52 protein-coding genes, 4 tRNA genes, 2 riboswitches and 1 other annotated feature (1 of these 59 running past the window's edge) are annotated in these 57,671 nt (G+C 42.5%); of the genes, 20 read left to right on the top strand and 36 right to left on the bottom strand.

The annotated features are described in order from the left end of the window. Both RSX31_RS21480 and RSX31_RS21475 read right to left on the bottom strand, forming a co-directional pair. On the bottom strand, positions 1-890 hold the 5' portion of the coding sequence (locus RSX31_RS21480) for a UDP-N-acetylmuramoyl-tripeptide--D-alanyl-D-alanine ligase (RefSeq protein ID WP_315635985.1). Its footprint begins 487 nt before the window's first position; 890 of the gene's 1,377 nt are visible here — the first part of the coding sequence; its start codon is at positions 888-890; its stop codon lies off the left edge, out of view. Between the two features lie 89 nt (positions 891-979). Next, positions 980-2,050 carry a D-alanine--D-alanine ligase gene (locus RSX31_RS21475; protein ID WP_148996532.1) on the bottom strand — a complete coding sequence of 357 codons (1,071 nt, stop codon included), beginning with the start codon at positions 2,048-2,050 and terminating at the stop codon, positions 980-982. Positions 2,051-2,349: 299 nt separating this feature from the next. Between RSX31_RS21475 and RSX31_RS21470 the strand changes: the two genes are divergently transcribed. The 3 genes from RSX31_RS21470 (at position 2,350) to RSX31_RS21460 (ending at position 5,415) form a co-directional block, all read left to right on the top strand. Further along, complete coding sequence (locus tag RSX31_RS21470; RefSeq protein ID WP_148971281.1) at positions 2,350-3,537, top strand: dicarboxylate/amino acid:cation symporter; 1,188 nt, start codon at positions 2,350-2,352, stop codon at positions 3,535-3,537. Positions 3,538-3,762: 225 nt separating this feature from the next. Further along, entirely contained in the window at positions 3,763-4,314 is a 552-nt protein-coding gene (locus RSX31_RS21465; RefSeq protein WP_148996531.1) for a GNAT family N-acetyltransferase, read from the top strand. A 12-nt stretch (positions 4,315-4,326) separates the two neighbouring features. Beyond that, on the top strand, positions 4,327-5,415 hold the full coding sequence (locus RSX31_RS21460) for an NAD(P)/FAD-dependent oxidoreductase (RefSeq protein WP_148996530.1): 1,089 nt from the start codon (positions 4,327-4,329) through the stop codon (positions 5,413-5,415). Between the two features lie 101 nt (positions 5,416-5,516). On the opposite strand, the gene RSX31_RS21455 is transcribed toward RSX31_RS21460, so the two are convergent. The 7 genes from RSX31_RS21455 to RSX31_RS21425 form a co-directional block, all read right to left on the bottom strand. Next, the gene (locus tag RSX31_RS21455; protein ID WP_148996529.1) at positions 5,517-6,941 is read right to left on the bottom strand and encodes a dihydrolipoyl dehydrogenase family protein; all 1,425 of its coding nucleotides are present in this window, start codon (positions 6,939-6,941) and stop codon (positions 5,517-5,519) included. Between the two features lie 12 nt (positions 6,942-6,953). Then, on the bottom strand, positions 6,954-7,535 hold the full coding sequence (locus RSX31_RS21450) for a CDP-alcohol phosphatidyltransferase family protein (protein WP_148996528.1): 582 nt from the start codon (positions 7,533-7,535) through the stop codon (positions 6,954-6,956). A 14-nt stretch (positions 7,536-7,549) separates the two neighbouring features. After that, positions 7,550-8,209: a TVP38/TMEM64 family protein gene (locus RSX31_RS21445; RefSeq protein ID WP_315635984.1), complete on the bottom strand. Its 660-nt coding sequence runs from the start codon at positions 8,207-8,209 to the stop codon at positions 7,550-7,552. 12 nt (positions 8,210-8,221) lie between these two features. Next, a complete protein-coding gene (locus RSX31_RS21440; RefSeq protein WP_187443735.1) occupies positions 8,222-9,190 on the bottom strand; it encodes an ABC transporter ATP-binding protein in 969 nt (322 codons plus the stop codon). Next, complete coding sequence (locus tag RSX31_RS21435; protein WP_315635983.1) at positions 9,187-9,822, bottom strand: ABC transporter permease; 636 nt, start codon at positions 9,820-9,822, stop codon at positions 9,187-9,189. The genes RSX31_RS21440 and RSX31_RS21435 overlap by 4 nt, the downstream gene beginning before the upstream one ends. Positions 9,823-10,000: 178 nt before the next feature. Next, complete coding sequence (locus RSX31_RS21430) at positions 10,001-10,858, bottom strand: ABC transporter permease (RefSeq protein ID WP_315635982.1); 858 nt, start codon at positions 10,856-10,858, stop codon at positions 10,001-10,003. Then, positions 10,836-12,068 carry an ABC transporter substrate-binding protein gene (locus RSX31_RS21425; protein ID WP_315635981.1) on the bottom strand — a complete coding sequence of 411 codons (1,233 nt, stop codon included), beginning with the start codon at positions 12,066-12,068 and terminating at the stop codon, positions 10,836-10,838. The genes RSX31_RS21430 and RSX31_RS21425 overlap by 23 nt, the downstream gene beginning before the upstream one ends. Before the next feature lie 214 nt (positions 12,069-12,282). Between RSX31_RS21425 and RSX31_RS21420 the strand changes: the two genes are divergently transcribed. Then, on the top strand, positions 12,283-12,774 hold the full coding sequence (locus RSX31_RS21420; RefSeq protein WP_315635980.1) for a BsuPI-related putative proteinase inhibitor: 492 nt from the start codon (positions 12,283-12,285) through the stop codon (positions 12,772-12,774). Between the two features lie 43 nt (positions 12,775-12,817). Here the strand turns inward: RSX31_RS21420 and sfsA are convergent, their stop codons facing one another. Beyond that, a complete protein-coding gene (gene sfsA / locus RSX31_RS21415; RefSeq protein ID WP_315635979.1) occupies positions 12,818-13,543 on the bottom strand; it encodes a DNA/RNA nuclease SfsA in 726 nt (241 codons plus the stop codon). Between the two features lie 24 nt (positions 13,544-13,567). Then, positions 13,568-14,347, bottom strand: coding sequence for a hypothetical protein (locus RSX31_RS21410; protein WP_148996520.1), 780 nt, complete (start codon positions 14,345-14,347; stop codon positions 13,568-13,570). A 458-nt stretch (positions 14,348-14,805) separates the two neighbouring features. Between RSX31_RS21410 and RSX31_RS21405 the strand changes: the two genes are divergently transcribed. The 3 genes from RSX31_RS21405 (at position 14,806) to RSX31_RS21395 (ending at position 19,210) form a co-directional block, all read left to right on the top strand. Further along, a complete protein-coding gene (locus RSX31_RS21405; RefSeq protein WP_148996519.1) occupies positions 14,806-15,981 on the top strand; it encodes an FtsW/RodA/SpoVE family cell cycle protein in 1,176 nt (391 codons plus the stop codon). A 51-nt stretch (positions 15,982-16,032) separates the two neighbouring features. Beyond that, positions 16,033-16,237: a binding site (T-box leader), on the top strand. 51 nt (positions 16,238-16,288) lie between these two features. Then, positions 16,289-17,971 carry an arginine--tRNA ligase gene (argS, locus tag RSX31_RS21400; RefSeq protein WP_315635978.1) on the top strand — a complete coding sequence of 561 codons (1,683 nt, stop codon included), beginning with the start codon at positions 16,289-16,291 and terminating at the stop codon, positions 17,969-17,971. Between the two features lie 657 nt (positions 17,972-18,628). Continuing rightward, positions 18,629-19,210, top strand: a complete 582-nt coding sequence (locus RSX31_RS21395; protein ID WP_148996517.1) for a YqaA family protein — start codon at positions 18,629-18,631, stop codon at positions 19,208-19,210. A gap of 47 nt (positions 19,211-19,257) precedes the next feature. Here the strand turns inward: RSX31_RS21395 and RSX31_RS21390 are convergent, their stop codons facing one another. The 3 genes from RSX31_RS21390 to RSX31_RS21380 all read right to left on the bottom strand — a co-directional run bounded on the left by RSX31_RS21390 (position 19,258) and on the right by RSX31_RS21380 (position 20,838). Further along, complete coding sequence (locus tag RSX31_RS21390; RefSeq protein ID WP_315635977.1) at positions 19,258-20,157, bottom strand: diacylglycerol/lipid kinase family protein; 900 nt, start codon at positions 20,155-20,157, stop codon at positions 19,258-19,260. A gap of 166 nt (positions 20,158-20,323) precedes the next feature. After that, entirely contained in the window at positions 20,324-20,605 is a 282-nt protein-coding gene (locus RSX31_RS21385; RefSeq protein WP_315635976.1) for a hypothetical protein, read from the bottom strand. An 83-nt stretch (positions 20,606-20,688) separates the two neighbouring features. After that, positions 20,689-20,838, bottom strand: coding sequence for an Lmo0850 family protein (locus tag RSX31_RS21380; protein ID WP_181778163.1), 150 nt, complete (start codon positions 20,836-20,838; stop codon positions 20,689-20,691). Between the two features lie 406 nt (positions 20,839-21,244). Between RSX31_RS21380 and RSX31_RS21375 the strand changes: the two genes are divergently transcribed. From RSX31_RS21375 to RSX31_RS21350, 6 genes are all read left to right on the top strand, one after another. Then, positions 21,245-21,658 carry a CBS domain-containing protein gene (locus tag RSX31_RS21375; protein ID WP_148971266.1) on the top strand — a complete coding sequence of 138 codons (414 nt, stop codon included), beginning with the start codon at positions 21,245-21,247 and terminating at the stop codon, positions 21,656-21,658. 219 nt (positions 21,659-21,877) lie between these two features. Next, positions 21,878-22,045 (top strand): hypothetical protein, encoded by a 168-nt coding sequence (locus RSX31_RS21370; RefSeq protein ID WP_187443454.1) that lies wholly within the window; start codon positions 21,878-21,880, stop codon positions 22,043-22,045. Positions 22,046-22,302: 257 nt separating this feature from the next. Beyond that, on the top strand, positions 22,303-23,505 hold the full coding sequence (locus RSX31_RS21365; protein ID WP_148996515.1) for a DUF819 family protein: 1,203 nt from the start codon (positions 22,303-22,305) through the stop codon (positions 23,503-23,505). Positions 23,506-23,811: 306 nt separating this feature from the next. Further along, positions 23,812-25,245, top strand: coding sequence for an alanine/glycine:cation symporter family protein (locus RSX31_RS21360; protein ID WP_148996514.1), 1,434 nt, complete (start codon positions 23,812-23,814; stop codon positions 25,243-25,245). Between the two features lie 117 nt (positions 25,246-25,362). Beyond that, a complete protein-coding gene (cls, locus tag RSX31_RS21355; RefSeq protein ID WP_315635975.1) occupies positions 25,363-26,811 on the top strand; it encodes a cardiolipin synthase in 1,449 nt (482 codons plus the stop codon). 86 nt (positions 26,812-26,897) lie between these two features. Beyond that, on the top strand, positions 26,898-27,155 hold the full coding sequence (locus RSX31_RS21350) for a YpbS family protein (RefSeq protein WP_187443733.1): 258 nt from the start codon (positions 26,898-26,900) through the stop codon (positions 27,153-27,155). Positions 27,156-27,275: 120 nt separating this feature from the next. Here the strand turns inward: RSX31_RS21350 and RSX31_RS21345 are convergent, their stop codons facing one another. After that, the gene (locus tag RSX31_RS21345; protein ID WP_148971261.1) at positions 27,276-27,548 is read right to left on the bottom strand and encodes a DUF2187 family protein; all 273 of its coding nucleotides are present in this window, start codon (positions 27,546-27,548) and stop codon (positions 27,276-27,278) included. A 291-nt stretch (positions 27,549-27,839) separates the two neighbouring features. Further along, entirely contained in the window at positions 27,840-29,012 is a 1,173-nt protein-coding gene (locus RSX31_RS21340; RefSeq protein WP_187443453.1) for an MFS transporter, read from the bottom strand. Positions 29,013-29,444: 432 nt separating this feature from the next. Next, positions 29,445-29,549: riboswitch (SAM riboswitch) on the top strand. Between the two features lie 86 nt (positions 29,550-29,635). Between RSX31_RS21340 and RSX31_RS21335 the strand changes: the two genes are divergently transcribed. Further along, the gene (locus RSX31_RS21335; protein ID WP_148996512.1) at positions 29,636-30,952 is read left to right on the top strand and encodes a Na+/H+ antiporter NhaC family protein; all 1,317 of its coding nucleotides are present in this window, start codon (positions 29,636-29,638) and stop codon (positions 30,950-30,952) included. Between the two features lie 593 nt (positions 30,953-31,545). Here RSX31_RS21335 and RSX31_RS21330 read toward each other — a convergent pair. The 7 genes from RSX31_RS21330 to RSX31_RS21300 all read right to left on the bottom strand — a co-directional run bounded on the left by RSX31_RS21330 (position 31,546) and on the right by RSX31_RS21300 (position 38,614). After that, on the bottom strand, positions 31,546-32,301 hold the full coding sequence (locus tag RSX31_RS21330; protein ID WP_148971392.1) for a (S)-benzoin forming benzil reductase: 756 nt from the start codon (positions 32,299-32,301) through the stop codon (positions 31,546-31,548). 104 nt (positions 32,302-32,405) lie between these two features. Further along, positions 32,406-33,191: a divergent polysaccharide deacetylase family protein gene (locus RSX31_RS21325; protein WP_282139227.1), complete on the bottom strand. Its 786-nt coding sequence runs from the start codon at positions 33,189-33,191 to the stop codon at positions 32,406-32,408. A gap of 123 nt (positions 33,192-33,314) precedes the next feature. Continuing rightward, a complete protein-coding gene (locus RSX31_RS21320) occupies positions 33,315-33,788 on the bottom strand; it encodes a helix-hairpin-helix domain-containing protein (RefSeq protein WP_148971390.1) in 474 nt (157 codons plus the stop codon). A 14-nt stretch (positions 33,789-33,802) separates the two neighbouring features. Continuing rightward, positions 33,803-35,782 carry an ABC transporter permease subunit gene (locus RSX31_RS21315; RefSeq protein WP_148996510.1) on the bottom strand — a complete coding sequence of 660 codons (1,980 nt, stop codon included), beginning with the start codon at positions 35,780-35,782 and terminating at the stop codon, positions 33,803-33,805. A 139-nt stretch (positions 35,783-35,921) separates the two neighbouring features. Next, on the bottom strand, positions 35,922-36,632 hold the full coding sequence (locus tag RSX31_RS21310) for an EAL domain-containing protein (RefSeq protein WP_148996509.1): 711 nt from the start codon (positions 36,630-36,632) through the stop codon (positions 35,922-35,924). Between the two features lie 58 nt (positions 36,633-36,690). Next, positions 36,691-36,771: riboswitch (cyclic di-GMP riboswitch) on the bottom strand. A gap of 99 nt (positions 36,772-36,870) precedes the next feature. Then, entirely contained in the window at positions 36,871-37,455 is a 585-nt protein-coding gene (locus tag RSX31_RS21305; protein ID WP_315635974.1) for a DNA-3-methyladenine glycosylase, read from the bottom strand. Positions 37,456-37,558: 103 nt separating this feature from the next. Then, positions 37,559-38,614, bottom strand: coding sequence for a DmpA family aminopeptidase (locus tag RSX31_RS21300; protein ID WP_315635973.1), 1,056 nt, complete (start codon positions 38,612-38,614; stop codon positions 37,559-37,561). Between the two features lie 180 nt (positions 38,615-38,794). On the opposite strand from RSX31_RS21300, the gene RSX31_RS21295 reads away from it, so the two are divergent. Then, positions 38,795-39,553, top strand: a complete 759-nt coding sequence (locus tag RSX31_RS21295; protein WP_315635972.1) for a CAP domain-containing protein — start codon at positions 38,795-38,797, stop codon at positions 39,551-39,553. A gap of 167 nt (positions 39,554-39,720) precedes the next feature. Further along, complete coding sequence (gene liaG / locus RSX31_RS21290) at positions 39,721-40,584, top strand: LiaG family protein (RefSeq protein ID WP_148996506.1); 864 nt, start codon at positions 39,721-39,723, stop codon at positions 40,582-40,584. A gap of 37 nt (positions 40,585-40,621) precedes the next feature. Here liaG and RSX31_RS21285 read toward each other — a convergent pair whose 3' ends face one another. Then, on the bottom strand, positions 40,622-41,353 hold the full coding sequence (locus RSX31_RS21285; protein WP_315635971.1) for a YqcI/YcgG family protein: 732 nt from the start codon (positions 41,351-41,353) through the stop codon (positions 40,622-40,624). Positions 41,354-41,491: 138 nt separating this feature from the next. After that, the gene (locus tag RSX31_RS21280; protein ID WP_148996504.1) at positions 41,492-43,690 is read right to left on the bottom strand and encodes an FUSC family protein; all 2,199 of its coding nucleotides are present in this window, start codon (positions 43,688-43,690) and stop codon (positions 41,492-41,494) included. Positions 43,691-43,968: 278 nt separating this feature from the next. Between RSX31_RS21280 and RSX31_RS21275 the strand changes: the two genes are divergently transcribed. Genes RSX31_RS21275 through RSX31_RS21265 form a run of 3 tightly spaced genes read left to right on the top strand, consistent with a single transcriptional unit; the run spans position 43,969 to position 47,608 of the window. Then, positions 43,969-45,045 carry a GerAB/ArcD/ProY family transporter gene (locus tag RSX31_RS21275; RefSeq protein WP_282139236.1) on the top strand — a complete coding sequence of 359 codons (1,077 nt, stop codon included), beginning with the start codon at positions 43,969-43,971 and terminating at the stop codon, positions 45,043-45,045. Continuing rightward, entirely contained in the window at positions 45,042-46,493 is a 1,452-nt protein-coding gene (locus tag RSX31_RS21270) for a spore germination protein (RefSeq protein ID WP_315635970.1), read from the top strand. The genes RSX31_RS21275 and RSX31_RS21270 overlap by 4 nt, the downstream gene beginning before the upstream one ends. 2 nt (positions 46,494-46,495) lie before the next feature. Continuing rightward, on the top strand, positions 46,496-47,608 hold the full coding sequence (locus RSX31_RS21265) for a Ger(x)C family spore germination protein (RefSeq protein WP_148996501.1): 1,113 nt from the start codon (positions 46,496-46,498) through the stop codon (positions 47,606-47,608). Between the two features lie 64 nt (positions 47,609-47,672). Here RSX31_RS21265 and glmS read toward each other — a convergent pair whose 3' ends face one another. From glmS to sigW, 6 genes are all read right to left on the bottom strand, one after another. Beyond that, positions 47,673-49,475, bottom strand: a complete 1,803-nt coding sequence (gene glmS, locus RSX31_RS21260) for a glutamine--fructose-6-phosphate transaminase (isomerizing) (protein WP_148996500.1) — start codon at positions 49,473-49,475, stop codon at positions 47,673-47,675. 547 nt (positions 49,476-50,022) lie between these two features. Beyond that, a complete protein-coding gene (gene glmM, locus RSX31_RS21255; RefSeq protein ID WP_148996499.1) occupies positions 50,023-51,372 on the bottom strand; it encodes a phosphoglucosamine mutase in 1,350 nt (449 codons plus the stop codon). A gap of 25 nt (positions 51,373-51,397) precedes the next feature. Continuing rightward, positions 51,398-52,639: a CdaR family protein gene (locus RSX31_RS21250; RefSeq protein WP_315635969.1), complete on the bottom strand. Its 1,242-nt coding sequence runs from the start codon at positions 52,637-52,639 to the stop codon at positions 51,398-51,400. Continuing rightward, on the bottom strand, positions 52,632-53,468 hold the full coding sequence (gene cdaA / locus RSX31_RS21245; protein ID WP_315635968.1) for a diadenylate cyclase CdaA: 837 nt from the start codon (positions 53,466-53,468) through the stop codon (positions 52,632-52,634). The genes RSX31_RS21250 and cdaA overlap by 8 nt, the downstream gene beginning before the upstream one ends. A gap of 235 nt (positions 53,469-53,703) precedes the next feature. Further along, positions 53,704-54,357, bottom strand: coding sequence for an anti-sigma factor family protein (locus RSX31_RS21240; RefSeq protein ID WP_148996497.1), 654 nt, complete (start codon positions 54,355-54,357; stop codon positions 53,704-53,706). Between the two features lie 15 nt (positions 54,358-54,372). Then, positions 54,373-54,936: an RNA polymerase sigma factor SigW gene (gene sigW, locus RSX31_RS21235; RefSeq protein ID WP_113970158.1), complete on the bottom strand. Its 564-nt coding sequence runs from the start codon at positions 54,934-54,936 to the stop codon at positions 54,373-54,375. Positions 54,937-55,103: 167 nt separating this feature from the next. Here sigW and RSX31_RS21230 point away from each other — a divergent pair, with 167 nt between their 5' ends. Continuing rightward, positions 55,104-55,265 carry an aspartyl-phosphate phosphatase Spo0E family protein gene (locus RSX31_RS21230; protein WP_098351124.1) on the top strand — a complete coding sequence of 54 codons (162 nt, stop codon included), beginning with the start codon at positions 55,104-55,106 and terminating at the stop codon, positions 55,263-55,265. Positions 55,266-55,326: 61 nt separating this feature from the next. Here the strand turns inward: RSX31_RS21230 and rocF are convergent, their stop codons facing one another. The 5 genes from rocF to RSX31_RS21205 all read right to left on the bottom strand — a co-directional run bounded on the left by rocF (position 55,327) and on the right by RSX31_RS21205 (position 57,585). Then, positions 55,327-56,229, bottom strand: coding sequence for an arginase (rocF, locus tag RSX31_RS21225; protein ID WP_148971374.1), 903 nt, complete (start codon positions 56,227-56,229; stop codon positions 55,327-55,329). A gap of 918 nt (positions 56,230-57,147) precedes the next feature. Continuing rightward, positions 57,148-57,223: transfer RNA gene (locus RSX31_RS21220), tRNA-Ala, on the bottom strand. Between the two features lie 60 nt (positions 57,224-57,283). Then, positions 57,284-57,356 (bottom strand) — tRNA-Lys (locus tag RSX31_RS21215). A gap of 4 nt (positions 57,357-57,360) precedes the next feature. After that, a tRNA-Gln gene (locus RSX31_RS21210) sits at positions 57,361-57,435 on the bottom strand. Between the two features lie 66 nt (positions 57,436-57,501). After that, positions 57,502-57,585, bottom strand: a tRNA-Tyr gene (locus RSX31_RS21205). Positions 57,586-57,671 lie beyond the last annotated feature (86 nt).

Raw genomic sequence — 57,671 nt, 5'->3', positions numbered from 1 at the left:
GCGATGAGAATCCCGGCTAGAGCGTTGTGGATATTATGCTGGCCTAATACAGGAAGAAAGAATTTTTCTCCTTTAGTGAGAGAAGTCTCAAAATGACTCCCTTTATTATCCATATTGATTTTTGTTGGATAAATAGTGTTGGATTCGCTTCTTCCGAAAGTCTCCACATGCTTCAGGTTGAGTTCCTGAACACCATCCTGTAACAGCGGTTCATCTCCGTAGTATGCAAATAACCCATCATACTTCAAGCCCTTCACAATCTCCAATTTGGCTTTGGCGATTCCTTCCCGTGATCCCAGATCCTGAAGATGTGATTCTCCAATGTTGGTAATGATGGCAGCGTCGGGCTGAGAAATCTCTGATAGAAGTTCAATCTCTCCGAACCCACTCATTCCCATTTCAAGTACAGCCACTTCAGAATCCCGGGGCAAAGAAAGGATCGTTAGAGGAAGACCGATGTGGTTGTTATAGTTCCCTTGTGTTTTATGAACTCGATACTTCACTGACAAAAGGTTTGCCACAATATCTTTCGTTGTTGTTTTTCCATTACTGCCTGTAATTCCGACTACCTTTAAATCCAGCTCATGGCGATATTGATTGGCCAATGACTGAAGGGCAAGAAGGGGATCTTCCACTACTATTACGGGAATATCTTCAGGTGGATTTGGAACATTGACATCCCACAGAGCGGCAGACGCACCATTTTCGATGGCATTTCGGACGAATTGATGACCGTCCACGTTTTCCCCTTTAAAAGGAACAAACAGATTAGCATCCTCAATCTTTCTCGTATCGATGGAAACGCCTTTCACCACCACCGACTCAAACTTGGAAAGATCGTTTTTCACATCAAGCATGTTGCATATATCTTTTATCTTTTTCTCAAACATTCGCTTTCTCCTTTTACTCTTTTTAATAAAAACAGAGCAGGGACTGCCTTTAGACGGTGAATCTTCCGGTCAGTCCCAAGTATTGCGTGTTACATCGTATGTTTAATCGTTTGTTTGTCTTGATAACGTTCTAAGCCAAGTTCCACTAATTTCCCAATCAGGGTAGGATAGTCTACACCAGTGTGCTTCCATAGAAGCGGGAACATACTGAATGGCGTGAAGCCGGGCATCGTGTTGACTTCATTCATATAAATCTGGCCATCTTCTGTTAAGAAGAAGTCCGCACGCACAAGTCCTGAACAATCAAGGGCTTTATACGATTGAATCGCGATATTCTTCATTTCATTGTAAATGCTTCCTTCTACTTCTGCAGGAATGATGAGGGCCGTATCTCCGTCTTCATATTTCGCTTTGTAATCATAGAAGTCTTTTTTAGGTACGATTTCACCCGCAACTGAGCACTCCGGCTGGTCATTCCCTAATACACCAAGCTCAATTTCTCGCGCTTTCACGCCTTCTTCAATGATGATTTTACGGTCGAACTGGAACGCTTCCTTGAAGGCAGCCTGCAATTCTTCGCGGGACGTACATTTGCTGATCCCTACTGATGAACCTAAGTTAGCAGGCTTTACAAAACAAGGATAGCCAATCTCATCTTCCACTTGTTTGTAAGTAGACTCAGGGTTCCCTTTCCATGTGCTGCGGATGAACCATGTGTAATTGACTTGCGGAATGCCTGCCTGAGCAAACAAATTCTTCATGATGACTTTATCCATACCAGCAGATGAGGCAAGAACGCCATTTCCTACATAAGGAAGGTTTAACAGTTCAAGCATTCCTTGAACGGTTCCGTCTTCCCCATTCGGTCCGTGAAGTAACGGGAAGATCATGTCGTAGCCAACAGACCCAGAAGGAGAAATGGATGTACTTAACGCATTAGGGGCAATTTCTTCCCCATCCTTAAACTGTAATGCTTTCACATCCTCAACGGGAGCATTCAGTTGTGGGCCTTTGATCCACCCGCCTTCCGTCGAGATGAAAATAGGGTGAATTTCATATTTATTTAAGTCCAGGGCTCCGATCACGGCCTTGGCTGTTTGCAAGGAAACATTATGTTCAGCAGATTTACCGCCGTACAGTAAGCATAACTTCGTTTTCATGTATGAGTTACCTCCAATATTCACAATAGATGTTTCTATTTTATCACTTTCATCGGAAAGGGAAAGAATGATTCCTATGGAAAATAAAAATTACCACATTTGTCTTGATTCGAAAGACATTTAAGATAAAGCCCATTATATATGTATGCAAAGGAAAACTAGTCCTGCGACAGGGAGTCAACAATATTATTCTGAATACACTTAAGATTTCGCCTATTTGAAAAGCTATTAAAATATCCTCAAATAAGGTGTACAATCTTTCTATTAAAAACATTTGTATTTTCGAGGAGGACACCAAGATGAGAAAGCTAGGTTTACTGCCTAAGATCCTCTTAGGTATTGCTTTAGGTATTGTCATTGGAGCGTTTGCACCAGAGTGGTTCGTAAAAATCTTCGCTACATTCAATGGATTATTCGGTAATTTCCTAGGATTCGCCATTCCATTAATCATTATTGGATTTATTGCTCCAGGAATCGGATCCATGGGTAAAGGAGCTGGTAAGCTTCTCGGTTTAACCACAGCTCTCGCATATGGTTCCACGGTGTTAGCCGGCTTACTCGCCTTTACGGTTGCGAAGTCTATTTACCCAACTTTGTTGGCAAATCAAACGTCTCAATCATTTGAAAATCCCGAAGAAGCGCTTCTCAAAGGATTCTTCACAGTCGAGATGCCTCCTATTATGGGCGTTATGACAGCCCTGCTCATCGCCTTCACCATTGGTCTGGGAATGGCTGCCATTAAGGGAGACGCTCTTCAAAAGGGCATGAATGAATTCAGAAACATCATTGAACTTGTGATTGAAAAAATCATCATTCCGCTCTTACCGGTTCATATTCTTGGAATTTTCGCGAACATGACTCAAGGTGGACAAGTCAGTGCCATCATGTCTGTATTCGCTAAAGTATTTGTTATGATTATTCTTTTACATGTAGTCTTTTTAATTTTACAATATACAACTGCCGGAACTTTAAGAAAACAAAATCCGCTTTCAATGATGAAAAGTATGCTGCCCGCTTACTTTACGGCACTGGGAACTCAATCTTCGGCGTCTACGATCCCCGTAACCCTTGAGCGCTCAAAGAAAATCGGTTCTAGGGAACGTATTGCTGACTTCTCTGTACCTCTCCTGGCAACGATCCATTTATCAGGCAGCACGATTACCCTTGTCAGCTGTGCCATGGCCGTCATGTTCATTCAAGGAGAAGCGTTACAGTTCACTCAGCTGTTCCCATTCATTCTGATGCTTGGAATCACGATGATTGCAGCACCTGGTGTTCCGGGTGGAGCTGTCATGGCTGCCCTTGGATTACTTGAAACAATGTTGGGCTTCGGACCAACAATGACATCACTTATGATTGCCCTGTACCTTGCACAAGACAGCTTCGGTACAGCGTGTAACGTAACAGGTGATGGTGCGATTACGTCGATTGTGGACAAGCTTACACAGAAAAAAAAAGTACCCCTTTCTAAAATAAAAGCAAGCTGATATATACGGAGGTCCGTCCCTATTCGAGGGACGGACCTCTGTTTTCTTATTGAAGGGCTTATTATACTTCTTGTCCCTTTCCCTGAGGGATGAACAGTTTATCGGGATATGCTTGAAGTGCCTCTTCCGCTTCCTTTCTTTTTATTCGATTAAACGAGCTTTCTTCATGAGAGTCCTATTTTCTGTATAATGGAAATATTAACATATTAAAGGAGTGCTCAAGAATTGAAAATAACCGGTCAGCGTGTAACACTTAGAAAAATAGAAGAAAGAGATCTCCCTACTCTATGGGACTATATTTACAGTGATCCTTCTCCAGAATGGAAAAAATGGGACGCCCCTTATTTTGAACATAAACACTTAACACGTGAAGAGTACATAGAATCATCCATAAAAAATAAAAGTCGAAGCGATGAATTCCAGCGGATCATTGAAGTTGACGGAACCATCATTGGAACCATCGGATATTACTGGGAATACGAACCTACCAGATGGCTAGAAGCGGGCATCGTCATTTATGACCCATCCTATTGGAACGGCGGCTACGGAACAGATGCGTTATCCCTCTGGGTGGATCACCTTTTTCAATCGAAGAGAGTTGGCCGTGTTGGGATCACCACATGGTCAGGAAATGAACGGATGATGAAGGCAGCAGAAAAAATCGGGATGAAGCTCGAGGGAAGAATGCGCAAATGCCGTTATTACAATGGTGTCTACTACGACTCCATCCGTATGGGCATGATTCGAGAGGAATGGGAAGAACAACGTCCTCTATAAAGGAGATTCATAATGAAAACAATCATCTTAGTCGGTGGCGGACACAGTCACCTGCATTGTTTAAAAAAACGGACAGAAAATCAGGATGATAATGTGAAGTGGGCCCTCATCTCCCCATCACGTTATCAATATTATTCAGGAATGTTCTCAGGTTACACGGAAGGAATCTACTCATTGGAGGAAACGCGAATCGATTTAGAGAGGTTGTGTGCAGAGGCTGGGTTTGAATTCGTCGAGAGGACCGTTCTATCGATCGACCCTGATCAGCAGCATCTCCTGACTGACAAAGGGGACATCTTCACCTACGACTTTGTTTCCTTTGACATTGGATCCCGTAATGACTCATTGGAAATCCAGGGCTTACATGAACACAATCTACCAATCAAACCAAACTATCGTTTCCCTGAGCAAATAGAAAAGTTGCATAACAGCAGGAAAACCGTCTTTATCGGGGGCGGGGCGGCAAGTATTGAAATGGCATTGTCATTGAAGGCATGGAAGATAGACAACGGCTTTAAGGATCATTTGGTAACGGTTGTTCATTCCTCCCCCATTTTAGAAAAAGCCGGTCCCTATTCTTCAAGGAAAATAACCGGGGTTACTCTTTCAAAAGGGGTTGAGCTATATCAGGGCCGTGTCAAAAAAGTAGATGAAACTCACGTGTTTACAGATGGCGGAACAAGTATCGACTACGATGAAGTCATCTTCTTTGGAGGGCCAAAAGCGCCGCCACTGTTTGGGAGCAGCATTTTACCCACAGATGAAAAAGGCTTTCTAATGGTGAACAGCTTTCTTCAATCCGTCGAATACCCGAACATATTTGGAACGGGCGACTGCGCCACATTAAAAGACTTTCCGGATACTCCGAAAAATGGGGTGACAGCGGTACGCCAAGGACCTGTCCTGTGGAAGAACCTGAACGGAGCTGCGGTGAATGACAAAATCATTCCCTTTGAGCCTCAAAAACGCTATCTTGCGATTATGTCGATAGGGAATAAGCAAGGCTATTTAACGTACGGATCGTTTTCATTGGTCAGCGGCTGGGCATGGCGGTTTAAGAATTGGATTGATGTACGGTTTGTGAGGCGGTATGGTGGGTGAGATGATAGGTTTTGTTGTTCGATATTCGTTGAGCCAAGGTCCGTACACATCTCCATAAAAAAAACGCAACCGCCTCCCAGCAGTTGCGCCTCCAATATCCCTTATCTAAAAATTTCTACAAACTTCTTACTAATCACAGGCAGCACACCATCGAACAGCTTCTCTCTCCAATACAAATCCGCTACCTGCTGCACGGCTGCAGCGTGATTCGGGTATGGATAAACCATATTGGACAGTGCGCCGATTTTGCTTCCTTTTTCCATGGCGAACACAACGGGCTGCATCCAGTCTCCTGCGCCGGAACCGACTGCGTGGGCACCGAGGATTTTCCCGCTTCCGTCTGTGATGATTTTGACTAGGCCATCTTTGTTGCGGTCTGCTACGAACCGATCGACTTCGTCTAATGTTTTTTTATAAACTTTGTACTCTAATCCTTGTTCCACAGCCTCTTCCTCGGTTAGCCCGATATGAAAGATCTCAGGTGTGGTATAGGTTGTCCACGGCAGTTTGTTGTAGGAAACTTTGCGTTTCAAACCGAATACGGCATTTTGGACGACAAGCTTCCCTTCCATTCCCGCCCCATGGGTGAATGGATATTGACCGTTGACATCACCGATGGCGAAGATATGGGAATGGTTCGTTCTCAGTTCGTCATTCACTTTGATGAAGCCACGATCGTCTACCTCGACTCCCGCAGCGGTCAAATTCAAAGATTCTGTCCCAGGTTTGCGGCCCGTTGCCAGGAATAATAAGTCTCCATCCACAGATTGCTCTACGCCGTCTTTCACATATTGAACCACTTTCTGTCCATCCCGCTCCGAAACACTTTTAATGTCCGCTCCATAAACAAACTGAATATCCTTTTCCAATATACCCGTTGCTGCTTCACGGATTTCCTCATCTTCCTTCACCAGTATCTCATCGTGCTTCTCAAGGACAACGGCTTTTGATCCCAAATGAGAGAATGCTTGTGCCAGCTCTAAACCAATCGGACCTCCTCCGATAAAAACGACTCGGCGGGGCAGCTCATCTACTTCAAATACCGTTTCGTTCGTATGATACTCAACGTCTTCCAAGCCTTGGATTCCAGGAATGAGCGGACTTGACCCCGTTGCAACGACTATTCTCTTCCCGGATATCCGGTCCTCTTTTTCCACTAAAATCGTGTGAGGATCAAGAAACTCTGCTCCACCGAAGTAAATATCGACCCCTAATTGCAGGAATCGATCGGGATCGTCATGTTGTTGAATATGGGCAATGGCTTCTTTGACCCTCTCCCTTACCTTTTTCATATCGACTGAACCCTTTGTATCGAAACCATAATCATTGCTCGCCCGGATCACAGCCACTTCTCTCGCAGATTGGATGAATGCCTTGGATGGAACGCACCCAAAGTGCAGGCAGTCTCCGCCGAGAAGACCGCTCTTTTCGATGAGGGCAACCTTTGCTCCAAGAGACGCGGCTCCCGATGCGACGGTGAGTCCACCTGCCCCTCCCCCTATTACTATCAAATCGTATTGATCCATCTTGATCTCTCCTTATGAAAGTAATCGTTTCGCTTCTAAAAATCGTTGTAAGCCCGTGTACAATTCCACTGCAAAAAACAATAAGGTGGTCCACAGGACGATGGACGGAAATAGCATCATGACACTGAACAGAATGAATCCTTCCGTCCTTTCAGCAAGTCCTGCCTGATAATAAAAGGATTTCATTCCCTGTTTCTCTGATACGGCTCCGACTGTCAGGAAAATGGTCATGGAAATAATGATGGATACACTCAGTAAAAGAAGCGCCCACATAATCTCAGGGTGTATGAAAGCAACACCCAGAATGACACTGATCTCGACGATTCGATCAAAAGTGACATCCATGACGGTTCCAAAGGGGGAGGGCTTCGTTGATCGGGCCATGGTACCATCGACTGCGTCCAAAAAGCCGGATGACCATAATAAGAGGACGGCTAAGATCGGGAATCCAAAATAATAAACCAGACCCGTAGCTGAGCCTACTATAAATGCAATCAACGTTACTTGATTGGCTGATAATCCCCTTTTTAAAAGCAAACGTGCTGTTCCCTCTATGCTTGGCTGCACCCACTTACGGGCATGCGTATCTAACATGTGTTTCCCATCCTTTACTTGTCATCTTTACTCGATAATCCCAGCCAGCCTTTCATTTTTTCCTTAAAGATTAAAGGCACGATGATCATCATCAAGAAAAAGCCGATAGCGATATATAAATTCGTTCGATCTTCTCCTACCAAGCTTGACCCCAGAAATACATACCCAAACGTACCCGGTAAAATCCCGATGGCTGTAGCGAAAATGAATGGGACGTATCTCACTTTCCCCATGCCGGCAAGGTAACTGATGAGATCGAAGTTTAAAAACGGAACGAGCCGTAATAGTAATACATAAACAAAACCGTTCTCCTCCATCTTCTCGCGGATCTTAATCATACGTGGAGATGGTCTTTTCAATAGTTTCGCACCAAGGAAGCTCGCAGTATAATAGGCTACCGTTGCACCACCTAAAGCTCCGATCAAAATGTAGATGAAGCCTTCAAATGCACCGAAAGCAAGACCTGCAGCCAATGAAAGGATGGAAGCTGGAAAAAGAATCAGCGGGTGAATCGTATAGACGACAATAAAAACAATAGGAGCCCAAATACCGAAGGACACTATCCAATCTCTGATGTCATGTGGCTTTACGTTAAAGAAATTCCGGCTCAGCCACATGAGGAGCAGTAATATGGTAATGAACAACAGGATCTTACCGATTTCCTTCTTCTTCATTCTTCTTCCCTCCTATTCCTCTTTCTGAAACGTTTGGATGCTCTCTTCCTCTGCATAAAGCCAGATGTCTTCAGTAGAAGTCTCTGGTTCAATGGGTAGGTTTAGCTTTTGCTCCAGTTCATCCACCCATACTTCATAGAGGTTGGTCCCTGCTACAAATAACTTTTGTAGCACAGTTCCTTTCCATCTTGGCCAGGAAGCATCAGCAAAGGTGGGGCCTACCTTTATGTGGGATGCGTGAATGAATTGTTTCTGATTCAGGATGAGTCCGTCACTCATGAAAGATGCCACAAATGGAGTGTGTGGCCGATAATAGATATCCTCCGGTGTTCCTATTTGCAAGAATTTGCCACTCTGTAAAACAGCCACTCGATCTCCAAGTTCATACGCTTCATCGCGATCATGCGTGACGAATATGACGGTTGTTTCTTCTTCTTTAAAAATCTGCCATACCCATTGCCTCAGTTCCTTCCTTAGCTGCAAATCCAGACTGCTGAAAGGTTCGTCTAAAAGTAAGAGCTTCGGCTTCAAAATCAAAGATCGTATCAGGGATACCCGTTGCTGCTGACCACCGGAAAGCTCAGAAGGATAATGATGCATCACTTCTCCGAGGCCTACTCGTTCAATATAGTTCATGGCTTTTTTCTTGTTTTTCCCTTTGTTACGTTCTTTCATTTCCAACCCGTACATGACATTTTCCAGGACATTCATATGAGGGAATAATAATGGCTGTTGAAAGACCATCCCAATGGGGCGTTTTTGAGGCTTTAAAGAGGAGATATCTTTCCCATCAATATACGTATTCCCTTCTGTCGCAGACTCTAACCCGGAGAGAATGCGAAGGAATGTTGATTTACCAGACCCGGATGCTCCAACCAATGTGAGAATTTCGCCTTTTTTTAACGAGAACGTAACGTTGGTTAAAATCTCTTTATCTTTAAACGATTTGGTTAACTGATTAATTTCTATGAATGAACTCAAAGGTTCTTCCTCCCTCTTGGATGTTGATAAGGGAGTGAGAATTTCAAACACCCTTCTAGAATGATGTACAGTATGATGGGAATGAGGGCGAACACGATGGAGAAGGCCGCCATCACCGCTTCATCTGCCGTATCGGTAAAAGGATAATAGACCATCGAGAGCGTCACGACATTCCCTCCCCCTATAATCGCTGTAAGGACATACTGGCTCAGGCTGATCAAAATCGTCAGGAATAAAACACTTCGAATGCTTGGAAGAAGCAAGGGCAGTTCAATATGGTAAAAGCGTTGAAAAGCTCTGCCTCCAAGCATGGCTGATTGCTCGATTAATTTAGTACCGATCCTCTCATAGCCTGCTTTGAACATTTTGATACTATACGGAATGGTGGGTACTAAGTGAACGAGAGCCACTCCTGTCCAGTGATCAGCAAGTCCATACCGAATGAACGTTATATGAAGCCCGATTGCCACCACCAATACGGGTAGGAATAGCGGTAACATAAGAAGTGCTTCAACGATTGATTTCCCTCTGAACGACGATAATGAAAACACTCTTCCCGAAGTAACGCCAATCAAAAGATTTATCGCCAGTACAACAATGGCAATCCAGATAGAGGCACCAATCGAATTCACGAATTCCCCCTCATTTATTAACACCTGCCACGCCCTTAAATTTGGTTCAACAGGAACTGGATTCCCCCATCTCCAAACACCGAAAAAGCTTTTATAAACTAAAAATAAGAGGGGAAACACAAAAAGAAGAAATGATATGATGTAAAATAACGTTTTTCTCAAGTGAACACCTCTAATTTCAAATTCCTTTTGTGATGTGCATTCGTTTCTTGTTTGTGAAGTAAATTAGGAGCCACATCACGACTCCAATGCCAAGCCCGACTAACACGAGTGACGTGAAAGCCAAGGGTCGGTCACTCCAGCTGCCACTGTAAAACCAATCGTAAGCAAGGATGGAAAGCATTTGCGGTGACGTCACTCCCAGAAGCTGGGGGACTTCAAATGCTGAAAAAATGAATGCGAATAGGATCGCGCCGGTTTCCACCAGAACGGGAAAGATAAATGGCCATTCTGCCACCCAAAACGCTTTATAAGAGCCCGCGCCCAGTAAAGAAGCAATCTCTTTATAGCTTTTAGAGAGCGTCGTGTAAACGGGTAACAGCATCAGGGTAACAAAGGGAACCTCCTTCCAGACATACGTTAGAATGATTCCGATCCCATTCCGATCCTGGACCAGGGTCGGGAACTGACTTCGGTCGTCGATCCAACCGGCCAGTCCGAACATATTGGAGAAAAAACCACTTTGATTAAAGAGCAAATAGACGAGATAAGCCCATACAAAATGGGGAACCAGCATTGGAATCCATACAAGTAGTTTATGTTTATTTTCCTTTAGTAAAGGTGAGAATGACTTCACAATTCCGAGTCCAATGCAAAGAGATAGAATGGTCGAAATGGAAGTCACAGTCAAACTGAAGAGAAAAGATGTCATAAAACGCTTCTCTTCGAATAAATCAACGTAGTGCCCGAGTGTGATATTCCCTTCACTCCTTACGCTTTCCAGCAGTGCAAGCACGATCCCAAGTCCAGGAATGAAGATGAAAAAGAGCAGGGCGGGAATGAGGAGAAACGTATTATTGACTCTCTGCCACTTCACGGATCCAGTTCTCCTTTAACCATTCCACGTAATTGGCATCCAGTTCACCCCTATAGGTCTCTTCGAGTACAGACGCCTCCAGTACACTTCCCCCCCGATCGACGCTCATAAATTTATCCCTCCATTTTCCATCCAGCTTTTCATAAGAAATTGGTGAACTCTCACCCCAGTAGTCAGGCTTTACTTTCTCATATTGAGCTTCAGGAGAGAGGAGTTCATTAATGGTCACCAGCGCTCCCTCTTTGTTGGGGCTATTAAATGGAATTGCCAGAAAATGAGTATTCCCGATCGATCCAACATCGTTTAAAATAAATGACTTTGTGTTTTCCGGGAACACTCCATCCTTGATCAGATGCTCTGCCCTTGCTTCGTTGTATCCCATCGTCATCCAAACCTCTTCCTGGCTATATAGCTTATCAAGGTCTGTTAATGTCGCGGGGTACGTTTCTCCTTCTCGCCACAAGAATGGCTTCATTTCATTCAGCTCTTTCCATACCTCTTCCCCCATCTTCTCTGCTGTTCCTTCGTTGAATGAAGACTGAGCTAAATCCGAGTCAGATTTAGCATAAAGAAGATGTCGAAGAAATGCATTCCCGGTGAAATCAGCCGGATTGGGATAGGTGAATTTCCCCGGATGCTCTTTCATGAATGCTTTTAATTCATCGTAGCTGGAGGGGGGATTTTTCACTTTTTCACTGTTATAGAAGAAGACAAATTGAACTTTTCCCCACGGTGCTTCATATCCTTCTGTTTCCGTCCCGAAGTCATATTGAAACGCATGACTTTCTGTGTCGTAATATTTCGTGAAGTTTGGCAGCTTATCTGTAAAAGGCCCTGCCAGTAAATCATTTTCCTTTGCGTTTTTAAAGTTTTCTCCATTAATCCAGACGATATCAATCGTTCCCTTATCTTTCCCTGCCCGTTTCTCCGTTTGAAGCTTTTGCAGGATTTCCTGTGTGTCCAAAGGTACTCGATTTAACTCGATATTATTTTTTTCTTTCAGCATGGGAGCAACTACGTCATCAATATAACGGTTAATCCCATCGTCACCGCCCCACATGAAGAGATTCACTTTCGTTCCTTCTGCTTTTGAAGTGATGGTTTCCCAATCTTCTTCGGGAAGTCCCCCGCTATCGGTTGCATTTGAAGGACCACAAGCAGATACTAATAGTAAGGAAATAACACTAATAATAGCTAACCATTTTTTCATACACCTTGCTCCTCTGTTCTTTTTCTATAATTCTATTGTACTGAACCTCTTGATTTAAAAAAGTAATCTGCCTTACATATGTAAATCTATGCCCTTGTAGAGGAAGAAAGAAACAAGTTCAGCACATCCTCCTGTGTCTTCTTGCTTATATTCGGGAACACTTGTAACCTTTTGGGATAAACCCTGTCTAATACGGTAAGGAGGTGGATCTGGCATGAAGCGATTGATCATATTATTTATAATACTTATGGCAGGAATAGCAGGCTGCGGAACGACTGATGAGGAGAAAGGCAGTCAGTCCAACGGGGACAAAAACTCAGGAGCTGGTGAAGATATTTCTGTACAGAAAGGGATTGTTGCAGGCGAAATGGAACCTTCATTAACGAAACAAGAGGGAAGCGGTCAGGTTGTCTATGTCTATTCGATTAAGAACCAAACAGAGCAAGAGAAAACCTTCGTTTTTTCATCAGGACAAACCATTGACTTTGAACTTAGAAACGATAAAGGCGAAGTAGTGTATAAGGACTCAAAAAATAAGATGTATACCCAGGCGATTCAGGAAATAACCGTTAAACAGGGGGAAGAATTTTCCCAGAAAGTTGTTCTACCCATTGTCGGGAGCGGTACCTATACATTGACCGTTTGGTTAACGGCTAAAGGAGACCGGGACTATAAAGCTACAGCAAAAGTGCAGGTGGATCAGTAGATCAAAAAAGGATTAATCTTCACATGCTATAATGGATGTGAGATTAATCCTTTTTTGTATATACAGGTAAAGGTCCATTTAAGGAAATGCGCTCTGGCGTCACGATACAGCTTCTTCCGAAAAATCGGACACCCTGATCTTCGGCTTCTTTCATGACCCGGGCAAAATGGGGATCGATTTCAGGAGCGGATGTGATTCCGCGCAAATCCGTTCGCTGAGCAATAAATAGGACTGCTGATTGATAGCTTCCTATCGACTGCAGATGTGTAAGCTCTTCAATGTGCCTTGCACCTCTTGACGTGACGGCATCAGGAAACCTGCCTATTCCATCTACTACCATGGTGACACTTTTTACTTCAAGCAGTAATTTTTGTTCCTTTTGTTTGTGGGTGAGCAAGAAGTCAAAGCGTGAGCTTCCTACTTTATATTCCGCTTTTTCTAACCGCCAGTCTTTTAGCTCTTCCAGCACTTCCAACTGTAAGGCTTCGAGCACTAACCGATTCGGATATTGGGTATTCAAAGACACATATATTTCGTTAGAAGCATCATACGTCATGACGGCCGACCATTTTGTTTTCCTTTTAGGGTCGGTTGATTCCTGAAGCCATATCGGGTTCCCCCGCACCAATAATTCTTTTAGTCTGCCTGGGTCAGGTAAGTGAACTTTCTCGATTGAACCTGAAGGAAGCTGACACTCGAGCACAAATCGATTGAGGCGCTCGAGAAACACCCCTCGAACCAAGTTGTCATGAAACTGAATTTCTACCAAGCCTTCACGCTCCTTCTTTCCTCGTCACCGAAGTAAAGCACTCCAGCTTTTCGTTTTGCGATCATAGGATAATAATCCGTTTGCTGGTGATTTACGGATTTGCTTATAATCTTCCGCCATCTCATCCATATCGTAATAATCACCGATCACCCATATAGGGATTTCTATCTTGCCTCTCGTTAGTATGGCTTTTTCCAACGAAATGACCATGCCTTCTTTTAATTTGTCTCTAAAGGAATGAATCACTTCCTGACCGATGATCGGGTAGTCTTTCTCTTTCTTCATACCAAATAAGCCTTTTCCGCCTTTGACTGTACTCAATTTCGAAGAAACCGTTGCTCCTAACATATGATAGAAGTCTTCAAATTCCCGATAATAAATCTTATTAAACCACCCATCGTCATGGGAAAGATACGCGTAACGATTGTTCAACTTTGAATAAAAAGGAGGGTTCAGGGGTTGCTTGACGTGCCCCATATAAAGAAGCTCAGCGATTTCCTGACCGTTCAATTCGTCGACTCCCACTTCTTCTTCAAAGTCAATCCAACAGAAATCACCATAGCTCTGAACCCCATCATTCATGATCTTCTTCATTTCATCCTGTTCCACATACTCCATATGCGTATGTATATTAAAAGCGCCATGTTCGTACTGATGCTTAATTAGAAGTAGATTCTTCAATGGTTTTCGGGCATTTGAAGCAAACTCGTTGAAATTGATCCCGTAGGAAACGACATACTGACGATCCGTATTCTTGTGAACATAGATGATATCTTTAACCTGATTATTTGCCTTCAAGAACATTCCCTCCATCTGATTGACACGATGCACAACTCGTAGTTTCTATTTTAGCAAATATGTAGGGTACTTGTTCTTTTCTATTTCATTTCAAAATGATGACAAAAGTCGCAGGTAATTGTCGAAAATAGTCATATTGCAGGACCGTTGGCTTTAATTATTTCTATTTAGGTTATAGGAATGGAAGGAATCGCGGTCAGGTTTTTAGGCCACGGCACTTTCTTCTCATATTCCGAAGACAAATAATGATCACAATTATGTAAAAAATGGTATTACTTTTCACTCTTCCTCTGTCGTATCCCACTCCCATGGGCTTTATCATTGAATTCATTTCGACAAATTTCGTTTGATGCCTGTAACATCCCGTCAGAACTTCCGTATTTTATCAGGTCATGAGTAGAAATTTCCCTTCATTTCTATTAGACTAGGAATGTGAAATCTTTAGAAATTCAGGTGAATTGATTATGGAAACTCGCCAGCGATTTGCTGACAAGATCGATTGGGGTCTTCTCTTTTTATTAATGTTGTTTTTTATCGTTAGTGCTATGGGAATAAGCAGTGCCCAGACTTCAGGTCAATATGGGACAAACTTTGTGATAAGACAGGCTTTTTGGTATGTCGTAGGTGGAATTATTATTGGTGGAGCCTTATTCCTTGATTCCGATCAGTATAAGCGACTTGCCTGGTACATATACGGTGCAGGGATTTTCCTGCTGCTAGTATTACTCATCTCACCGGAAAGCATCGCCCCTTACAGAAACGGAGCCAAAAGCTGGTTCATGCTTGGACCGCTTGGTTCGATACAGCCTTCAGAATTTATGAAGACGTTCTTAATTCTTGCTCTTGCACGAATCATTACAAATCATCATGAGCTAAATCCAAGTAAAACATTACAGACAGATTTTCAATTGTTAGTGAAAATCGGGGCGACGACTCTCCTTCCCCTTGCCTTTATTATGCAGCAGCCGGATTTAGGGACTTCCCTTGTCATTTTAGCCATCATGACCGGAATCATTTTAGTTTCAGGTATTACGTGGAAGCTGATCGTTCCGATATATGCTTCTATCGGAGTGCTTGGGGGAATCATCCTTTCACTTGTGATTTGGGCTCCTGAGCTGCTTGAAAAATATTTAAATGTAAAGCCTTATCAATTTGGACGTATTTATGCTTGGTTAGATCCTTATAACTACGCAAAATTAGAAGGTTTTCACTTAATTAACTCCCTTAACGCCATTGGCTCCGGGCAGATCTTCGGAAAAGGCTACAGTGATGGAGAAGTATATATCCCGGAAAATCATACCGACTTTATTTTCAGTGTCATTGGTGAGGAATACGGATTTATTGGCGCAAGTGTCGTGATCAGCTTATACTTCTTGTTGATTTACCATCTGACGAAAACGGCTCTAGACACAAAAGAACCGTTCAACGCCTATGTATGCGCAGGGATTATCAGTATGATTACATTCCATGTGTTCCAGAACATCGGAATGACGATTCAATTACTTCCAATCACTGGGATTCCTCTTCCTTTTATCAGCTATGGGGGAAGTTCACTAATGGGGAATATGCTGGCCCTGGGACTTGTGTTCAGTATGAGGTTCCACCATAAAACGTATATGTTTTCATCAGAAGATTCTTAATTACAGGTTGCAATCGTCTCCAGAATGTGTAAAATAATAGTAATTATATACGCATATTCGAAGATGAAGAGAGTAATTCTGACGTGGATCGAAAGCGAGCCGGGGTTGGTGGAAGCCTGGTGTGAAGCCTGGGATAAACCGCACTTCTGAGAAGTTTTTCTTGAAGTCAGTAGAGAAGAACCGGGATCTCCCGTTATACAATGAGCGCCCTTTTGGGGAATAAGAGTGGTACCGCGAGCTAAAACTCGTCTCTATGTTGGATAGAGACGGGTTTTTTTGTGTTTAATTTTATCAGGAGGTGTAGATGATGGATTTGAAATCAATAGTAGCCGATGCGCTCACACATGTGTTGTCCGATTGGAACAAGAATAATCTTTACGAGTTGATTGAAACACCCAAACATTCTCATTTGGGAGACCTGGCCTTTCCATGCTTCCAGCTGGCGAGATCATGGAAAAAAGCCCCCCATGTCATTGCAGGTGAGGTTGCCGATGCCCTCTCCTCTCCCTTTTTCAGTAAAGTGGAAGCAGTAGGTCCCTATGTTAATATCCGATTTGATGGAGTGAAAGCAGGGAAAGAAATTGTTTCAGCTATATTAGAGAATGGCAAGGATTACGGAAGTCATGAATTTGGAAATCAAAAAACCATCGTATTGGATATGTCCTCCCCTAATATTGCGAAACCATTTTCCATGGGACATTTACGCTCCACAGTCATCGGAAATTCCATCGCCACCATTGCCGAAAAGTGCGGATATACAACAGAAAAAATCAATTATATCGGTGATTGGGGTACACAATTCGGGAAATTGATCGTCGCATTCAATAAGTGGGGAAATCAACAAAAAGTGAAGGATAACCCAATCGCTGAATTGTTTATTTTATATAAACAATTTCATGAGGAAGCAGAAAAGGACCCCTCACTTGAGAAAGAGGGAAGAAAAGCCTTTAAGCTATTAGAAGACGGGGATCCGGAAGTAACGGAGCTTTGGAGATGGTTTAAAGAGGAATCACTTCATGCCTTCAAAACGATTTACTCGTTGCTCGGAGTGGAATTTGATTCCTATAATGGCGAAGCGTTCTTCAATGACAAAATGGATGAAGTCGTGACATTGCTTCAGGCTCATGACCTTCTCGAAACCTCTGAAGGTGCGAAAGTCGTTCGTTTAGAAGGAAATCTCCCGCCCTGCCTTATCAAGAAGTCAGACGGAGCTACCCTATATGCTACGAGAGACCTGGCTGCAGCACTTTATCGCCACCGTCAGCATGACTTTGATGAAGCTCTGTATGTTGTTGGCCAGGAACAGACCATTCATTTCAAACAAGTGATGGGAGTACTGAAAAAACTCGGGTTTAACTGGGCGGATGATATGAAACATATCCCCTTCGGACTTTATTTGAAAGATGGAAAAAAGATGTCCACCAGAAAGGGCAGAGTCATTTTACTCGAAGAGGTTCTCAAAGAAGCGATTCATATGGCTGAAGAAAATATTAAGCAGAAGAACCCTCACTTAATTAATGCTTCAGAGGTGGCGAAAGATGTTGGGGTGGGCGCCATTATCTTTCATGATTTAAAAAATGATCGTGTGAACGATATTGAATTCTCCCTGGAACATATGCTGACCTTCGAAGGTGAAACAGGTCCATACATTCAGTACACGTACGCCAGAGCTCAATCCATTCTGAGAAAAGCGGGTGGATCCCTTCCATTGACGTTTGAGGGGCTTGACGATGCTGAAAGCTGGGAAGTGATTAAACAGCTACGCTTATTTCCGGAGGTGGTCGAGAAAGCGTGGAAACACTATGCGCCTTCAACCATTGCCAAATATTTAGTCGATACCGCACAAAGCTTTAACCGTTATTACGGAAAAACTAAAATCATTTCAGAAGACTCCCAACAGGCCTCCCGTTTAGCCTTGGTTCATGCTGTTTCGACAGTCCTCGCAGAAGGATTGCGATTATTAGGAATGAAGTCTCCTTCAGAAATGTAAAATATATAATTTTTCTGTCACTATTTCCCGAGAAATAGATTATTTCGCTAAGCTCTTTTCGCCAAGTTTGTGGTTATCTTAGAGAAGGAAATTAGTAGTTGATTTCCGCTACAGGATGCTTGCTTTCCGCGGGGCTGGCGGTGAGCCTTTTCGGCACGTCTCCGTGGTCTCACCTGTCCAGCTATTCCCGCAGGAGTCGAGCACCCTTCCACTCCAATCAACTTTCTTAGCATGTATCTTTAAAAAAAATCAATAGAACAAAACTTTTAGCAAACAACCTCTTTAAAGTGAGTAGAGATTAATGTCTTATTAAAAATTAGATTGTTATTAACACTTTTCAGCTCTGTCACGCAAAACCTCTTAAAGATGGTGAGGGGAACTGCGTAGACTCCTGCGGAAGAACGTGTGTGCCGAGACCCCGGAAGCGAAGCTGAGGAGGCTCGGCCGTACGTCCGCGGAAAGCGGAACGGTTCCCCTCACCATCCAGCAGACACTGATTGTCAGAGCCTTGGCAGGTTTTATGTTAATAATTTCCGTGAATTCGTTTCATCCCTACAGGATAATTCATGACTCCTTTTGTGAAAAGTGATATACTTTCTTATGTTCCATTAAAATTGAAAAAATAACGCTTGATCAATAAAGGAGATTACTAAATTTATGTCTGAACTACTTCACGCTTTCGAAGCATGGTTACTGGATTATGGTGTATGGGGACTGATTCTGGTTTCATTCGCTGACTCATCATTTTTCCCTATACCGCCTGATGTACTACTGATCCCATTAGCGATTGCCAATCCGGATAGCGCACTGCTATATGCACTTTATACGACTATCGCTTCCGTTATCGGAGCCCTTCTTGGCTGGTGGATCGGTAAGAAACTTGGACGACCGATCCTTGTATATTTCTTCTCTGAAAAAAGGATTCAAAAAGTAGAGGAATACTTTAATAAATACGGAGCGATGGCTCTTTTAATCGCAGGACTTACACCTGTACCTTATAAGATCTTCACGATTTTCGCAGGGGTTTCCGGTGTTAAGATCAGAGTATTAGTGATCTGGTCGATAATCGGAAGAGGAATTCGTTTCTTCCTTGAAGGTGCAATCATCTTAGCACTTGGAGCTAAAGCAAAGCCTTTCATTGAAGAGAACTTTACACTTCTCACACTTGGGGCTGGTGGCGTCTTAATCGCCGTTTATCTGGTATACCTGATAATAAAGAAGAGAAAGAAAACTGTATAATCATAGGAAAAGAGAGCAAGGGAGAATGAAGCCCCCTTGCTCTCTTTTTATTCTGACATTCCAACCACAAATCGCAGATGCTTATTTAACACTTGGAGAGATTGCCTGGTTCCTTCATATAATTCCCCATCCATATCAAGCTTTTCATTCTGTCCAAGTTCGATATGGGCTTCCCTTGCTTGTATGTGAATAATATCGTCATATTGTTCGCTGATATTGCCAGTACTTTTGATAACGAGAAATTCCTTTAATAACGGAAATCCGCTTTTCTTGACTACGTAAATATCCATCAAGCCATCTTCCATATCAATGCAGGTCGGCAGTGGGTTAGAGCCTATCGATCGTCCGTTAGCAGCCAATAGCATCACCACTTCCTCTTCAATCACTTCATTATCAGTTGTTATCTTTACATTTAAGATTGGGGATTCCTGAATGGATTGAAACGCACTGATATAATAACTCAGTTTTCCGAGGACACTCTTTGATCCTACATCGATATTATCGCTTGTCTCTGCGACCAGCCCCGTTCCCCAGAAATTGCTGAAATACCGCTCGTCCGCTTTGACGATATCGATATCCTTTTCAATAGGACGCTCGGTAATGAGTCGGACAGCTTGTCCAATATTCATGGGAATATGTAACGAGCGTGCAAAATCATTACACGTCCCTCCAGGGAGGATGCCTACCAATGGCCGTTTTTCTAAGCCTGCCAATCCGTTAATGGCCTCATGAATCGTTCCGTCACCACCCATAATGACCACCAGTTCATATTGATGACCCGTTTCCTTACAAATTCTTTCGGCATCGCCTTTCTCTTTCGTTTTATGAATAATTAAGTTCGTGCAGATATCTAATAAAGGGGGCACGGCATCCTTTAACAGAACTTCTAACGTTTCTTGACCTGCCTTCCCATTACAGACCAACAATATATCCGAAAACATCGTCATGAATATCGTCACCTAACTTTTAGAGTAGTAAATAAAAAGAGGCTGACCCAAAACGATGAGTGATGTCATCCTTAAAGGACCAGTCCTAATTCTTTCAGAGTTTCTGATTTATTTCTATCATGTTATTGACTTAGAAGCCCTTGAATTCTTGGGTCAACCTCTTTTACTATGCTGTATTGGAATCCTCTTGAGGGACTTGGAGAACAGATCGATGGGCAATTCCAAGACGACCTTTAATATAACTTTCGGGGTCATAAGGAATATGGTGATTCTCCATTCGATGAATTTCCGTTTCTGCAAACATAGCAAGTGCACGGCATACCTGATCTAACGCCGTGCTTACACGATGAGGATCTGGTTGATCTCGGCTCATACAGTAGTATGAAATTTCATCTGCCTTCTTTCTGATTTCCTTTAATGCCTGTAAATCAAACATCATTCTTTCCATACCTACCCCTCCTCTTCACTACTACTTAGTATATCGTGAAAAAAGGGGGAATATGTCTGTCCAATATTTCTCGGGGAGTAAGTTTAATAGTCTTGGGTTAACGTCTTAGGTAATGGCTGATACTGCTTGAGTGAATGAAGAATTTCACGTCTTGATTTCGTTTTTGAAATATTAACACCAACGTTCGACAATTTCGTTATCACCTTTTTTAAGCGATCGTTCTCCTTTACCACGTTATTCACCTCTTTTATAAAATGTCGTTACCTATTTGTACGTTTATTCTAAAGAAAAGTTTCACTTTATCATTAATGGTTTTCCTTTTCCCTAAAAATGAAACTATAATCCTATTTCCTCACTTTTTCTTAGAATATTTTGTCCCTAATGACACATTTTAATATCATGAAAATTAAACGCCCGGGACATCGAAAAAACATTCTCACTGGATCCTATACTCATACCAGGATAAGGAGGATCTTACGGGGGGTTAATCAAATGTTTATTACTAAATGATATCCAAGAAGCACTCTATGAAGGTCCGTCCCTCTCATTTGAAAATAATGGCTGAAACCATTAAGAATAGTTGAGTGGATTTGTCGAATAATAATGTTGTACTGCCAATTTGATTAAGGGGGAATTTACATGCAAGTTCGTGATATTATGTCGACAAATGTGGAAGCCGCTTCAAATCAGGACTCACTTCAGAGCGTCGCATCTAAAATGAGTTCCAGAAATGTTGGTTCCGTCCCCGTTGTTGAAAACGGACAAGTTGTCGGTATGGTAACAGACCGTGATATTGCTACTCGTGGACTGACTCAAGGTGCACAGGGAAATGTCTCTCAAGTTATGTCACAGCAGGTCGTGACAATCTCTCCGGATGCATCGGTTGAGGAAGCATCCGCTTTAATGTCTCAACACCAGGTCCGTCGTTTGCCTGTCGTGGAAAACGGACAGCTGGTCGGGATGCTGGCTCTGGGGGATTTGGCAGTACAACAGCAATCGGATCAAAGTGCCGGAAGCGCCCTTAGCGGAATTTCTCAAAATAACCTCCGCTAATTGAGGCTGCAGGTACTCACTTCTAAGCTTTCTTTATCCAAATGAGAGGCTATCTTTGCATAGCCTCTTATTTTGTGTTGTAGATGTAGTGAAGGTCCGTCCCTCCATTCGACTTGGTTATAGGTAAGTCGGCATATTTTTCACTTTCAGGAAGGATTTTCTTGGATTGTGACGAATATGTGTTAATACAAATGATGTTTATTGAGGAGGAGGTTTTTTATGAGTCGTGCTGCACGATCGTATCGAAAGGAAGTACGTCATTTTAAAAGTGAAAACCGTAGAAGAGTCTTCGCCGACAGTATTCTTGATTTCTTATTTATGTTATTTGGAATTTCAATGATTACGGGGATATTATTATTCGCTTTAGGATTCTGGAATTATTATTAATCCTTATCCCATCCTTCTATATTAAAAATCCTCATTACAAGCATTCATACATCTTTCCTTCATTTGAACTCATTGCCATGGATTCCTGTGGCTTTTTTTGTTGAGCAAACTGACCTTGTGACTCCTCCTTGTTCCTTTGAATGCCCCTTCTTTTATATTCAGTATTGATTAAAGATTAGCACTTATTAAAATTCTAAATAGTAACCGTTTTCAATGTTATAGTAAACCTTGTTATCTATTTTTAAGGAGGTTTTACTATGTGGTGGCGTTTTGACACTATCTTAATTCAAGAACCTATGGCAATCTTTTCTTATTTAGCTGCCTTAGTAGGTCTTGTGTTTATTCTTGGGGAGTCGAAGAATCCTTTCTTACAAAAGTTCTTTCATTATGCTCCACCATTAATCTGGACTTATTTCCTTCCGATGTTATCTACAACGTTTGGAATCATCCCGGATCAGTCGGCTTTATATGACTTTACATCGGCTTACATATTACCAGTGGGATTATTATTGCTGCTTCTTTCAGCAAATGTTCCTGCAACATTAAAGCTTGGTCCAAAAGCGATTACAATGTTCCTTGCCGGGACTCTTGGTGTCGTGATCGGAGGTCCCATCGCTTTAGCCATATTCCAGCCGTTTCTTCCTGAGGACGCATGGACTGGAGTAGCGGCACTTGCAGGAAGCTGGATTGGCGGGAGCGCCAATATGGCTGCCATGATTGAAGCTACTGGTACACCGAAAGAAATTCTTTCTCCTATTATTGTCGTTGATACCGTTGTCGGATATAGCTGGATGGGAATCATGATTGCCCTGGCAGGATTCCAACATAAATTCGATAAATGGAACAAAGCGGATAACTCTATCATCCGTAAGGTAAATGAGGATATGGGAGAACTTCAGCGTAAAAATGCCAAGCCTATCGAGGTTCCTTACCTTGCTGCCATCATTGGTTTAGGGTTCGGTGTAGCTTACGTTGTACGAAAGTTCTCAGAAACGTTACCGGTCACAAATGTACTCTCTGCTGGAACGTGGACGATTATGATCATTTCTGCAGTAGGGATCCTCTTCTCCTTTACTAAGGTCCGCACCCTTGAGAACTACGGTGCAAGTAAAATCGGATACGCAGGAATTTATCTCCTGCTTGCAACGATCGGAGCAAAAGCCGATCTTGCTTATGTATGGGATTCTCCTCAATACGTTGCAATGGGAATTGTATGGTTAGCCATTCATGTAATCATCATTTTCTTAGTGGCACGCTTACTGAGAGCTCCTTTATTCTTCGTAGCTGTAGGATCTCAAGGAAATATCGGCGGGACAAGCTCGGCTCCTGTTGTAGCCTCTGTATTCCAGCCCTCCCTTGCCCCTGTAGGATTATTGATGGGAATACTAGGTAACGTGGTTGGGACTTATGCCGCCGTTGCCTGTGCCTGGATTGCCGAATGGGTAAGCAGGACATTATAAGTTATGTAAAACGGATCACTGACCATCAGTGATCCGTTTTTTTGTGAACCTTAAACAGCCGTCCGTCAGTGTTCCTAAATAAAAATAATTATTCGGATAGAGAGAAAAATATTATTTCAGAATAATTTATCCAACCATTACTTTGGACTCATAACTTGAAAAGAAACCTTTATTACTATGACAAAATAGTTCGTCCTTCTAAATAACCATTGGTAATATTTTAATATTCAGATAATAACTTGACTTTTATTTGAAATTTTCAGATAATATAAAACGTAACCGACACAAATTTCTGAGGGGGTTATCATGGATATTTTAAACAATTTAGTCACGGAAGCAAATTCAATATTATGGGGGTATATTTTAATAGGCGTACTCCTCATTTTAGGATTATACTTCACAATCGGATCTAAATTCGTTCAGATTCGCCACTTTGGTGAAATGCTTCGATTATTAGGTGATAAAGATGTGGTCGAGGCGGAAGGGGAAAAGCAAATATCATCCCTGCAAGCATTCTTTATTGGAGCAGGTACTCGAATTGGTACAGGTAATTTAGCAGGAGTAGCCATTGCCTTAGCAATTGGGGGACCTGGAGCGGTATTCTGGATGTGGCTTGTCGCCATTCTGGGAGGAGCCAGCGCCTTTGTTGAAAGTACACTGGCCCAAATTTACAAAGAAAAGGATAAGGTTGGATTTAAAGGCGGCCCCGGCTACTATATGAAGAAACAACTGGGCAAGCCATGGATGAGTTCGATCTTTGCTGTCACCATCATCCTTTCCTTTGGGACAACCTTCAATGCGGTTCAAAGTAACACCATCGCAACAGCTTTCAGTAATTCATTCGGAATAAATACGTTTGTTATCGGAATTGTGTTAGCCGGTTTGACTGCACTCATTATCTTCGGGGGCGTTAAACGCATAGCCACCTTTTCTTCCATCATTGTTCCGATCATGGCGGTCTTTTATATTGTTTTAGCTTTATTTGTAGTCATTACGAATATTACGGAAATGCCGGGAGTCATTGCACTGATTTTCAAAAGTGCCTTTGGATTTGAACAAGTGGTTGGTGGCGGAATTGGTGCCGCAATTATGAACGGTGTAAAACGTGGACTATTCTCCAATGAAGCCGGTATGGGTAGTGCGCCGAATGCCGCCGCTACAGCATCTGTTTCTCACCCGGTCAAACAAGGATTCATTCAGGCACTTGGTGTATTCTTTGATACGCTGCTCGTTTGTTCTGCAACTGCGTTTATCATCTTAACTTCAGATGCGTACGGTTCCGGGCTGACGGGGATCGAACTATCTCAAGCAGCCATGTCTGAGCACTTTAACTCATGGGCCGGTATTTTCTTAGCGATTGCCATTTTCACTTTTGCCTTTAGCTCAATCATTGGAAGCTATTATTATGGAGAAGCCAATCTTCCATTCATTAATAATAGCAAGACTGGACTTCTGATTTATCGCTTCATTGCTTTAGGAATGGTGATCTTCGGTTCTGTTGCAAGTCTTGATATAGTTTGGAGCTTAGCAGACTTCTCTATGGCATTAATGGCTCTTACCAACTTAGTTGCCATCGGTATTTTAGCACCAATTGCTTTTAAAGCATTGGACAACTATATGAGTCAGCGTCGACAAGGGTTGGACCCGATCTTCTATGCAGATGATATTCCCGGTTTAAAGGGTGTCGAAAGCTGGCCAACACGCGGGCGCGAGATGAGTAAAAAAGCTGTGAATGAATAAAGAATCCTACCGAACAGAGCAGGCTGACAGTCTGCTCTGTTTTTCTTTGTCATTTTTTTCTATTCCATTCTCAGGTATACTACTTATAGAAAGCTAGTTAAAGGAGCCTTACATACTATGAGTATCCTATCTACTCTTTTAGGGGTTTTATTTGTTCTTAACCTGGTCCTCGCCGGCGTCATCATTTTCCTTGAGCGAAAAGATGCCGGTGCGACCTGGGCATGGCTTATGGTTCTGTTCTTCATTCCCCTTCTCGGCTTTATTCTTTATTTAATCTTCGGTCAGAACCTTAGCAGAAAGCGATTATTCGACTGGGAAGATATGAAGAAAATCGGCATCGAAGATTTGATTCAAAAGCAGATACTCTCCCTGAAAGAACACCGATTCCCTTTTAAAAATGAAACGTCCTCCCGCTATCAGGACCTTATTTATATGCACCTCATGAATAATGAAGCTCTTTTAACCCAGGATAACGAAGTGCAATTGTTCACCCATGGGGAGGATAAATTCGAGTCCTTATTGGAAGATTTGGATGCAGCACAGGATCATATTCATATCCAATACTATATCTTTAAGAAAGATCACTTAGGCAAGCGGATCCTGGGGAAGCTTACTGAGAAAGCACAGCAAGGCGTAAAGGTCAGGGTTCTGTATGATGAAATGGGCTCCCGGCGGACAAGAAGAAGCTTCTTTAAAGAACTTCTTGCAGCCGGCGGGGAAGTGGCCGTGTTTTTCCCTTCGAAAATTCCCTTTATCAACCTCCGCCTCAACTATCGAAATCACCGAAAGCTGGTGATTATTGACGGGAAGGTCGGTTATGTAGGTGGATTTAATATTGGAGATGAGTACTTGGGCTTGAATCCTAAATTCGGTTATTGGCGTGATACCCACCTGCGGATTGTAGGGAGCTCATCACTTGCCATGCAAACCCGGTTTATTCTGGATTGGAATCAAGCCAGCCGCTCAAAGAAGATCGCTTACGATTTACGATATTTCCCACAGCCTTCCTTTACTGGGCATGCAGGAGTACAGATCGTGACATGTGGCCCCGACTCTGAATGGGAGCAAATTAAAAACGGTTATATTAAAATGATTTCGTCTGCCAAACGATCCATCTATATTCAAACTCCTTATTTCATACCGGACGTCAGCCTACTGGATTCGTTGAGAATTGCTTCTCTAACAGGAGTCGATGTCCGGATTATGATTCCGAACAAACCTGACCATTTATTTGTGTATTGGGCGACCTATTCTTACATTGGTGAGTTACTGAAGGCAGGAGTGAAAATTTATATATATGATAACGGCTTTATTCATGCCAAAACCATTGTAGTGGATGAAACCATTTCCTCAGTTGGAACCGCAAATATTGATGTAAGAAGCTTTCGCCTCAACTTCGAGGTAAATGCCTTTTTATATGATCAAACCATCTCTGAAAATCTGAGTGCTGTATTCAGGAAAGATATTGAGAAGAGTAGAGAAGTAACCAAGGAAGAGTATAATAAAAGACCTATGAAAATCAAAGTAAAAGAATCAATTTCAAGGCTCCTGTCCCCTATCTTATAGAAGGGATATTTAAGACGTTGCCATGAGCGCCTGGAAGAAGGCATAATAGATGATATAATGCGTAATTGATAGAGAGGGATGAAATCATGAGTGTACACAAAGACATCACGAAGCATTCAAGTAAACAAAATCAACTGGTACAACAATTTATGCTATTGGATGAGCGTAGAGAAAGAGCAATCGATGAAGCCGTTCAGCTTTGTTTGAAAGATCAACCGTTTACAACGGATGCCATTAATCATGTGACGAACGAAATCAATATCCTTGCCCGTCAAGGTGTCGTTCCACAGAGAAAGCTTGTCACAATTGAAATGGTGAAGGAGTATGCAGCTAAATTAAACTAATTTAATCAGAGTTGCTTCTCTTAGTCTGCAGTTAACGGACATTACATAAAAGACCCCGACACATCTAATCCATGTTAATGGTGTAAGAGTGTCAGGGTCTTTTACTTTGTATGTTTGAACTTAAGCTTTTAATGCGCTATTCCACCCATCGTATACAAATACAGGTTGTGTACCAATTTCTGCACGTTCTATGACGGCATAGTTTTTATGTGACACGACGGTCTGATCGTCCGGTAAATCCAGCTTCTTCGCAACATCCCTGTCCATTTTGACAATGACCGTATTTTCTCTAAGGGTAGTAACTACACCATTGATTACATGTTTCTTCCTTTTAAACTGAACGGTATCTCCAAGGTTTGCATTGTCTTTTGAGTACACGAATGTATTTTCCATTTTAATATCCCCTTTTTAATAAAATGTAATATGTTTCTAATCTAGTTTATAAAATTGAAAGAATTTTCTAATAATATTATTCTAACTGGTATTTATATAATTTTCAATGAATACTTATCCTTCTTCTACCACAATTCATGTTTATCAAAACCTTTTCAGATTACTTTTTTGTTTACTTACGTTCTTCCCTTATTATACCTATTGGCTACCACCAAAGGAAAATCCTCCCTTTTAATATTTTTTAACAAAAAACGCCTGAAGAGAAATGTTCTCTTCAGGCGCCTTGATGTATTAATAAGCGAGTGCATTTTTCTTTTCTTCCTTCATGAGGACGAAGCAAAGGAAAATCCCCAACAGGGATAGAACTGCGAAGAATAAGTACACCGTGTAAATGGAGTACGTTTCATAGATAAAGCCGCCAACAAAGGTACTGAACCAATTCCCCAGTCCGTTTCCGATTGCTGAATATACCGTAACGGCCGTTGCTGTAATGTGGGAAGGCGTGATTTCTTTAATGTAGCGCAAGCCGGCTGGAATGAATAACCCAATGGCAAGACCCTGCATGACAGCCGATGAATAGACAAGCCATAAACTTGGTTCTGTAAAGTAAAAGAGCCAGCGGAGCATGGAAGCAGCACCTGCCAAAGCAGCGACGGTTAACAAACCAAACTTATCAATCCAGCCACCGGCGATCCTCATAAAGGGAACTTCCGATAACACTGCAATCAGGAACGCAAGACCAATCCCCGCATACGTTCCACCTGAATCTTCAACAAATAATCCGAAATACACATTGTTTGCTAAATTCGGACCGAACACTAAGAATGTGACTGCTAAAAAGATAAGGAACTTTTTCATCGTGAATAATTCCTTCATCCCTGCCTTTAAATCAAGCTTGGCTGCCGCCCTCTCTTTCGGAAACCGGAAGGAAAGGAATCCGGATAGTACTAAACAGATAAAGAAAGAGTAAAAAATGATGGTTGGCCCGATAAATCCTTCTGAAAGTCTTCCCATCATAAAGACTGCAATACCGAAGCCCAAAGAGCCGAACAGGCGGATATTTCCGTAGTTATACCTGACTTTACTTGTATACTTCAAGCTGATACTATCAGAAACGGGAATGATTGCACTTTGGAAAATGGCCACTAGAATGGCCACGATAAGCAGGCCATAGTAAAAGTCCATAAACAAGTAACCGAGTGCAAAGATCCCCGCTACTAAAGAGGTTAAACCAAGAACCACGGTGGGACGATTGGTCGTGTCACTCACCATTCCCCAAATAGGCTGGAAGAAAATCATCATGATGGGACCTACAGACATGATCGTTCCAATCTGATAACCATTTAATCCCACACTTTCGCTCAAATACACACTGAGTAAGGGATATAAACTACCAACACCGAAGAACGTTAATAAATAAAATCCTTGTAAGGTAAAAATTTGATTTCGTACTGTTCTTTCCACTACCGTATCCCCCAAGATGTTTTTTGTCTTCCTTATAGTAGACCTTGAACGTTCAATTGTCTATGAGTTTATACCTTATTATGGATAAAGTCATGCTTTTCGTCGAGCTACGGCGGCTAGTCCCTCGAGGTCATAAGTCAATAACGACAAAAAGGCATAAGGCGCCTTTCCGACGTTCTTGTCTTATGCTTGTCGGGACTGAATGAGCCGCCTCCGCTTTTGTTTCATCCAGCTACGGCGGCTAGTCCCTCGAGGTCATAAGCCAAGAACGCCAAAAAGGCATAAGGCGCCTTTCCGACGTTCTTGTCTTATGCTTGTCGGGACTGAACGAGCCGCCTCCGCTTTTGTTTCAGAAAAAATTCCCGTTTGACTTTTTCGAGTAAACCCTTTAAAGTATGGAAGTATATTTTAAATCAACTAAATACGATATTCTTCTTATCCAGAGAGACGGAGGGACTGGCCCTGCGATGTCTCGGCAGCGGACTCATATTGAGTGCTGTGCCACATCCAGCAAGCGAAATGCTTGAAAGATAAGAGGAGTGTTTCGTTCTTTTGAAACCTCTTCTTATTTTGGAAGAGGTTTTTTGTATGTTAGTAAATTGGACGCCAAAGGAGTGTTAGGAATGAATCAAGAAAGAGGAAATTTATTGGCGTTACTGCCTTTGATCATATTTGTTTCACTGTTCCTTGGAGCAGGCATCATTTCCGGAGACTTTTATGCCTTTCCTGTATTAGTATCGATTATCATTGCATCCGTAGTAGGTTTGTTGATGAACCGAAAAGAGACTTTAACGGCTAAGATAGAGCGTTTCGCTAAAGGAGCCGGTCACCCTGATATCATGATCATGGTCTTTATCTTTCTGTTAGCAGGAGCATTTTCCGGAGTGGCTGAAAAGATGGGGGCCGTTGATTCAACCGTAAACTTCGCTCTATCCGTGCTCCCTGGTAACTTGATCATCGTTGGATTATTTATTATCGCTGCTTTCATATCATTATCAATGGGTACGTCCATGGGAACGATCGCAGCACTTGCGCCAATCGGTGTCGGGATTAGTTCAGGTACAGATATTTCTATGCCCCTTGCGATGGCGACAGTTATTGGAGGAGCGATGTTCGGAGATAACTTATCATTCATTTCAGATACGACCATTGCAGCTGTTCGTACTCAGAAAACGGAAATGAAAGATAAATTTAAAGTGAACTTCTTCATTGTATTACCTGCTGCAATCGTGACAATGGTGATTCTCCTGGTTCTTACTATGGGGAATCAATCAACTGTCGGAGCGGAAAGCTTTAATTGGATTAAAATCCTGCCTTATCTTGGAGTTATCATCGGTGCTCTTGCAGGGTTAAATGTGTTTGTCGTTTTATTAGGCGGAATTGTTTTAGCTGGAATCATTGGATTCATAGATGGAAGCTTTACTCCATCCAGTTATTTCGGCAGTGTGGCCGATGGAATGACAGGAATGGCAGAGATTGTGATCCTTTCCATACTGATTGGCGGAGTTGTCGAACTCATTCGTCATAACGGCGGGATCCAGGCATTACTTTATCATGCCACACGCAGAATCAAGTCTCCTCAGGGAGCACAGCTTGCTACTGCAGGATTAGTGAGTTCCACTAACCTTTGCACAGCAAACAACACGATTTCGATCATTATTGCCGGTCCACTTGCCAAATCGATTAGTGAAAACTATGGAGTGGATGCCCGTAAATCAGCCAGTATCCTGGATATTTTCTCTTGTTCGATTCAAGGGTTGATCCCATACGGAGCACAGGCACTGTTAGTGGCTGAAGTCGCAGGCATTTCACCGGTCAGCATCCTCCCATATGCCTTCTACCCTGTCCTGATTGCTGTTTGCGGTCTGATTGCCATTCGATTTGCACTGCCGAAATTCACACGTAAATCAGCACCGGAAGCTAACCCGGTTCGATCTTAATTTTAGAGAGACAAATCCTTTGGGGTTTGTCTCTTTTTTTGATACGCTCTTTTCTCAAAAATTGTTGCTTTTTAACATAAGCTCTGCAAGGCTCTGTCAATTAGCGTGTGCCAGATGGTGATGGGAACTGCTCCGCTTGCAGCTAGCGTTCGGCCGAGCCTCCTCAGCTTACGGAACGGGGTCTCGGCACGACCGTACTTCCGCAGGAGTCTGCGCAGTTCCCCTCACCATCTTTATCAGAATTTTTATGACAGAGCTTCAAGGTGTACAAGAAAACAATGTAACTAGAAAAAATAATTCTTCTTCCTTAAAAGAATACCTTAAATGAGACTGTTTGCTAAACTTATTTTTATTGTTTTCCATTAAGGATACATGCTTAGAAAGTTGATTCTCGCTGCAGGATGTTCGACTCCTGCGGGAATAGCTGGACAGGTGAGACCACGGAGGCGAAGCCGAGGAGGCTCACCGCCAGCCCCGCGGAAAGCGAGCATCCTGTAGCGGAAATCAACTATTACTTTCTCCTCCTCTATAATAGCAACAAACTATTTTGATAAGAAAAAAGCAGATTCCGTTGCCAGGAATCTGCTTTCTTTTTATAACAAATCATTTACATGATACAGCTTACCACTTTCGATTTCGCTTTCTGTTACAAGTTTAATCAGAGCATTTGCGACCGTATCTGTTTCACGAAGCATTCCTTCCTCTTTGTAGCGCTGAAAGGATTCGACATCGGCAAAGGCTTCTTTAGAAGAGGAACGGATCTCTCCTTGCATGTCCGTATCCATGACCCCTGGGCTGAAAGCAATCACTTGATGCCGGCTATGCTTTTTAGAAAGCTCTAAGCTCACGGTTTCCGTCAACATGTTCACACCTGCTTTGGTTGCGCAGTACGTACTCCATCCGTGAACAGGACGACTTCCTGCTCCTGAGCTGATATTGATCATGATCATCTTCGAGTCAGATCCCCGGGCTGCTTTTATCATCTCATTGGTTGAGATCATGGGAGAAAGTAAATTCACATGCACACTCGTTTCAAGAGCTTGGTTTTCTACTTCACCAGACCGATTGATTGGTGTCACCACACCGGCATTATGGACAATATAGACTCTGTCAGATTGATATCCGAATACTTTTGTCCCCACTTCACGGAAGACCGCTTCTGTTTCTCCTGATTGTGCAAGATCGCATGGAAAGAATTCATACGAAACCTCTTTTTCCCCGGCAAGCTTTTGCAGTCTTTCATTATTTGATCTGGAAACATTGATCAAACCTATGCCTTTTTCGATAAATAGCTTGGCGATCGATTCACCTAATCCTCTTGTTGCTCCCGTCACAATGGCATAATCCATATGGAATCATCTCCTTCTTACCTTCTGATTATAAGGGAGGGTCTTCTTATATCAAAAAAATAAGCTTTGGTTTAACAGAAGATTTACAAAGAAAGAGCACACCATCAAGGCATGCTCTCATCAATCAAATGATATTCAGGTATTAAATCTGACAGTGGTACAATGGATGCTTTTTTCTCATAAAGAGGAAGAAACTCTTCAAGCATGGTTGCGACCTTGATTCCTGTGACCCCGACATGACCTATGGCAATGGTGGAAGTGTCACTGTCTAATTCTTTAGAAAGAAGCTTGGCTTGCTTTCCGATATGCTGGATGGTATAGACATCATCAAAGAATAATTCATTTTCAAGATAGGGAACACCCAATTCTTTCGCAAGCTTGGGAATGACGCTCTTTCCTGTTGTTTTACTATCCAAATAAAACAATCCCTTTTCCTTGCATACCTCTAGAACGACCCTCATGACCCGTTCATCGGCTGTTGCTTTTGAACCCATATGGTGATTGACGCCTACTGCATAGGGAACCTCTTCGATCGCCTTTTCTACTCTTTTCCGGATTTCGTCATTTGAAAGCGAAGTGGTGATTGCCCCTGGCCCAAGCCAACTTGCTTTCCCGGACATCGGTTCCATGGGTAGATGGACGATGACCTCATGGCCCAGCCCATGTGCCTTCTCCGCATCTTGTCTTGTAGTTGGCAGAAAGGGCATAACTGCAATCGTCAAGGTGACGGGTAATTTCAGGATTTCCTCTGTTCCCTTCATCTCGTTTCCTAAATCATCAATGACGATTGCGAGTTCATTATGATGGGCTGGAAGGGGCAGGATGTTTCGGGCTGAAATGGAATCATGAAAAGAGAAAGTCATTAGTAAACAGATGAACACGATTCTCATCTCTGATCACTCCTTTTCTTTATCATGTCCATTTTGAGGAGGATATACGAAAGAGGTTTGTCCCTGAAGAGAACGTATATAAATAAAGGCAGGAAGCTGATTCTATCTTCCTGCCTTTTTAGTTTATGAGGTCCGTCCCTCATCCCAGGCTTTCGTTGGGCGGTCACTGGGGTAGCCGTGGGTTTGACGGTAGTTTTTTCTTTGGGTGGTGAAGTCCCACCAGTTTTTCTTGGATGCCGGGTTGTTTGCGTGGTGGACGACGCACCTGAGGGAGTCTTCCACGCATGGGTCCATCCAGACGCCGTACTTCTTTTCCAAGTCTATAATGAGGTCTTCCCCTTTTTCATCCTTTATGTCTTCGTAAGAATGAAAACCAAGGTCTTCAACTACATTATGCGCCATATTCGGTCCAATTGACGGAATTCGTTGAAAAATGGACATGCCGACTAAGTACCGGGCTCTAGCCATAGAGATGTTTAGTCTTTCACTTAATACATCGGGATACAGTTCGAAGATGTCTCCCAGTCTGATCTTCTCTTTACGAAGTGCCGACCTTTCCTCGTCGGTTAGTGGCAATTTAGGACTCTTTCTACTCACTCTCTATCTCCCCCTTATCCCTTAAAGGATTGTTGTCGAACCAAATGAAAGTCTTCCGTCACTGGACGGTAGGTTTTCTTCTTGACCAGCTTATGTTTATTCTTAATTGGAGTGTTGTTTATCAGTACGCCTACCTTTGTTTGCTGGATTTCCTTCACACCTTGCACAATCAACTGCATGGCGATGATGGCAATCATAAAGGCTGCTAACGGAGCGATAACAATCCAGTACTTTCCGGTCATAAGGGAATCTTTAGTGGAACTGATCAGACCTGACCATTCAAATGTCCCCGATTTTGGAGGATCGGGTACCAGTCCTCCTGTAATGATCGTTCCGCCCAAGAACAGATGAAATAACCCCAGATGCACAAGGATGAGAAGCGTTTGAATAAATTGCTGCCCCCATATAATGAATAGTCGTGGTGCCAGATGTGGGAAAAGGTGCGTCCACAGCAAATGACGATTACTTCCCCCTAAGAGCTTCGCCGACAGAACAAAATCCTGTTTACCTAGTAACTTCAGTTCATTCCCTATTAAAACCGTCGTTAACGGCAGCACAAGAATCGTCAAGACGACAGCTTCAAAAACAAGTCTTTCAAAGATGGAGTGATCCCATCCTAAAACGGGCAATCCCCAAAGAACAGGTCTTAATAGAAGATATGCAATAAGACTTAAAGGTAAGAAATGAATGGAATCCACCATCCGATCAATCCAATTCTTCCTATTTTCTTTCAGATGAAAATGATAGGCTATTCCAAGATAGAATCCACCTATCACCCTTAGAGATGCGACAACCAGTGCAAAGAGGAGGGTATACTTTGCCCCGACAATCAGTTGGTCGAGGATGCTATACCCGAAGAAATCGGAGCCTAAGATCATCTCTCCAAAAGGCTTATGTGGAGGGGCACTGATGATACGTCCTTCATCGTTTTTCATAAACTGAATTTGTTTAATCGGATCTTCTTTCATCATTGGATAAAGGAAACTGAGAGCAATCAAGAGAAAGATGACACTAAACCCGATAGCAAACTTCCCATTATTCATATGCTGCCACCAAAGCCGTCTAATAGTAGAAAGCCAGCCCCAGATCTTCCATTCATTCCACTTCGTTTTATCCCTTTTATATTTGGTATGATCGACGCTTCCCTCCCGATTAATCCATAGATACACGCCTTGATACACAACGAAAAAAGGTGTGTAAATCATAATCAGGGAGATGGCTATGACCATAGGTCTGAAGTCTTGTACGATGTAATACGTTATTCCCCTCATATTGAAAATCGTCTCGATGATGAATAAACTAGATAGCATCCCCCATATGATCAGCTTTCCATGATAAAACAAGCTGGGAGAAATATTTTTCAATATGTGAGCAAAAAGGATCCTGCCTTTCGACATTCCTTTGCTTTGGGCAAACTCTACATGTGGCTTTAGCATTTCTTCTTCCGTAATAAAAAGGAGAATACGAAAGAAAGAGATCATGGGTATAATGGATAGTGTGATGATAGGAGCAAGAAAGATCTTTTCTTCCCCATACTCCGTGAAATTCATCAGTTCCACGCCAAAATATTTAATAACATAGACAATGAGCAGCTGGAGCATAAACGCAAACATTAAGTCAGGCACCGTCTCAAAGAGGTTTAATACTTTCTTTAGTGAAGACGTAACCCATCGGGGCATAAACACTGTGAAGATGGTAAGGATAAACGCTATTCCCAGGCCTAAGCCCAATGCTCCACCGATAATCTGTAAAGAATACAGATAAGGTCCCCAAAGCATGTCCAGAAAATCGACGGTTATCCCTTTATAGGAATAGCTCCAATTTTCACCGTCCAAAAATACAAACACGAACTTAAAAAACTCTTCCAAGAACCCGACAAAATTGTACAGGCCCCTCTCTTTAAATACTTCAGGAGCAATACTCACAGCTAAAATACCAATCAATCCGAGAATATAATAAAACATAAATTTCAGCGGAAATGTGAGAAGCCTCATACCTTGATCCCCTTTTTTCTCTTTTTCCTCAGTTTAATGGAAATGTTAAATATTTTCAATTTTATTTTAATTCGGACAATACCATAGCAGATGTCCACGAAAAAAGGTGACTCATACACTCCAGAGTCACCATTCTCATTTACGCTAATAGTCGACTCGGCCTTCCCAAGTAAAAGCCTTGTCCTATTGTAATCCCAATGTCCTTTGCCACTTGCATATCCTGTTTGGTTTCAATGCCTTCTAACACAATTAACGTATCCTTACCGTAGAATTGATTGAAAAAGGAAAGGAATCGTTGTTTCTTCTCATCTTGTGCCAGATTCAAAGCAAAATAGCGATCCAGTTTAATGACTTCCGGTTCATATTCAATGGATTTCTTGATAGAGGATGTCCCTTGACCAAAGTCATCAATCGCATACCAAACTCCGAATTCCTTAAGTTCTTTAAGTGACTCTTTTAATAATGGATTCTGCCAGAGTTCCTCCGCACTCGACTCATTAATCTCCAGCACAAGACGCCCCAATATATCAGGATGCTTCTTCATCAAGTCATAAAAATAGGTATGAAAGCTCGGGTGAAGAATCGTCGTGATATAAATATTAAGAAATAACTTACAGTTCTTCAGTCCATTCTCCGAAAAGCTTTCAAGAGCTTTTGAAATGGATAAGGTATCAAGCTTATATAAGATATTCGCTTTCATGGCAGACTGAAAAACACTTTCGGGATTTTCGTTATACTTGTTTCGTAACAGGCCCTCATATGCATAGAGGGTTTGATGCTCGCCCATTTCATATAAGGGCTGAAAATCATGATAAATATAATCGTTTTGAAAAATAGTAAAGATATTCATAGGACCCCTATACTCTCTATAGTTTATAAAAAAAACCACACAAAAACGTATTCCTACGTTCGTATGTGGCCGGTTGCGCTACTAGCTCCCCTAAATGTAAGCGCCCATCTATCATTTAGGTTCAAAGCTCCCATTAGAATTGTCAGTATATGATTTTCATCTCACAAGAAAAATATACCACAAACATAGTACTTATGGGTTATTTTTTAATTGATTATTAGAAAATTCTCAAAAATAATCATCTTGATACATAAGGATTGTCCTTTACCCAGAACCTCCACGGATAATCCCTGGCTTCTCCCGTGTTATCGATCCCGATTCGTTTTCCTTTCATAATCTCTTCAGGCCGGTATCCCTTTGAGATGATGAGAGGGGGTTCCAGGAAGTTGCCCCCGTAATCTTCCATGGTTATACCTAACGCTTTTGTCAGCTTTCCCGGCCCATTTGTCCAATTTTTTTTCACATGACCCGATCGTCTTCTTTCCATTAGCTCCAAGCCCTCAAGGGGTTCGACCGCTCTAATGAGAATCGCTTCGGGTTTTTCTTTTTCCCCGCTCACTACATTGACCAGACAGTGAGTATGCATAACATATGTATAGATCCTGCCAGCCTCATGAAACATGACTTCCGTCCGCTTCGTCCGTCTATTTCCATAGCTGTGAGCCGCTCGATCCGCTGGCCCTAGATACGCTTCCGTTTCCACAATATAACCTGAAGCTTTTCCCTCCTCCGTCTCTTTTACTAACACACATCCCAACAAAGACTTTGCAAGTTCCAAAGTGGGCTGTTGGAAAAACGAAAGAGGCATAGGGATATAATTCATGACTGTCACTTCCTTCAACCAAATAGTTCGTACATATATATGGTATACCCTATTAATTTAATCGTTAAATAACAGAAAATAGGTAACGTCTAAAGATTTTGTCTTATTTCAACAGTCCAGCCCTTAGCAACTCTAAAGGTATCGCTTCCATTTCCCGTCCATTCCTGCCCGTTGTGGTTTCCGCTTTACAGAGAGAGTTCCATATGGCTTCTTCTACGCTATCGACTGTCATTTCAAATAGTGTAGAGATAATCTGTCCGTCTTCTTTAATGAACGAGTACGGAATCGTGTTATCATTGGAAGGCTGATGTGGAATGCGGTGTGCAGTAGAAAATGCAAGAACAACATCACCACTCCCATGGGCTGCATACGAGCCCGTTCTAGAAAGGCCGAATGTAGCACGTTTTGCCAGTCGTTTAAGCTGCCTTTCATTTAGAGGTGCATCCGTCGCCAGGATGATCATGATTGACCCATCCGGTGTATGTTGATCCTCCCCGGAGTTAAGATTGGGAAGCCTTAGATCTTTCCTCTGACCGAAATTAGTTAATACGAGGGCTCCCACCGTATACTTCTCATCTCCAAAGGGATACTCCCTGGAACTCGTCCCAATACCACCTTTATACCCTAAACAAAGCATTCCCGTTCCCGCTCCGACGCACCCTTCATCGACAGGTCCCGATTGTGCATGAACAATGGCTTCCCGGGCATCTTCAGGCTTTACATGAAGACCGCGGATATCATTCAGAAACCCATCATTGCATTCTCCCACAACGACATTTACTGTCCCCGTTGTGTCTCCGATTTCAGGTGTTTCGTCCAGCATATATTGAACCGTCCCTTTTAACACATCCCCAACGGAAAGAGTATTCGTCAAGAGAATGGGACTTTCAAGTACACCAAGCTCCTCCATTTGAATCGTCCCGACTGTTTTTCCAAAGCCATTGATCACATGGCGGCCCGCGCATACTTTCTCACGGAACAGATTGCCCCCATGAGGTAAAATCGCCGTTACACCCGTTCGTATCACGGTATTGTCATGCTCATAGTGAAGGGTTTTATGTCCGACCTTCACTCCCTCAATATCGGTAATGCTGTTATATTTCCCACATGTATAGGAGCCGATACTTCCTCCCAATTCCCGTAATCGTTTCCGTTCCATTAATGAAAACCCCCTTCCCTTCTTTCTTATTAGTAACTATTCGGGTCAGGAGCTCAAAACCCCTTTTGAAACACAGAAGCAAACCCTATTTTTAACAGGATAATAATGACGGCAGGAGTACATATTAAAGACTGTTAATGCCTGATATAAAAGGTAATCAACAATATTGGAGGATCATACATGAAAAAACGCTTTCTTTCGATAACAGTCTGCGCCGTCATCCCGTTTATGCTGATGACTGCCTGTAACAATAACGATGCAAACGATAACCTGATGGATACACAAAACGTGAATTACGATCCTGTCACTTATGATAACGGTGGTAGAGATGAGATGGATGGAATGCAAGGTAACCAAACTCCCCTTCACCGTTTCATGGCTCCGATAGACCCAAATGGGGACTTACGTGAATTTACCCACCTAGACCCAGGGGAAAATGCGCCAGGTAATGAAGAAGCCCGTCAGCCGAATCAGCCTGCACAAGAACCGAATGCGGCACAACCGGAACCACCTGCAGATGGTCAGCCCAAACAGGATTCACAGGCATCCGATGCTAGTGGATTTGTGAAGCAGGTAGTTGATTTAACCAACCAGGAACGTAAGAAGAATGGACTTGGTGCCTTGAAGATGGATGGAGAGTTAGCGAATGTGGCAGAGATGAAATCAGAGGACATGAAGGAAAATGACTATTTCTCTCATACGTCTCCAACGTACGGATCTCCTTTTGAAATGATGGAGAACTTTGGGGTGGATTACTCCACGGCAGCGGAGAACATTGCCGTTGGACAAAAAACACCTGAATCTGTCGTCAACGCTTGGATGAACAGTCCAGGACACCGAAAAAATATTTTAAACAAACAAGTCACTCATATTGGCGTGGGAACAGCGAAGGATCCAAGCCAGGGAATCTATTGGACGCAGATGTTCATCGCAAAATAAAGGTTCAGACCGGTCACCTCTATGACCGGTTTTTCTATTACATAGCCTGCACCGAACTCGGCCTCTGGTCTGATTCAAAAATAATCCTATGGCTCATTGTGATGAACCGGCAGCTGCATTAAAATAAAACTATAAAATGGAAAAACAAGTCAAAGTGAGGGATATTAATGAAAAATGCTTTTGCCGTGATCATTGCACTGCTTGCACTTGGAACCCTATACGTCATCCTGAATGACAATACATCGTTATTTGCTAAAGAAAGTAAGTCAGGGGAACGCATCGGGGTAACGGACAGAATCGATCACATCGATCTTAAAATGGAAGGCAGCGACACAGAAGTCATCCCTGTGGATCAGAATGAAGTAAAGGTCGACATTGAAGGAAAAGGAGCGCTGACTTTAGCTAAAAAAGGCGACACCATTGAAGTGGCAGTAAAGCATAAATGGTATGAATGGATAGGATTCAACCGCAAATCAAACGTAACCGTGTACATTCCAAAAGAATATGATCGAAGCATGGAAATCAAGATTGGCTCAGGTAACCTGCAGTTTGCAGGAGAATCCGAAACGAATCGAATGAAGCTGGATGAGTTAACTGTAGAAATGGGTTCCGGAAACATGACTCTTGAAAACCTTGAGACGAATATATTTGAACATGACGGTTCTTCCGGAGACTTGGTCGTGAATGCTCTCTCAACAAAAGAAGGTAATGTAGACATCAGCTCCGGGGATGTGGAATTGTCGAATTACGAAGGTCCTTTGGAAAGTGACTTATCATCTGGTGAATTAACTGTCTCCATGGAAACACTAAAAGGAGACCTGAATTTTGATGTAAGCTCTGGAGGTGTCAACCTGGACCTGCCGGAAGACGCGAGCTTTAAGCTGAACGGAAAAGCAAGCAGCGGAGACATCTCCTGCAACCTGCCATTAAAGAATCAGAAGATAGAAGATGGCGATATTTCAGGTGTGGCCGGGTCTGGTAAATACAACATCAATGTTTCCGTATCCAGTGGGAATGTGGATATTTATTAAGGAAAAGAGTGTCAGGCCTGGCCTGACACTCTTTCTCTTATTTATGGTGAAAGGGGCATTTGCCCTCGATCGGTTCCACGTCGTCTCCAATGAAGTATTGCTTCCATTCACGGTGTTCAGGATCCCCATAATGGCTGATATTCGGGTGCTTCGGTAAGCCGTCCCACTTCTCGACCCGCTCCCTTACTTTCTCACGGGACATAATGCCACCCTTCGACGTTCCTTCCAACCCTTCAAAGATCCTTCTCGGCTGAAAGCCTAATACCAAGCTATTCCCAAGGTCTCTCGTCTTTCGCTGCTTATAAGCAGGAGCATTCCCAAACACGAAAAACGGCTCCCCGGCAAACGAAAACGCCCACAAATGATGATCCGGATCCTCCGGATAATCCTCTGGCCAAGACTCCTCATCCTCATCATGAAGAAACTGCAGAATCTTCCAGAAATACTCCCGGTAATGAGGGACGGACCTTTCCTCATCCTCCGGTTCAACAAACAAAAAGAATCCGTGACGAATCAGCCGCTCACCTTCTGGTACATCGAACAAGTCGATAAACTCTTTAATCGTCTCGGGAAGATGCTCCCAATTATCGTGACTTATATACGAATAGCGAAGCTCCCCTTTTTTCTCTCCGGTCATACCGAAGTAACAAGGGAACGTTCGATCTGTAACAACTTCATGAAAATTCTTATATTCTTCGATCACCCATTGAGGGACAAGTTCAGGGTTTTTCATATCTTCTTTTGTTAGCAATAAGCTTTCGGCTGCCATTTCCTCCACCTCACGATATTCAGATGGTATGCTTTTCCCGAAGAAAGACGGGTTAAAACAATTTCTGACAAGAAGTTAACGACTATCTGCAACATAATTAGCGCAATAAATAAGTAAAAGGGTAAAGCGAAATTCGCTTTACCCTTTTGTTTGAGTTTCCTTCACCTCTGCACCCAGTTCCTCACCAAGTGCTACAATCGATTGATTGATCCTCCACACATAGTATAGGTGATGAATCAGATCCACCTGTGATTTCTTCCAGCTCGGTGCCAGGGTTTCGATCTTTTCCCTCTCCTGACCTAAGCTCCACAACACACGGCTGCTCTCTTTTTCTTTTAATAGTTGTCGAAGCGTTTCGATATTATGAGTGATTTTCTCTTCTGTCTGTTGAAGAACACTCGATAGGTCTTTCGAAACCTTTGCAGGTACTTTTCTATTAGATGAAGCAAGCAGATGCTTCGCATAATAGTTTATGGCTGTCACCACTGTGATCCAACGACCGATTCCTGACCTTGTCACGGCACCAGGTCTTTGTAAAAGTGATTGCGCCTCATCCTTAATTCCCTGAAGCAACTGATCCAAATCGAAAGCTTGATCTGTTAATGGTTTGTCTTCAATATTCGTGAAGGTTTTCATATAGGAAGAAACATATCCTCCAAGCTCTTCAAGAAAATCATCTAAGGCATCTGCCACCTTGTCCTTCGTTTTCTTTGGAAATACAAATGCCGAGACAGTGAGGGCAATCACAGCTCCAGCAACTGTATCAATGACCCGTGCCCCCATCAGCTGCATACTGATTCCACCCAGGAGCAGGTCATACATAAACGCGATGAGCATCGTAATGAACAAGCTCATGAGAGTATAGGAAACCGTGAAAAGATAGAAGGCCAGAAACAGAACCACAAACAAGAGGAAAACTTCAAGCTCGGAATTTCCTGAAACGAGCTTTGCCGCTCCGAATCCAAGTATGGCCCCGATCACCGTTCCGACCGATCGCTGAAAGGCCTTCATATAGGTTCTTCCTACTGACTCTGTACCAATTTGAATAATGAAAGTGGTCAACAGTACCCAGTAAGGTTGTGCAGGAGCAATCAGCTCACCTACAATAATCGCTAGCGTACCGGCTACAAGCGCTTGAATCGCCTTACGCGTAGAAGGTTTTAAACTCTTGGTCTTTTCTTCAGGCTTTTCTTCTTTTTCCTCAACTTCAGACTCGTCGTTATTCTCTATGTTCGTTACCTTGCTTTCTGAAATCTTCAGTGATTCTTGGATGGTGATGGCTGCTTCCAGTACATGATTGGCAATGGACTCGATACGCCTTAGAAGGTACACCCATCCTTTAGGCTTTTCTTCTTGATTCAACACCTCTGACAAAAGTAGACGAAGCGCCTGGATCGCCTTTTCCGCTTCTTCAAGGGAACGGGGATCATAATCCTGGGCCAGCACCTCTGCATCACGGAGCGAACGGAGAACCCAGACCAACAAGCGTCTAAGTTCCGTAACCTCTAAGGCATCCAACTCCTTGAGCCGCTTCAAAGAATCGGTTAACGTCTGTATCAACATCTCTGTATCAAAAACATAGAGACGTAACTGGGAAGGCTCGATGCCTGGCCAAAGCTTCTTCAAATCATTTTCATTGATATCACCGGCTACGATCCTTGCATACTCATTCAGCCTTCGAACATTTCGATCGAGAAGCTTTCTCCTCTTACTACTCGTGTCCGGATCCTCGATCATCTTCATTAATATCGTAAACGTCAAGTTGGATTGAATATGAAATGAACGCATACTCCTTCTTAACACATGAACCGAACCTTTAAAGATAATGAAGTTATAAAGAAAAGCGTACACAACACCAATTACAATCCCGATATAGAACCATGAAAGGTGAGCCACATCAAGCTGCAGAATCGACGATATATAAATCGACATAAATCCTGCCATTCCCATGGAAAAGTAGCGGATGGCAAATCGGGAGAAGTAAAAAGCGCTGAATATCGCTCCTACCAGTAAGATATTCACCACAAGACTATAATGGGCAAAGGCAGATCCCAATGTGATTCCAACCGCTACCGCCACACCGATCAACGGGGTCGTGACCTTCTTTTTAGCCGTTGTGTCATCCATGACAACGAAGATCCCGAGCATCCCCACCATCCCTGACACAATGGCCGGTGTAATCGCTGAGTGATTAAATAGTTTTAATAAAAATAGCATCGTAAATACAGCCGATATTAAACTGATCGTTGCCTTACCTGCCTGCTGAAATCTCTTCCGGCCAGGATCTGATGCGAGGAACCTCCCGAGCCATACATGCTGTCTATGTAACTGTTTCATTTATCATCATACCCTTACTTTCACACCGTTTTTCATTCTCTATTATCGTACCCGTTCCAATAAAAAAGTAACCTGGACTGCGGAAGCAGCAGGTTACTCTATATTCGCTGGTGCACGAAGAGAACATGAATCTATTTGTATGATTATAAGGGTTTTACATGGTTGGGTAAAGGAAAGTGCTTGATTATTTTCTTTTTCTCACCACTTACCTATTGAACTACCTCTTCTGCGCATAATTCCCACCCCAAATGGCAAACTACCAAATGGTGATAAATTCTATGAATAAACGATCGATCTATCTTATTCACATCTTCTCAATCATTATTCTTTCATCGGGATTGATGGTACATGTACTCATTCTTCCCAGCCTTTTAAGTGCCGGGAAACGGGATTCATGGATAAGTGTATTATTATCCGTACCTCCACTTTTCCTTTGGATTTTTCTATTGTATTACATTTATAAAAAGCTTGGGAATCAAGACCCCATCCAATTCATTCGCACCCATTTCGGAAGAAAACCCTCGATAGTGTTTGGATATTTATTAAGCCTCTATTTCATGGGGAGTGCGTTCGTCACACTTAATTACACTGCGAACTGGAGTCTGACGAATTATACCTTTGAGGTTCCTTTTTGGGTAATCCTGACCAGTATCACGGTCACCACCCTTTATGGGACGTACAAAGGGGTCAGGACCATCGGGATGATTGCATTTATTTGCCTTCCTGTTGTCACCGGTTTAGGGTTTTTTGTGGCTTCAGGCAACATGAAGAATAAAGATTACTCCCGGCTTTTTCCTATTTTCGAAAATGGAGTATCAGATTCATTATTTGGAATGATCTATGTAGGTGCAGGGATTTTTGAACTCGCCGTTTTTTTGTTTTTAGTTCCGTTTGTCGTGACGGGTGAAATCAAAAAGAAATGGCTGATTGGTCTGGGGATTTTACTTGCATTTCTTACGTTGGGACCTGTCACAGGGGCGATTTCTGAATTCGGTATAGAAGAATCCATTAAAATGAAGAATCCAGCCTATGAACAGTGGCGATTATTGACCCTGGGACAGTATATAACCCGTTTAGATTCCCTATCCATCCTTCAATGGCTGTCCGGGGCATTTGTCCGGATCAGCATCAGTGTCTACATAACTGAAAAACTGTTATTTACAACTGAAAATAAACGGTTCCTAAAAATCCTGATCTTATACGGGTTATTGTTTCTAGGAGCTCTTATACCTTGGAATGAAGCTTCTTTTTTCAATTTTTTGTATACCTATTTTTTACCTTATAGTCTTGTTCTATTAGTACTATGCATTGGTGTACTGGGGATTTTAGTAAAGATGGGAGGGAAGAAATCATGAAAGAGAACCATGGAAAAGCCATTGATTTGTTACCTTTTAAAGATAGCTCGGACATCTTGGTTTCAGAGAAAAAGGTTCGGAGGGACGGGAATGATATTGAGTTGATTTATGTCTATTCCCCTAATATGGCTGATCAAAACACCCTATACAAGTGGATTATCCCTGAAGTCCAAAGGCTTCTCCATTTCGATGGTTCCCTGGAGGCTGACCAATTTTCTGATTTCATCAATGTTTCGTATCCTGACAGGGGGATGGATATTCAAAGGCAAGCTGAGCGAAGGATTTTTTCAGGGGATATCATGATTGTGACTCCTCATGATCAGAATGTGCTCTTTTTCTCTGCGGGCAAGCTCGCAAAACGTTCACCTGAAGAATCAAACACAGAAGTCTCTATTAGAGGCCCCCGTGACGGGTTTGTTGAAGACATAGGTGATAATATGGCCCTCATCAGGCATCGGTTAAAAACCAGCTCATTAAAGAGCCTCAAAATGTCCATCGGGAGACGGAGTCAGACAGATGTGATGCTTCTATATATAGACGATATCATGAACCCCGACATTCTTAAGGATGTAAAAAACCGACTGGAATCCATTGATACTGACATTATTGTCAGCAGTTACGAATTAGAAGAGTATTTATACGATAATACGTTTTCAATCATTCCATTAGCTCAATATGTGGGAAGACCCGATTTCGTAGTGGAGTCCTTAAACCAGGGAAGGTTCGCCATTCTCGTAGACGGGAATCCAACCTGCTTAATAGGTCCTGCTAACCTTGGATTGATGCTGAACTCACCGGAAGATGCCCACACGAGCTTTTTCTATGTGAGCATAGAAAGACTCTTGAGGTTCATTGCTTTCGCAACGACCATTTTCCTGCCGGGCTTCTGGGTTGCGATTACGACTCATCAGCTGGAGCAAATCCCTTATCCTTTATTAGCGACTATAACAGTATCGAGAACGGGACTGCCCCTTTCAACCGGGATGGAATTGGCCCTTATGCTCATCCTATTTGAATTGTTCAAGGAGGCAGGTGTACGTCTTCCGAAAGCAGTCGGTCAGACGGTTGCCGTGTTAGGAGGTCTGATTGTAGGGGATGCTGCCATCAGAGGAGGCTTCACCTCCCCCACTATGCTCGTTGTCGCGGCCGTCACGATCATCTCCAGTTATACATTAATGAATCAAAGCTTGACTGGAAATGTACTTATATTAAGGTTTACAAACCTTTTTGTCTCCGCATTATTAGGCCTTTATGGCTTCTTCCTATGCGGGTTTATCTTCTTGATTGCCCTTGTCAGTACAGAAAGTTTTGGTCAACCATTCATGACCATCTTTGCAAAGCCGACAATAGCTGATTACTTTAAAGGATATATTAAATTGCCAAGCTCACTCACAAAAAAACGGAACTTGGGGTATTCACCAATCGATCAAGATAGGAAGGAGCCTTAAAGATGGTGAGGCGATCAATCATTCCATTACATCTTATCCTGCTTCTGTGTTGTTTATTGACGGGCTGTTTAGGGTCTAAGGAAATCCAGGACCAGGCTTATATCACCTCTATCGGATTTGATGTAGAAGATGAGCAGATCATCGTTTACTTCCAGGCACTGAGCTTTGCAAATATTGCAAAGAAGGAAGGAGGAGAGCCTACAGCAGCACCCATTCTGATTGGCAGGGGGAAAGGCTCTTCAATAGAAGAAGCGTTCAATCATATAGAGCAAACCACGGCTGTACCTCTTCATTATGGACAAATTAATACGCTCGTCATAAGTGAGAAAGCGATGGAAAAATGGTTAAACACGATTCTGGATTTCATGGGCAGAAATTCTTTTTTACGCTATACAACCTGGACGTATGGAACCAATGAAAGCATTCAAGACATTTTTGAGGCGGAAAGCTTCTTTGGACAACCTCCTCTTTACTCTATAATACATAGGCCAATTACGGTGATGAAGGAAAATTCATTTCTTCCTGTTGTCCCATTTCATGATTTCATAGGTGATTTTTACGAGCCTGTGGGGGCATCGTACATTCCTTCTATTTATATAAATAAAGAAAATTGGCAGGAGGACAAAGAAAAGAAATTAGCGGCGATCGACGGATTATATGTATTCTCTGAAGAAAAGTATAAAGGAAAATTTACAAAAGACGATATGGAAGGCCTGAAGTGGTTCAATCCAGAAACCAATAAAATATATATCCCCCTGAAAAAATTAAAAGTCAGTGTTCAAATTGTTAAACCTAAGGTGAAAATAAAATTAAAAGGGAAGGACAAGCCAGTATACAATGTTGAAATCGATGTTGAAAGTACGTTAGATCAAAATGTTGAGGGATTAGAGGTTACAACGATTGAAAAACAGTTGGAGAAAAAAATCAAAAAACAAGTTATGAATACGTACGAAAAAGCGCTTGAGAAAAAGATCGACATCTATAATTTAACAAGGAACACGTATCGCTTTCACCATAAGCGATGGGATGTTGGGACGATTAATGATCTTTCAAAGGATTCTTTAAAAGTAAAGGTAAATGTATTCATCCCTCATACAGGAGATTATAAGAAATAACTCCTAATAGCATAAAAAAACCGGTCGGCCCAGAGAGACCAACCGGTTTTCATCTATTTATCCCTTACTCAACCGTAACCGACTTTGCCAGGTTACGCGGCTTATCTACATCACAATCGCGATGCAGAGCAGCATAGTAAGAAATTAATTGTAATGGGATGACAGAGATAAGAGGTGTTAACAATGGGTTAACCTCCGGGATGACGAAGCGATCTTCTTCGTCTTCTAAGCCTTTCATGGAAATGATACAAGGGTTGGCTCCACGAGCGACTACCTCTTTCACATTTCCTCTGATGCCTAGGTTTACTTCTTCTTGAGTTGCAAGTGCAACGATCGGAGTACCTTCTTCGATCAGAGCGATCGTACCGTGCTTAAGCTCTCCTCCGGCAAATCCTTCTGCCTGGATGTAAGAGATTTCTTTCAGCTTCAAAGCGCCTTCCAGACCTACATAGAAGTCAAGTGAACGGCCGATGAAGAAACAGTTGCGAGTCGTTGACAGATATTCGCGTGCGATATCTTCAAACTCTTCTTTGGTATCGCAAAGTGCTTCCATCGCAGTGGCAACAATACCAAGCTCTTGAACAAGGTCAAAGTCCTGGTTATTTCCACATGCCTGCCCTGCAACATGTGCAAGGATAGCAAGTACAGCCAGCTGAGCTGTGTACGCTTTTGTTGAAGCTACGGCAATTTCAGGTCCTGCATGAAGAAGCAAAGTGTAATCTGCTTCACGGGACAGGGTAGAACCCGCTACATTTGTGATCGTTAATGATTTATGCCCAAGCTCTTTGACTTGAACCAGTACGGCACGACTATCAGCCGTTTCACCACTTTGAGAAATAAAGATAAATAATGGTTTCTTAGAAAGTAAAGGCATATTGTAGCTGAATTCGCTTGCTACATGCACTTCTACAGGAATTCCTGCACTCTTCTCGATGAATTGCTTCCCAACAAGACCAGCATGATAGCTCGTTCCACATGCAATGATGTAGACACGGTCCGCTTCCTTCATCGCGCCGACGATCGGCTCATCGATGTGAAGTTCGTTGCTCTCATTTTGGTAAGCTTGAATGATTTTACGCATCACTAGTGGCTGCTCATCGATTTCTTTAAGCATGTAGTGAGGGTACGTTCCTTTTTCGATATCACTCGCATCGATTTCAGCTGTGTAAGGAGCACGTTCCATTACTTCACCGATCAGATTTTGAATTTCAACCTTTTCTTTCGTTACAATGACCATTTCTTTATCCATTAGCTCAACGTATTGGTCTGTTACTTGAATCATCGCCATAGCATCACTTGCTACAACGTTGAAGTCTTTTCCAAGACCTACGAGCAGTGGACTTTTATTTTTCGCTACATAGATTGTTTCATCATTTTCAGAATCTAAAAGGGCGATGGCATAAGAGCCTTTAAGAAGCATTAACGTTTGACGGAAAGCTTCCTCTACCGTGTTTCCTTCTTCTACAATCTTTTCAATCAACTGAACGATGACTTCTGTATCCGTGTCACTCTTGAACGTTACATCCGATAAATATTCACGCTTAAGTTGAGAGTAATTTTCGATTACTCCGTTATGAACGATTGTGAAACGGCCTGAATTACTTTGATGAGGGTGAGCGTTCACCTTGCTTGGTACACCGTGGGTAGCCCAGCGAGTGTGACCGATTCCTGTGTTGCTTGATACACTCTCATCAACGATACCGCGAAGGTCGGCGATACGACCCTTCTCTTTAAACACATGGATGCCTTCATCGTTTTGAACGGCAATACCTGCAGAGTCATAACCGCGGTACTCAAGCTTTTCAAGACCTTTTAAAAGAATTTCCTTTGTATCTGAACTTCCAATATATCCAACAATTCCACACATAATTAATATATCCTCCCTGAACATGCAAGGGGGCAAGAACTCTTTTGGGGACAACTTGCCCCCTTATCTCTGTTTGTCATTAGTATTCACATTGGTCACTTTTTTCTTCCCTTTGTCCATTAAGTTGCCTCAACGATTTAAGGAAGAAACTTTCGGTTCGGTGACACATACGAACCGGGAGGCATCCGCCGAATGCTCGATAAACCTCCACCTCGTCAACTAAACGATCCTTTTCGTATCCATCGTTTAGCCCTGGCGCTTTATAAGATGTTTACTCACTATCCACCTTTCCTTCTTGACTCATTTCCATATAATTTGAAAAATGAAAACAAAATCATCATACACTAGCAGGTTTCCCCTAGTCAATAAAAATTTTACAAGAACAAGAAGTTGTTATCCCATTGTCATGTTCCCGAAATAGAACAGCGATAAACCCATAGGCAACAGCCCCGTTTATCAGAACGTTAGTACGATAAAGTTCAATAGTACTCTACTTATTAAATATGCATAAGGGGCACATATTGACCCCTTATGCATATAAATTCCACTATTCGTTCAGACCCATTTCTTCATCAACGACTTGTACGATTTCATTTACATATCGATCACAAAGTTCTTCAGTAGGAGCTTCTGCCATGACACGCACTAACGGCTCCGTTCCAGATGGACGAACAAGGATACGGCCATTTCCGTTCATTTCTTCTTCAACCTTTTGAATCACTTTTTTAACCGTTTCATTATCCGTTACATGGTGCTTGTCTGTCACTCGTACATTCACAAGTTTTTGTGGGAACTTTTGCATTTCTCCCGCTAGTTCAGATAATGATTTACCGGTCATTTTCATAATGTTCACAAGTTGGATACCCGTTAACAGACCGTCTCCTGTTGTGTTGTAATCCAGGAAGATGATGTGGCCTGATTGCTCACCGCCAAGAGTATAGCCATGCTTCTTCATTTCTTCCACTACATAACGATCTCCAACCGCAGTTTGAATGCTTTGGATCCCATTCTCTTCAAGCCCTTTATGGAAGCCAAGATTACTCATGACTGTAGATACGACTGTAGACTGTTTTAACTGACCTTGTGACTTCAAGTATTTACCGCAGATGTACATGATCTGGTCACCATCCACGATTTGTCCATGCTCATCGATTGCGATAATACGGTCTCCATCCCCATCAAAGGCAAGCCCCAGGTCTGCACCTTTTTCTTTCACCATCTCAGCAAGTGCTTCAGGGTGGGTAGATCCTACACCCTCATTGATATTCAACCCGTTTGGTGATGCTCCCATCGTCGAAATGTCAGCATCCAAATCAGCAAACAGATGAGTAGCAAGAGCGGATGTTGCACCATGTGCACAATCCAACGCAATATGTAAACCATCGAAATCTTCGTCTACTGACTGTTTTAAATACTGCAGATATTTTTGTCCGCCTTCGAAATAGTCACTTACTTGTCCTAAATCAGCACCGATCGGACGAGGAAGCTGATCAACTGTTTGATCTAATAGATTTTCAATTTCATTTTCCTGGTCATCCGATAACTTGAAACCATCCGGTCCGAAGAATTTAATTCCGTTATCCCCTACAGGATTATGAGAAGCTGAGATCATGACACCAGCTTGAGCCCCTAACGCTCTTGTTAAGTAAGCTACCCCTGGAGTTGAAATGACACCTAAGCGCATCACTTCAGCCCCTATTGATAGAAGTCCGGCTACAAGAGCTCCTTCCAGCATATGTCCGGAAATCCGAGTATCTCTTCCAATCAATATTTTGGGACGCGTAGCATCCTTTGTTAGAACATAACCACCAAAACGTCCAAGCTTAAATGCTAATTCCGGTGTTAATTCTGTGTTCGCTACACCTCTTACTCCATCAGTTCCAAAATACTTACCCATTGTCATTCTCTCCTTTTTACAGCTCTTATGCTGATGTGTTCTTTTCTTTAATTTCTACTTTTACTGTTCTCTGAGACAGGGTCCATTCAATATCCTCAGGTCCTTCTGCCACTATTTCCAGCTCATGTTCACCGGGCTCGAGCCCTGAAAGATCCAGAGCAAGCGAGAAGTCTTCTTTCGTCACTTTGCTCACCTGTGCATTCTGACCTTTCAGCGCTACATCGACGACACCTTCCTCAGGTGACATGATGGTATATTCATATTCTTCAGGTAATCCTTGTGGGGTGATTTCAAGTCCTGACAGGCTCTTTTCCTCGGTTGTATTGACATCAACCTTCACCTTGACTTCTTCAGGAGCCACTTTATTTAAGCCATCTTGCAGGGCGAGCGGTACCGTAATGGTTGAATCCTTCGTAATCTTAGAAAGGTCTATTTCTGCAAGCAACTCTTCTACTGTATCCAGTACATCCTGTCTGCCGAAGATGGTTGCCTCTTTAGGCTCAACTGAAATCGACTCCAGCGTCGTCCCTTCTGGAAGACTGCCCTTTTGTTTAATCGTGACCGGTACACTCTTGCTCTTGTTTACTACCGAAACGGTCACATCGACCACTTCCGGATCAATTTGAACATCTAATTTATTATACTCACGGTCAAGCACTTGCACCCTGGCTTCCCTTGTCACATTCTCATTGATTTCCTCATCAACATCAAGAGTGGCTATGACATATGCAATTCTCTCCACTTCATCCTTCGAGCCTGTCACTTTCACCGTTTTCGGATCAACAGCCAGTCCTTCTGCTTCATATCCATTGGATAATATACTCTCATTGAATTGAGGTTCAATCGTAAATTCTTCGGTTACCTTTTCTTGAACCGATATATTGACGAAATCCGGATCGAGTTTTACTTCAAGTTTTTCAGAAATATTATCTATCTTAATATCAACCTGGTGCTCACCGATACCGATATCATTCAAGTCTACATAGACCCGGAAATCCTTCACTTGCTTGGCTTGTTGCACTATCGCCTTAGAGCCTTCTACAGTCACATTCACTGTATCAGGTAAGCCGCTTACTTCTAGATTCTCACGATCATAGAAAACTTCAAGCGGGACGTCCTGGATCGTTTCAATCGCATTTTGAGAGTTGCCGTTGTTGTTGTTAGCCGTCTTCTGAATATCATCAAAGTTGACGGACAGATAAAGAATGAAGGCTAACATCAGCCCCACAATCCGCATGAACCAACGACTTTCCATGAATTTATCCATTTTCTTTCTTCCCCCTAAAACTCCATTTCGTCGAGGAAGCATTTGTCCTATCGCCTATGAGCTCTACCATAAGAATTTCTGTGAAGCGCTCCAAAGAGAGGTCGCGATGTAACTCTCCATTTTTCGTAATGGAGATAGCTCCCGTTTCTTCTGATACAACAATCGTAATACTATCTGTTACCTCACTGACGCCAAGTGCTGCCCGGTGTCTTGTTCCCAATTCTTTTGAAATGAATGGGCTTTCCGATAAGGGAAGATAACAAGCCGCCGCAGCAATTTGATTTTTTTGAATGATAACAGCTCCATCATGAAGAGGTGTATTGGGAATAAAGATATTAATCAGCAATTGGGACGTAATCTTGGCATTTAGTGGTATACCTGTTTCAATATAATCACTCATCCCTGTTTCCCGTTCAAGAGTAAGGAGGGCACCAATTCGACGTTTTGCCATATAGCTTACGGCTTTCGTCATTGATTCAATCATCTGCTCCTGCTCTTCTTCTTCCTGAAGTCCCGTCCTTGAGAATAAACGGCCCCTTCCCAATTGTTCAAGGGCTCTGCGGAGTTCAGGCTGGAAGATGATGATAATCGCCAGGAACCCCCATGTGAGGGCTTGTTCCATCATCCATCCAAGTGTATCCAACCCAAAGATACTACTAAGACCTCTCACAATGATTATGACAAAAATACCTTTTAATAATTGTACTGCTTTCGTTCCTTTTATCAGCATGATCAGTTTATAGATTACAAACCATACTACGAGTATATCTACTATATCCGAGACATAATCCAGCGCGGAGTAATCCGAAAAAATATCGATAAACGGCATATTACATCCTCCAATAGCTTAATCGAAAGCGTAAGCCGCCATGTGTGGCTTCTCCATTTTCGTAACGTTCCTATTATAGCATATTTTATCACTGTCAAATGAAAGACACCCACGGCCTCATGATTCTTTCTCTTCTATTCATGAACTCACGTTTTTGCATAAAAAAACCGACATGGATTCATACATGTCAGTCCTTTTTAGGGACGGACCTTACTTCCATCCCCTCTATTTTATCCTACTTTTCTTCAAGTTGCGAATTTCCCCAATCCACCGTGTCTTTAGCCCCTTTTTTGATCTGGTACCAAAGCCACTCAAAGGCAGCATCGATTTCATGGATTTCTCCTGTCACGCTCCCTGCAGAAGCCAAGTACTGCTTTCCGTTATTGACTGTGACATTTCCATTAATGACCGTGACATTCCCCGTTACTTTTCCTTCAATTTTCACATCACCATTCCGGACCGTCAGATCTCCATTCACGACTTCGCCCTCAGGCACCACAACCGTATGATCCTGAACCACTAACTTCGCATTCTTCGTAAATGAAAAATCCTGATTGTCATTCCATGACGTTAAGAAGCTTCCGGTCATAAAGAAAAGGAATAGGGCCGCAGCCGTGAGTAGCGGATGGTGGCGGAACCACCTCTCGACCCCCACTTTCTTCTTCTCTTTCGGCAATCTTGACATGACTTTATCTGTAAAGTCTGCAGAAGCACTAATATGAGACGTGCTCTGTACAAACGCAATCGCTTTTTTCAGCTCATGAAAGTGATGCTGACACTCACTGCATTCCTGTAAATGATGCTTCAGCATTTCTTCTTTTTCTCTATTTAAATCTCCATCTAAATAATCGTGCATATACTCGATGATTTCTTCAGGACAAGGTTTCATATTCACTCACCCTCTCTACAGTGATCTTAATTGTTTACGGAGAGCTTCACGCCCCCTATGTACTCTTGTTTTAACCGTTCCCAGGGGTAGATCCAATATCTCGCTGATTTCTTGAAGAGGAAGCTCCTCGATATATTTTAAGACAATGACCGATCGATACTTCTCAGGCAACTTGGAAATTTCCTTCTGAATGGTTTCCTGAAGCTCCATATTCTCTACTTCTTCTTCAGGCAGCTGAACATCTGCAGCCACTTGTGAGTACATCGTCAAGCCCTCAGTCCCCGCTACCTCTGCATCTAAGAAATAATCCGGTTTCTTCTTACGGATCCTGTCGATACAAAGATTCGTCGCTATCCTGAATAGCCAGGTCGAGAACTTTCTCTTCTGGTTAAAGGTTTCAATATTGACATATGCCCTGATAAAAGCTTCTTGGGCAATATCCTCTGCTTCATGACGATTTCCAAGCATCCGGTAGCAGATTTGGAACACTTTATCCTTATAAAGCTCGACTAATTCGGCAAAGGCATTCTGATCACCTTTCAATACTTGCTTAATCCGCTTTTTCACTAACGCTTCCATTTCATAACCTCCGCTCTATGCGGCTATATTTATATACGTAACTTCCTATCAAAAGGTTTCAAATTTTTTATATTACTATCCTAACAAATTTCACGGGAAAAATGTTTACAATTATTAGAAAAAGGGTATAAAGGAACTAATTATTTCTATTGTGGGAGGATCTCGAAATGAGGGGAAGAATGAATGATTTATTATTTCAAATTGAAGACTGCCGTCGCCAAATGGTTGAACTAGCATTAAAATCATCCTTTGCCGACGAACAAGTAGTTGATTTGAGTACTCGTCTTGACGATCTGTTAAATCAATATCAAGTGGTCAAGCACCATTGAAGAGAAATAGATAAAGGCTGAGAACCTTGAAGGGTTCCCAGCCTTATTTTTTATTTCATGATTATAGTAATTTCTCTCCAAAAAGTGATCCCATCAACGCCACAGCAACAGTAGCGGTTTTATTCTTCTCATCGAGGATCGGATTTACCTCTACAAATTCTGCAGATGTAATCATTCCTGACTCCTCCAGCATCTCCATCGCTAAGTGACTTTCGCGGTAGCTGATCCCTCCAAGTACAGGAGTCCCTACACCAGGGGCATCGCTCGGATCCAATCCGTCTAAATCAAGTGATAAATGGACGCCATCCGTTCTGCCCTTCAAATAGTCAATGGACTCTTCCATTACCTTTGTCATGCCAAGGCGATCGATCTCGTGCATCGTGTAAACTTTAATGCCTTTTTCTTTAATTAACTCTCTTTCACCTTCATCTAATGAACGAGCTCCGATAATGACGATGTTCTCAGGCTTGATCTTTGGTGAGCTCTGCCCGATACCCGTTAAATCTTCATGCCCGATACCCAGGCTAACCGCAAGAGGCATTCCATGAATGTTACCTGACGGAGACGTATCGCCCGTATTCAAATCACCATGTGCGTCATACCAAATCACACCTAAGTTTTCATAGTGAGGAGAAACACCCGCCAATGTTCCTATCGCAATACTGTGGTCTCCACCAAAGATCAATGGGAAATCTCCACTCCCGATTACATCATTCACCTTACCAGCCAACGTCTCGCTAGCTTCAGCAACCGCTTTCAAATTACGCAGGTTCGTATCAGGATTATTATGTACACGCTCAGCCTGGCCAATCTCGATATCACCCAAGTCTTTAATGTCATATCCAAGATTCTCCAGACGCTCAACAATACCGGCGTAACGAATCGCACTCGGCCCCATATCCACGCCTCTGCGCATTTGGCCTAAATCCATCGGTACACCAATAATAGAAATATTTTTCTTCATGAAAAATTCCCCCAATTCGAAATTTATTTACACCTCTATTCTATCCATACTATGACCCATGGTTCAACTGGACAGGATTGTGTATATATATGCGTGTGTAAAAGGGTTTGATGTAGATTGATGTAAGATTATGTAGGCTGGTTTGGGACGAAGGTGGTGTGCAATCCATTGTGGTTGGCGGAGCGTGGTATGGTTCATTTTGAAAGTATATAATGGAAGTTAAAGGTAGAAAGTTGATAATATCCCAGGTCGGATTGGGATAGACAAAGAGGTTGGGTGATCAACTTACAGATTGAGCATTGATTTTCTATTGCACAGGATCAAGCTCCGGATAAGATATGGAGTTGATAATATATTTAAAATGTCGATAATATATGTGGTGAAGTCGATAATAAAATCCGCAATCCTTTACACAGACGGTTTGAAAGTGGATTCCACTACCCATTCAAGGACCTCTTACATGCTTTTAAACATAATATTTAAAAATCAGCTTCAAAATAGGACTTATATTGAAGGATTTTAAATAAAAATTAGTCATTTTCAACTTTACGCACCTCATACTGACCCTGGATACACTCATATTCGTCAACCAGTTTCTATCCTCTTCCAAAATAACCATCCAAACACAACCTCCCCACAGCTCTCCCTCCCCTTGCTGCAGATTTACGAGCGCCCTAGCCATCATCAATAGCTATCTTTCACTGTTGGTCATCCCTTAATCGTAATGTTTCCCCCTCAAACAAAAAAACCTCAAATCTCCTAAAAGATTTAAGGTTTAATCATGTCGTATGTATGGTTATTTCACTCCGCTGACGCTTCGTAAGCGGATATATTTTTTGCTTTCGCAAACATAAAGGACATTTATTTTGCTTTTGCAAAAGAAATCAATGAGGATTATTTTGCTCTCGCAAAAAATCTTGGTGGAGCCTAGCGGGATCGAACCGCTGACCTCCTGCGTGCAAAGCAGGCGCTCTCCCAGCTGAGCTAAGGCCCCATATGTTATAGATTATAGAGAAATTCTCACACCTTAGGTAGCATGTGAGAAAATGTGTGATGAGCCATGAAGGATTCGAACCTTCGACCCTCTGATTAAAAGTCAGATGCTCTACCAACTGAGCTAATGGCTCGTAATGGCTGGGCTAGCTGGATTCGAACCAACGCATGTCGCAGTCAAAGTGCGATGCCTTACCGCTTGGCTATAGCCCAATAATAACTTTAATGGCATAAAAAAGGGACATTTATAGGATGTCCATTTTACATTTAAATATACAATGGTGGAGGGGGGCAGATTCGAACTGCCGAACCCGAAGGAGCGGATTTACAGTCCGCCGCGTTTAGCCACTTCGCTACCCCTCCAGCTTAAAAAAATGGTGCCGGCAAGAGGACTTGAACCCCCAACCTACTGATTACAAGTCAGTTGCTCTACCAGTTGAGCTACACCG

Origin of the sequence: Rossellomorea yichunensis (genome assembly GCF_032337515.1) — a bacterium.
GTDB lineage: Bacteria > Bacillota > Bacilli > Bacillales > Bacillaceae_B > Rossellomorea > Rossellomorea yichunensis.
The sequence above is the reverse complement of the archived record's forward strand: the minus strand, read 5'-3'. Positions and strand labels throughout refer to the sequence as shown.

What these genes read in the sequence shown, in the direction of transcription:
- RSX31_RS21345 (WP_148971261.1), bottom strand. Translation starts at nt 27,548, where the DNA reads ATGGAAAATACATTCGTGTACTCAAAAGACAATGCAAACCTTGGAGAT.
- RSX31_RS21265 (WP_148996501.1), top strand. Translation starts at nt 46,496, where the DNA reads ATGGTGAGGCGATCAATCATTCCATTACATCTTATCCTGCTTCTGTGT.
- RSX31_RS21300 (WP_315635973.1), bottom strand. Translation starts at nt 38,614, where the DNA reads ATGGAACGGAAACGATTACGGGAATTGGGAGGAAGTATCGGCTCCTAT.
- RSX31_RS21420 (WP_315635980.1), top strand. Translation starts at nt 12,283, where the DNA reads ATGAAGCGATTGATCATATTATTTATAATACTTATGGCAGGAATAGCA.
- RSX31_RS21330 (WP_148971392.1), bottom strand. Translation starts at nt 32,301, where the DNA reads ATGGATTATGCCATTGTGACGGGAGCAACAAGAGGATTAGGTGAATCG.
- RSX31_RS21405 (WP_148996519.1), top strand. Translation starts at nt 14,806, where the DNA reads ATGGAAACTCGCCAGCGATTTGCTGACAAGATCGATTGGGGTCTTCTC.
- RSX31_RS21445 (WP_315635984.1), bottom strand. Translation starts at nt 8,209, where the DNA reads ATGAAGAAGAAGGAAATCGGTAAGATCCTGTTGTTCATTACCATATTA.
- RSX31_RS21335 (WP_148996512.1), top strand. Translation starts at nt 29,636, where the DNA reads ATGAATCAAGAAAGAGGAAATTTATTGGCGTTACTGCCTTTGATCATA.
- RSX31_RS21365 (WP_148996515.1), top strand. Translation starts at nt 22,303, where the DNA reads ATGTGGTGGCGTTTTGACACTATCTTAATTCAAGAACCTATGGCAATC.
- RSX31_RS21280 (WP_148996504.1), bottom strand. Translation starts at nt 43,690, where the DNA reads ATGAAACAGTTACATAGACAGCATGTATGGCTCGGGAGGTTCCTCGCA.
- glmS (WP_148996500.1), bottom strand. Translation starts at nt 49,475, where the DNA reads ATGTGTGGAATTGTTGGATATATTGGAAGTTCAGATACAAAGGAAATT.
- RSX31_RS21240 (WP_148996497.1), bottom strand. Translation starts at nt 54,357, where the DNA reads ATGAAACCTTGTCCTGAAGAAATCATCGAGTATATGCACGATTATTTA.
- RSX31_RS21275 (WP_282139236.1), top strand. Translation starts at nt 43,969, where the DNA reads ATGAATAAACGATCGATCTATCTTATTCACATCTTCTCAATCATTATT.
- RSX31_RS21350 (WP_187443733.1), top strand. Translation starts at nt 26,898, where the DNA reads ATGAGTGTACACAAAGACATCACGAAGCATTCAAGTAAACAAAATCAA.
- RSX31_RS21270 (WP_315635970.1), top strand. Translation starts at nt 45,042, where the DNA reads ATGAAAGAGAACCATGGAAAAGCCATTGATTTGTTACCTTTTAAAGAT.
- argS (WP_315635978.1), top strand. Translation starts at nt 16,289, where the DNA reads ATGGATTTGAAATCAATAGTAGCCGATGCGCTCACACATGTGTTGTCC.
- RSX31_RS21410 (WP_148996520.1), bottom strand. Translation starts at nt 14,347, where the DNA reads ATGTTCTTGAAGGCAAATAATCAGGTTAAAGATATCATCTATGTTCAC.
- RSX31_RS21285 (WP_315635971.1), bottom strand. Translation starts at nt 41,353, where the DNA reads ATGGCAGCCGAAAGCTTATTGCTAACAAAAGAAGATATGAAAAACCCT.
- cls (WP_315635975.1), top strand. Translation starts at nt 25,363, where the DNA reads ATGAGTATCCTATCTACTCTTTTAGGGGTTTTATTTGTTCTTAACCTG.
- RSX31_RS21390 (WP_315635977.1), bottom strand. Translation starts at nt 20,157, where the DNA reads ATGACGATGTTTTCGGATATATTGTTGGTCTGTAATGGGAAGGCAGGT.
- RSX31_RS21460 (WP_148996530.1), top strand. Translation starts at nt 4,327, where the DNA reads ATGAAAACAATCATCTTAGTCGGTGGCGGACACAGTCACCTGCATTGT.
- RSX31_RS21250 (WP_315635969.1), bottom strand. Translation starts at nt 52,639, where the DNA reads ATGGATAAATTCATGGAAAGTCGTTGGTTCATGCGGATTGTGGGGCTG.
- sigW (WP_113970158.1), bottom strand. Translation starts at nt 54,936, where the DNA reads ATGGAAGCGTTAGTGAAAAAGCGGATTAAGCAAGTATTGAAAGGTGAT.
- liaG (WP_148996506.1), top strand. Translation starts at nt 39,721, where the DNA reads ATGAAAAATGCTTTTGCCGTGATCATTGCACTGCTTGCACTTGGAACC.
- RSX31_RS21370 (WP_187443454.1), top strand. Translation starts at nt 21,878, where the DNA reads ATGAGTCGTGCTGCACGATCGTATCGAAAGGAAGTACGTCATTTTAAA.
- RSX31_RS21475 (WP_148996532.1), bottom strand. Translation starts at nt 2,050, where the DNA reads ATGAAAACGAAGTTATGCTTACTGTACGGCGGTAAATCTGCTGAACAT.
- rocF (WP_148971374.1), bottom strand. Translation starts at nt 56,229, where the DNA reads ATGAAGAAAAATATTTCTATTATTGGTGTACCGATGGATTTAGGCCAA.
- RSX31_RS21450 (WP_148996528.1), bottom strand. Translation starts at nt 7,535, where the DNA reads ATGTTAGATACGCATGCCCGTAAGTGGGTGCAGCCAAGCATAGAGGGA.
- RSX31_RS21230 (WP_098351124.1), top strand. Translation starts at nt 55,104, where the DNA reads ATGAGGGGAAGAATGAATGATTTATTATTTCAAATTGAAGACTGCCGT.
- RSX31_RS21325 (WP_282139227.1), bottom strand. Translation starts at nt 33,191, where the DNA reads ATGAGAATCGTGTTCATCTGTTTACTAATGACTTTCTCTTTTCATGAT.
- RSX31_RS21395 (WP_148996517.1), top strand. Translation starts at nt 18,629, where the DNA reads ATGTCTGAACTACTTCACGCTTTCGAAGCATGGTTACTGGATTATGGT.
- RSX31_RS21295 (WP_315635972.1), top strand. Translation starts at nt 38,795, where the DNA reads ATGAAAAAACGCTTTCTTTCGATAACAGTCTGCGCCGTCATCCCGTTT.
- RSX31_RS21310 (WP_148996509.1), bottom strand. Translation starts at nt 36,632, where the DNA reads ATGAATATCTTTACTATTTTTCAAAACGATTATATTTATCATGATTTT.
- RSX31_RS21385 (WP_315635976.1), bottom strand. Translation starts at nt 20,605, where the DNA reads ATGGAAAGAATGATGTTTGATTTACAGGCATTAAAGGAAATCAGAAAG.
- RSX31_RS21305 (WP_315635974.1), bottom strand. Translation starts at nt 37,455, where the DNA reads ATGAATTATATCCCTATGCCTCTTTCGTTTTTCCAACAGCCCACTTTG.
- RSX31_RS21375 (WP_148971266.1), top strand. Translation starts at nt 21,245, where the DNA reads ATGCAAGTTCGTGATATTATGTCGACAAATGTGGAAGCCGCTTCAAAT.
- cdaA (WP_315635968.1), bottom strand. Translation starts at nt 53,468, where the DNA reads ATGCCGTTTATCGATATTTTTTCGGATTACTCCGCGCTGGATTATGTC.
- RSX31_RS21360 (WP_148996514.1), top strand. Translation starts at nt 23,812, where the DNA reads ATGGATATTTTAAACAATTTAGTCACGGAAGCAAATTCAATATTATGG.
- RSX31_RS21470 (WP_148971281.1), top strand. Translation starts at nt 2,350, where the DNA reads ATGAGAAAGCTAGGTTTACTGCCTAAGATCCTCTTAGGTATTGCTTTA.
- glmM (WP_148996499.1), bottom strand. Translation starts at nt 51,372, where the DNA reads ATGGGTAAGTATTTTGGAACTGATGGAGTAAGAGGTGTAGCGAACACA.
- RSX31_RS21425 (WP_315635981.1), bottom strand. Translation starts at nt 12,068, where the DNA reads ATGAAAAAATGGTTAGCTATTATTAGTGTTATTTCCTTACTATTAGTA.
- RSX31_RS21455 (WP_148996529.1), bottom strand. Translation starts at nt 6,941, where the DNA reads ATGGATCAATACGATTTGATAGTAATAGGGGGAGGGGCAGGTGGACTC.
- RSX31_RS21315 (WP_148996510.1), bottom strand. Translation starts at nt 35,782, where the DNA reads ATGAGGCTTCTCACATTTCCGCTGAAATTTATGTTTTATTATATTCTC.